At 40.6% G+C, this 57,671-nt stretch carries 49 protein-coding genes and 2 pseudogenes (2 of these 51 only partly in view); 43 read left to right on the top strand and 8 right to left on the bottom strand.

Annotated features, from left to right (window positions below):
• The 8 genes from AC2CZC_RS17865 to AC2CZC_RS17830 all read left to right on the top strand — a co-directional run.
• A protein-coding gene (locus AC2CZC_RS17865) for a hypothetical protein (RefSeq protein WP_484582833.1) crosses the window boundary here: on the top strand, nucleotides 1-31 show its end. It extends 365 nt beyond the left edge of the window; the window shows 31 of its 396 coding nt (coding positions 366-396); its start codon lies off the left edge, out of view; its stop codon occupies nucleotides 29-31.
• Nucleotides 32-79: 48 nt separating this feature from the next.
• Nucleotides 80-556, top strand: coding sequence for a hypothetical protein (locus tag AC2CZC_RS17860; RefSeq protein WP_484582832.1), 477 nt, complete (start codon nucleotides 80-82; stop codon nucleotides 554-556).
• A gap of 81 nt (nucleotides 557-637) precedes the next feature.
• Entirely contained in the window at nucleotides 638-1,345 is a 708-nt protein-coding gene (locus AC2CZC_RS17855; RefSeq protein ID WP_484582831.1) for a hypothetical protein, read from the top strand.
• Between the two features lie 61 nt (nucleotides 1,346-1,406).
• On the top strand, nucleotides 1,407-2,045 hold the full coding sequence (locus AC2CZC_RS17850) for a hypothetical protein (protein WP_484582830.1): 639 nt from the start codon (nucleotides 1,407-1,409) through the stop codon (nucleotides 2,043-2,045).
• Between the two features lie 55 nt (nucleotides 2,046-2,100).
• Complete coding sequence (locus AC2CZC_RS17845; protein WP_484582829.1) at nucleotides 2,101-2,307, top strand: hypothetical protein; 207 nt, start codon at nucleotides 2,101-2,103, stop codon at nucleotides 2,305-2,307.
• A 408-nt stretch (nucleotides 2,308-2,715) separates the two neighbouring features.
• On the top strand, nucleotides 2,716-4,350 hold the full coding sequence (locus tag AC2CZC_RS17840) for a methyl-accepting chemotaxis protein (protein ID WP_063362291.1): 1,635 nt from the start codon (nucleotides 2,716-2,718) through the stop codon (nucleotides 4,348-4,350).
• Nucleotides 4,351-4,574: 224 nt separating this feature from the next.
• Nucleotides 4,575-4,946: a DUF2237 family protein gene (locus AC2CZC_RS17835; protein WP_063362290.1), complete on the top strand. Its 372-nt coding sequence runs from the start codon at nucleotides 4,575-4,577 to the stop codon at nucleotides 4,944-4,946.
• Between the two features lie 205 nt (nucleotides 4,947-5,151).
• A complete protein-coding gene (locus AC2CZC_RS17830; protein ID WP_063362289.1) occupies nucleotides 5,152-8,082 on the top strand; it encodes a M14 family metallopeptidase in 2,931 nt (976 codons plus the stop codon).
• Nucleotides 8,083-8,140: 58 nt separating this feature from the next.
• Here AC2CZC_RS17830 and hisC read toward each other — a convergent pair whose 3' ends face one another.
• Both hisC and AC2CZC_RS17820 read right to left on the bottom strand, forming a co-directional pair.
• Nucleotides 8,141-9,238 (bottom strand): histidinol-phosphate transaminase, encoded by a 1,098-nt coding sequence (gene hisC / locus AC2CZC_RS17825; RefSeq protein ID WP_063362288.1) that lies wholly within the window; start codon nucleotides 9,236-9,238, stop codon nucleotides 8,141-8,143.
• Between the two features lie 177 nt (nucleotides 9,239-9,415).
• On the bottom strand, nucleotides 9,416-10,042 hold the full coding sequence (locus tag AC2CZC_RS17820; protein ID WP_196760877.1) for a CPBP family intramembrane glutamic endopeptidase: 627 nt from the start codon (nucleotides 10,040-10,042) through the stop codon (nucleotides 9,416-9,418).
• 484 nt (nucleotides 10,043-10,526) lie between these two features.
• Between AC2CZC_RS17820 and AC2CZC_RS17815 the strand changes: the two genes are divergently transcribed.
• The 8 genes from AC2CZC_RS17815 to AC2CZC_RS17780 all read left to right on the top strand — a co-directional run bounded on the left by AC2CZC_RS17815 (nucleotide 10,527) and on the right by AC2CZC_RS17780 (nucleotide 16,350).
• Nucleotides 10,527-10,916: a MazG nucleotide pyrophosphohydrolase domain-containing protein gene (locus tag AC2CZC_RS17815; RefSeq protein WP_063362286.1), complete on the top strand. Its 390-nt coding sequence runs from the start codon at nucleotides 10,527-10,529 to the stop codon at nucleotides 10,914-10,916.
• A gap of 13 nt (nucleotides 10,917-10,929) precedes the next feature.
• Complete coding sequence (locus AC2CZC_RS17810) at nucleotides 10,930-11,379, top strand: GNAT family N-acetyltransferase (protein ID WP_063362285.1); 450 nt, start codon at nucleotides 10,930-10,932, stop codon at nucleotides 11,377-11,379.
• A 31-nt stretch (nucleotides 11,380-11,410) separates the two neighbouring features.
• Complete coding sequence (locus AC2CZC_RS17805) at nucleotides 11,411-11,755, top strand: VOC family protein (protein ID WP_063362284.1); 345 nt, start codon at nucleotides 11,411-11,413, stop codon at nucleotides 11,753-11,755.
• Nucleotides 11,756-11,796: 41 nt separating this feature from the next.
• Entirely contained in the window at nucleotides 11,797-12,285 is a 489-nt protein-coding gene (locus tag AC2CZC_RS17800; RefSeq protein ID WP_063362283.1) for a hypothetical protein, read from the top strand.
• Between the two features lie 55 nt (nucleotides 12,286-12,340).
• Nucleotides 12,341-12,793 (top strand): pyridoxamine 5'-phosphate oxidase family protein, encoded by a 453-nt coding sequence (locus AC2CZC_RS17795; protein WP_063362282.1) that lies wholly within the window; start codon nucleotides 12,341-12,343, stop codon nucleotides 12,791-12,793.
• A gap of 62 nt (nucleotides 12,794-12,855) precedes the next feature.
• Nucleotides 12,856-13,749: a PhzF family phenazine biosynthesis protein gene (locus AC2CZC_RS17790; protein ID WP_063362281.1), complete on the top strand. Its 894-nt coding sequence runs from the start codon at nucleotides 12,856-12,858 to the stop codon at nucleotides 13,747-13,749.
• 68 nt (nucleotides 13,750-13,817) lie between these two features.
• Nucleotides 13,818-14,159 (top strand): hypothetical protein, encoded by a 342-nt coding sequence (locus AC2CZC_RS17785; protein WP_063362280.1) that lies wholly within the window; start codon nucleotides 13,818-13,820, stop codon nucleotides 14,157-14,159.
• A 622-nt stretch (nucleotides 14,160-14,781) separates the two neighbouring features.
• Nucleotides 14,782-16,350: a vanadium-dependent haloperoxidase gene (locus AC2CZC_RS17780; RefSeq protein ID WP_484582828.1), complete on the top strand. Its 1,569-nt coding sequence runs from the start codon at nucleotides 14,782-14,784 to the stop codon at nucleotides 16,348-16,350.
• Nucleotides 16,351-16,473: 123 nt separating this feature from the next.
• Here the strand turns inward: AC2CZC_RS17780 and AC2CZC_RS17775 are convergent, their stop codons facing one another.
• On the bottom strand, nucleotides 16,474-16,647 hold the full coding sequence (locus AC2CZC_RS17775; RefSeq protein WP_484582827.1) for a hypothetical protein: 174 nt from the start codon (nucleotides 16,645-16,647) through the stop codon (nucleotides 16,474-16,476).
• A gap of 859 nt (nucleotides 16,648-17,506) precedes the next feature.
• On the opposite strand from AC2CZC_RS17775, the gene AC2CZC_RS17770 reads away from it, so the two are divergent.
• Nucleotides 17,507-17,638 (top strand): hypothetical protein, encoded by a 132-nt coding sequence (locus tag AC2CZC_RS17770; RefSeq protein WP_484582826.1) that lies wholly within the window; start codon nucleotides 17,507-17,509, stop codon nucleotides 17,636-17,638.
• Nucleotides 17,639-18,652: 1,014 nt separating this feature from the next.
• On the opposite strand, the gene AC2CZC_RS17765 is transcribed toward AC2CZC_RS17770, so the two are convergent.
• Together AC2CZC_RS17765 and AC2CZC_RS17760 are read right to left on the bottom strand one after the other, a co-directional pair.
• A complete protein-coding gene (locus AC2CZC_RS17765; RefSeq protein WP_484582825.1) occupies nucleotides 18,653-19,654 on the bottom strand; it encodes a sensor domain-containing diguanylate cyclase in 1,002 nt (333 codons plus the stop codon).
• Nucleotides 19,655-19,787: 133 nt separating this feature from the next.
• Nucleotides 19,788-22,946, bottom strand: a complete 3,159-nt coding sequence (locus AC2CZC_RS17760; RefSeq protein WP_484582824.1) for a M43 family zinc metalloprotease — start codon at nucleotides 22,944-22,946, stop codon at nucleotides 19,788-19,790.
• 928 nt (nucleotides 22,947-23,874) lie between these two features.
• On the opposite strand from AC2CZC_RS17760, the gene AC2CZC_RS17755 reads away from it, so the two are divergent.
• The 6 genes from AC2CZC_RS17755 (at nucleotide 23,875) to AC2CZC_RS17730 (ending at nucleotide 28,933) form a co-directional block, all read left to right on the top strand.
• Nucleotides 23,875-25,545, top strand: a complete 1,671-nt coding sequence (locus AC2CZC_RS17755) for a methyl-accepting chemotaxis protein (RefSeq protein WP_484582823.1) — start codon at nucleotides 23,875-23,877, stop codon at nucleotides 25,543-25,545.
• Between the two features lie 189 nt (nucleotides 25,546-25,734).
• On the top strand, nucleotides 25,735-26,118 hold the full coding sequence (locus AC2CZC_RS17750) for a GFA family protein (RefSeq protein ID WP_484582822.1): 384 nt from the start codon (nucleotides 25,735-25,737) through the stop codon (nucleotides 26,116-26,118).
• A 213-nt stretch (nucleotides 26,119-26,331) separates the two neighbouring features.
• The gene (locus AC2CZC_RS17745) at nucleotides 26,332-26,688 is read left to right on the top strand and encodes a VOC family protein (RefSeq protein WP_484582821.1); all 357 of its coding nucleotides are present in this window, start codon (nucleotides 26,332-26,334) and stop codon (nucleotides 26,686-26,688) included.
• 94 nt (nucleotides 26,689-26,782) lie between these two features.
• The gene (locus AC2CZC_RS17740; protein WP_484582820.1) at nucleotides 26,783-26,959 is read left to right on the top strand and encodes a DUF6435 family protein; all 177 of its coding nucleotides are present in this window, start codon (nucleotides 26,783-26,785) and stop codon (nucleotides 26,957-26,959) included.
• Nucleotides 26,960-27,134: 175 nt separating this feature from the next.
• Nucleotides 27,135-28,232 carry a serine hydrolase domain-containing protein gene (locus AC2CZC_RS17735; RefSeq protein ID WP_484582819.1) on the top strand — a complete coding sequence of 366 codons (1,098 nt, stop codon included), beginning with the start codon at nucleotides 27,135-27,137 and terminating at the stop codon, nucleotides 28,230-28,232.
• A 245-nt stretch (nucleotides 28,233-28,477) separates the two neighbouring features.
• Complete coding sequence (locus tag AC2CZC_RS17730) at nucleotides 28,478-28,933, top strand: hypothetical protein (protein WP_484582818.1); 456 nt, start codon at nucleotides 28,478-28,480, stop codon at nucleotides 28,931-28,933.
• A 25-nt stretch (nucleotides 28,934-28,958) separates the two neighbouring features.
• Here AC2CZC_RS17730 and AC2CZC_RS17725 read toward each other — a convergent pair whose 3' ends face one another.
• Nucleotides 28,959-29,786 carry a CvfB family protein gene (locus AC2CZC_RS17725; protein ID WP_046357872.1) on the bottom strand — a complete coding sequence of 276 codons (828 nt, stop codon included), beginning with the start codon at nucleotides 29,784-29,786 and terminating at the stop codon, nucleotides 28,959-28,961.
• A 3-nt stretch (nucleotides 29,787-29,789) separates the two neighbouring features.
• Nucleotides 29,790-31,118, bottom strand: coding sequence for a DEAD/DEAH box helicase (locus tag AC2CZC_RS17720; RefSeq protein WP_484582817.1), 1,329 nt, complete (start codon nucleotides 31,116-31,118; stop codon nucleotides 29,790-29,792).
• A 265-nt stretch (nucleotides 31,119-31,383) separates the two neighbouring features.
• Between AC2CZC_RS17720 and trhO the strand changes: the two genes are divergently transcribed.
• The 20 genes and pseudogenes from trhO (at nucleotide 31,384) to AC2CZC_RS17620 (ending at nucleotide 55,633) form a co-directional block, all read left to right on the top strand.
• A complete protein-coding gene (gene trhO / locus AC2CZC_RS17715; RefSeq protein ID WP_039608899.1) occupies nucleotides 31,384-32,370 on the top strand; it encodes an oxygen-dependent tRNA uridine(34) hydroxylase TrhO in 987 nt (328 codons plus the stop codon).
• 254 nt (nucleotides 32,371-32,624) lie between these two features.
• Complete coding sequence (locus AC2CZC_RS17710) at nucleotides 32,625-33,731, top strand: sensor histidine kinase (protein ID WP_484582816.1); 1,107 nt, start codon at nucleotides 32,625-32,627, stop codon at nucleotides 33,729-33,731.
• 15 nt (nucleotides 33,732-33,746) lie between these two features.
• Nucleotides 33,747-34,589 (top strand): LytR/AlgR family response regulator transcription factor, encoded by an 843-nt coding sequence (locus AC2CZC_RS17705; protein WP_484582815.1) that lies wholly within the window; start codon nucleotides 33,747-33,749, stop codon nucleotides 34,587-34,589.
• 279 nt (nucleotides 34,590-34,868) lie between these two features.
• Nucleotides 34,869-37,526: pseudogene (locus AC2CZC_RS17700) on the top strand (family 16 glycosylhydrolase); the annotation flags it as partial.
• Between the two features lie 578 nt (nucleotides 37,527-38,104).
• Nucleotides 38,105-41,071 carry a TonB-dependent receptor gene (locus AC2CZC_RS17695; RefSeq protein ID WP_484582814.1) on the top strand — a complete coding sequence of 989 codons (2,967 nt, stop codon included), beginning with the start codon at nucleotides 38,105-38,107 and terminating at the stop codon, nucleotides 41,069-41,071.
• Nucleotides 41,072-41,164: 93 nt separating this feature from the next.
• On the top strand, nucleotides 41,165-42,421 hold the full coding sequence (locus tag AC2CZC_RS17690; RefSeq protein ID WP_484582813.1) for a sugar MFS transporter: 1,257 nt from the start codon (nucleotides 41,165-41,167) through the stop codon (nucleotides 42,419-42,421).
• Nucleotides 42,418-44,967: a glycoside hydrolase family 3 protein gene (locus AC2CZC_RS17685; RefSeq protein WP_484582812.1), complete on the top strand. Its 2,550-nt coding sequence runs from the start codon at nucleotides 42,418-42,420 to the stop codon at nucleotides 44,965-44,967. The genes AC2CZC_RS17690 and AC2CZC_RS17685 overlap by 4 nt, the downstream gene beginning before the upstream one ends.
• A 658-nt stretch (nucleotides 44,968-45,625) precedes the next feature.
• Nucleotides 45,626-47,251 (top strand): methyl-accepting chemotaxis protein, encoded by a 1,626-nt coding sequence (locus tag AC2CZC_RS17680; protein ID WP_484582811.1) that lies wholly within the window; start codon nucleotides 45,626-45,628, stop codon nucleotides 47,249-47,251.
• A 1,126-nt stretch (nucleotides 47,252-48,377) separates the two neighbouring features.
• Nucleotides 48,378-48,998: a tetratricopeptide repeat protein gene (locus tag AC2CZC_RS17675; protein ID WP_063363529.1), complete on the top strand. Its 621-nt coding sequence runs from the start codon at nucleotides 48,378-48,380 to the stop codon at nucleotides 48,996-48,998.
• Between the two features lie 108 nt (nucleotides 48,999-49,106).
• The gene (locus AC2CZC_RS17670) at nucleotides 49,107-49,430 is read left to right on the top strand and encodes a hypothetical protein (RefSeq protein WP_063363530.1); all 324 of its coding nucleotides are present in this window, start codon (nucleotides 49,107-49,109) and stop codon (nucleotides 49,428-49,430) included.
• 160 nt (nucleotides 49,431-49,590) lie between these two features.
• Complete coding sequence (locus AC2CZC_RS17665; protein WP_155731857.1) at nucleotides 49,591-49,962, top strand: hypothetical protein; 372 nt, start codon at nucleotides 49,591-49,593, stop codon at nucleotides 49,960-49,962.
• A gap of 159 nt (nucleotides 49,963-50,121) precedes the next feature.
• The gene (locus tag AC2CZC_RS17660) at nucleotides 50,122-50,403 is read left to right on the top strand and encodes a hypothetical protein (RefSeq protein WP_432652500.1); all 282 of its coding nucleotides are present in this window, start codon (nucleotides 50,122-50,124) and stop codon (nucleotides 50,401-50,403) included.
• Between the two features lie 75 nt (nucleotides 50,404-50,478).
• On the top strand, nucleotides 50,479-51,138 hold the full coding sequence (locus AC2CZC_RS17655; protein WP_432652501.1) for an alpha-amylase family glycosyl hydrolase: 660 nt from the start codon (nucleotides 50,479-50,481) through the stop codon (nucleotides 51,136-51,138).
• Nucleotides 51,139-51,336: 198 nt separating this feature from the next.
• Nucleotides 51,337-51,747: a hypothetical protein gene (locus tag AC2CZC_RS17650; RefSeq protein ID WP_063363533.1), complete on the top strand. Its 411-nt coding sequence runs from the start codon at nucleotides 51,337-51,339 to the stop codon at nucleotides 51,745-51,747.
• A 117-nt stretch (nucleotides 51,748-51,864) separates the two neighbouring features.
• On the top strand, nucleotides 51,865-52,263 hold the full coding sequence (locus AC2CZC_RS17645) for a hypothetical protein (protein WP_484582810.1): 399 nt from the start codon (nucleotides 51,865-51,867) through the stop codon (nucleotides 52,261-52,263).
• Nucleotides 52,264-52,372: 109 nt separating this feature from the next.
• Nucleotides 52,373-52,822, top strand: coding sequence for a hypothetical protein (locus AC2CZC_RS17640; protein ID WP_211037348.1), 450 nt, complete (start codon nucleotides 52,373-52,375; stop codon nucleotides 52,820-52,822).
• 137 nt (nucleotides 52,823-52,959) lie between these two features.
• Nucleotides 52,960-53,541, top strand: coding sequence for a hypothetical protein (locus AC2CZC_RS17635; protein ID WP_211037349.1), 582 nt, complete (start codon nucleotides 52,960-52,962; stop codon nucleotides 53,539-53,541).
• A gap of 299 nt (nucleotides 53,542-53,840) precedes the next feature.
• A complete protein-coding gene (locus AC2CZC_RS17630; protein WP_247687016.1) occupies nucleotides 53,841-54,506 on the top strand; it encodes a phytanoyl-CoA dioxygenase family protein in 666 nt (221 codons plus the stop codon).
• A gap of 122 nt (nucleotides 54,507-54,628) precedes the next feature.
• Nucleotides 54,629-54,961, top strand: a complete 333-nt coding sequence (locus AC2CZC_RS17625) for a hypothetical protein (RefSeq protein WP_484582809.1) — start codon at nucleotides 54,629-54,631, stop codon at nucleotides 54,959-54,961.
• 108 nt (nucleotides 54,962-55,069) lie between these two features.
• Nucleotides 55,070-55,633: a hypothetical protein gene (locus AC2CZC_RS17620; RefSeq protein WP_484582808.1), complete on the top strand. Its 564-nt coding sequence runs from the start codon at nucleotides 55,070-55,072 to the stop codon at nucleotides 55,631-55,633.
• A 1,269-nt stretch (nucleotides 55,634-56,902) separates the two neighbouring features.
• On the opposite strand, the pseudogene AC2CZC_RS17615 reads toward AC2CZC_RS17620, so the two are convergent.
• Nucleotides 56,903-57,671, bottom strand: a pseudogene (locus AC2CZC_RS17615) (alpha-amylase) (its annotated part continues 641 nt past the right edge of the window); the annotation flags it as partial.

Genomic DNA, 57,671 nt, shown 5'->3' with positions numbered 1-57,671 from the left:
GACAATACCAAAAGACAGGTTAGATAGCTAATAAAGCATAGAATATACGTTTTCAAATATTGGAATAAGGGTGGTGAATATGGATCTTAGTTTAGCTGATTATCTTTATGACAAATGTGAAAACTCTGATTTCCTAACTGCGTACTTAACAGGCCACTTGGTAATAGAGTCTTTACTGAAAAGGAAAGTATCAAAGGTGCATAGTGGTGTAGGCGAATTCTCTGACAATATGATGTTTTCTAGTTTGATTGAATTGTGCTTCAAAATGGAGATTATTACTCAAGCTCAGCTGTCCGTTCTAAAAGCAATCAACAAAATGAGAAATAAGCTTGCCCATAACCTGCGTTACGAGCCAGAAGTGCATGAATTAAAAGATATCTATATCAAGGCCAAAAATGCGTTTAGCGATATGACTGATGGCTTAGAACAAGGTATTGACACGTTAAGTGATCCCAAATGGAAACATGAACCAGGTGACTACACTTTAGCGGATCTGTTTATTCAGATAGCTTATGATTTTGACCTATTTGACGAAGAAACCCGCCTAAGCTGTTGAATTAGCTATATTGGAAAACGTAACTCCTATTAATTAGAAAGACATTTCAGAAAATCTTTACAAGGACTTCAATAGAACGCTATGGACCAAGAAGAGTTAGGAGTAGAAGAGCAAGATACCAAAGATAATGGAACTTACTTCTTATGCCCAATTGAGAAAGTGATACCTGCTTTAGTCGAAAGCAAACTAATTTTGGCAGAACGGGGTATAAATACTAGAGAGCTAGTTGACGTTTTTAAATCATCTCGTGAGTTCGTTAGATTAGTTGGGCGAGAAAATTTTGGCGCACGAACGGATAAACCTTCTCACAGAAATAATGTTTTAACTGATATTACAGAGTTTCTTGAAAAAGAGGGCTATATTGGCAAGTCTACTAGAAATTTAATGCACTTAAACCAGAAAGATAAGTTCCATAACGTGCAAATTACTAGTTTTTATTTAACTGGAAAAGGGCTTGATATTTATTTAAAAGTGCAAGCACACCAAGACGCTGAAAAGCGCCATAATGACACTCAACGGCATAATTCAATGACGAGATATATGTCGTTATTCTCATTCTTGTTAGCCGGAATTTCAGTGTTGGTAGCTATTCAAACAGTAAAAACCGCTCAAGCAAACTTAGAGCTTGCGAATAAACGCTATGAACTATCAGAAAAAAAGTTTGAGCTGACATTAAAAGAACTTCTTAAAAGCAAAAATGAAACGATTAAAACCACAGACTTAGAAACATTAAAAAGTACAGCACCCGAAGGTGAAATTTTTAATGTCAATTTAACGCAAAGCCGCTAATTCAATCGGCTTTTTTACATTGGAAAGCGTTAATCTAATCAATTGGGAAGCTCGGAGGAGTATGATGACAGGGCCAGTGATTTTTACACATGAAAACGAGCCTTATTTAGGGTTAAAGTCGTTAATGATTCTTGACACTACGATAGTGGCTTCGCTAGAGCTTAATTCGGATGTAGCTACCTATACACATCGAAACAACTTAACACGTTTGCAAAAAGCAGCTACGCAAATAATCCCTCAAGGTTTTAATTTGGTGCTCAGTATTCGGGAGCTAATTAGGCAGGGGCATTTGTTTTCAGCTGCTGTATTAGTACGCCCTCTCATTGAGAGGACAGGCATTATCTCTTACCTTGTTGAGAACCCCTCTGCTCTCAATGAATGGGAGGATGGTTGGCGTCATGGCAAGCGACCATCTCTGAAAAAAATGCTGAAGAATATGCGTGGGGAGGGAGACGAAGGGCTGCAAGATACTATAGATACCTTCAACCACCTTGTTCATGGTGATCCAATGAGTGCAGAATTTAACCTCGTTAATCTTGATAATGATGCGCTTGGCTATGGTGTTGGACGAGTAACGAACAATACTCAATTGTGTGATTTATTGTGTACATTAACATTATCATGGCTCGTTGTATTAAGCGCCATGGCTTCCAAAGCATTTCCAGAAGCGGTAAAAACAGAAAAAGCCAGCGCCAAATAGGTATGTTCGAATACGCGAATCGTCACTAATTCAAAAACAGAACTAAGGAAAGTATATGAAAACTGAAAGTCAGTATAACTTTTTTGAAATACAAGCTTACGTAAATCGATTTCGTTGTGAGAAGGCCGAAGAAGCAAAATCGTACTTGGCTATGTACAATTCTGCGAAGAGAGAAGATATGTCTAGTTATGACCCTTATGAAAAGATCCCATTTTCACATTGGACAACTCTTTGCCCTGAAATTTTAGAGCTAAAAATTTAATTATTGGGATGCGTAGAGGCCGCTCTATAGCTGCAAAATCATATTAGAATTTGCAAACACCCCAATAAATAGCTACTAGCCATGTTGAAGAAATCCGCCTAGTTTATTTAAGCGGATTTTTTTCGTTTAAAGAATCAGAATTTATAGCCCGATCTATTTTTTAAGGTCGGGCTTTTTTGTGGGTGAAATTCATGGGTTTAATATCGCAACTAAAAAATGTGATAATGAACCAGAGGCGTGAGAGAGTTGAATGTTAACCTAAGGATTTTTTGCTAAAATACCAAACTTAGTTGCATGGTTAATTAAGCTGTATGCTTGTTGGTTAAAAAAACTAGACACCAATTTCCCCTGAAAACTCGCTATTTCTAACTATATTTGTAATAAGTAACAAGCAAATAGTGAATTTAGATGAACTTCAAAAGCCTGCAAGTCAAATACTCATCATTGTTTTTTGCCATCTCTGTGTTTTTTATCGCAGTTGTATCTATCAATCTATTTCTTATATCTAAAACAGAAAAAAGCCTCAATGAAGTTGGTAACAAGTTTAACCCCGCAATATCTGCTGTTATCAATGCGGATAGAGATTTATACCAAGCGTTATCAGCAGAGCAGCACACCTTGTACAGCACCAACTTGGATAGCAGCTACAACAGCTTATATGCTGATTATCAAGAAAATGCCCAGCAAGCGCTTGATCGCATGAACAAATACCGTGAGTTAATGCAAGATTACCCCAGTGCGCTCTCACCGCTTCGGGGTTTTGATAACCAGTACAGGACTTGGCTCAGTGACTCTCAAAAGGTGTTTGATTTAATTCGCCAAGGTGATAAAAGCGCAGCCATAATCCAAAGTGAAGGGGTAGCAACACAAAGCTTTAACAGCCTTAGGGAGTATTTTAATTTGGCAGGTGAGGCCGCCGATAGGATAAGTGGCGAGGTGAGTAACCAATCTATCAGTGAAGTAAACAGCACTTTGACCGTGATTTGGGTGATCAGTGTCATAGTCGTTGCGATTATTATTGCCATTGGGGTGATAGCGCCTAAAAAAATGGCTAATGCGCTCAATGATTTGGCAAAGCAGCTAAAAGAGATGAGTCATGGTGACGGGGACTTAACCAAGCGCATTAACTCAGACCGCGATGATGAATTAGGCGATGTGGCTAATGAATTTGATAAGTTTGTTGCAGGTCTATCAGAGCTAATACGCACCATTGTTGATGAGTCTATGTCAGTTGTTAAAGGGGTGGAGTCTCTGGAGCGGGGTTCTAAAGATATTCACGATACGTGCTCTAATCAACTACAAGCCATTGAAGTGATTGTTACTGCTGTGAATGAAATGTCTTATGCAATTAAAGAGGTGGCAAAAAATGCCAGCCTGACTGCGCAAGATTTATCACATGTGAATGAGCTAACAGACGAAGGAACAAGCGTGACTAACCAGACGGTGAGTCAAATAACCCAGTTATCAGAGGTAGTTGCACATGCGTCAGACACAATCTCTAAAGTTGCCGAAGATTCAACAAATATAACGTCGGTTTTAGATGTTATACGCGGTATTGCAGAGCAAACCAATCTACTGGCGTTAAATGCGGCCATTGAGGCTGCAAGAGCGGGGGAACAGGGCCGAGGCTTTGCAGTGGTTGCTGATGAAGTACGCACGCTTGCCAGTAAAACACAGCAATCAACTGAAAATATTCAAGAAATGATCTCGAACTTACAACAGGGCGTCGAGCAGGCGGTATCGTCGATTGAAAAAGGCAATGAGTCAACGAGTTCAACGGTGGAGTGCTCTTCTCAGACTTTGGAGTCCTTGGATAAAATTGCCCAAGCATCAGCACGTGTATCGGATGTTGCAGTGCAAACAGCCACGGCAACAGAGCAGCAGAGTAAGGTAACAGAGGACATAAGTGGTAATCTGACGCAAATGTCAGAAGGCACACGCCATAACTTTGATACAGCTGTGGAAAACGAAGAGGTAGCTGATAAAACCATGGCCAGTGCTAAAAAGCTGCGCGAGGCAGTCGGCGGTTTTAAGTTGGGGTAGTGTGTTGCTTTAAACTTTTGAAGAGAGCGCATGCATAATAAATGCTTGTGCTCTCTTGCTCCATTCCTATCAAAACACTGCTCAATAACGACATTAGATTTAGCGTACTATTTATATTGAACAAAGCAGGTTTTAATCCCAGAAAAAGTAATCCCTATTTAGTTGTACCTCGTACCACCATTTATTTTTCATGATTGATCATCGAATTAAATGGAGTCGAAATAATGGTGCTAGAGAAAGCGAAAAATGTATTGGGTGGAGACCTTGAGGTATGCTGTATTGATCCGTTAACCGGATTTATGCGAGATGGGTTTTGTAATACGAATGACATGGACCATGGTACACATGTGGTGTGTGCAATCGTCACTGCAGAGTTTTTGGCATTTACCAAAGCAAGAGGCAATGATTTAAGTACGCCAGCGCCTCAGTATCAGTTTCCGGGTTTAAAGCCAGGTGACGGCTGGTGTTTATGTGCCCTTAGATGGAAAGAAGCGTATATAGCGGGGTTTGCACCACCAGTTAAGCTCAGTGCAACGCATGAAAAAGTCTTGGAGTATGTGGATTTAGACGTATTGAAAGAGTTTAGCGTTGACTAAATCCATCCACCGCAAATGATGGTTTGAACTGGTAGGTATGTACCAGTTCTTAAAACGCTTGCTATCAAGACCGAGTTTTGTCTTATATTTCTTCGCTTTATCGTCCACTGTTTGACCGCAAAAATAGCCAGTGATAGTGTCTAAAAAGCTGACAGTTTAAAAATAGGTCAGCCGCTTTTTTATTACAATAATAAGGAAATCAACAATGTATATGCGCAATTCATATAAGGCATTGTCTATTGCCATTGCAAGCACTTTGGCAATGAGTGCCATCGCAGCTGATGGCGTCACGCGCTTACCAACCGAGCTACAAGGGCTTAATTACAACAAACCCTTAGTTGAAGGCAAGTTGAGCTCGTCTATTCCCACACCCGAAAGTATATTAGGTTTCCCTGTTGGGCAACGGGCTGCAACACCGGCTCAAATTACAGAGGCTCTGGCGGCATGGCAAAAAGTCAGTGACAGAATGCAAGTCGTTGAATATGCGCAATCTCATGAAGGGCGACCTTTACATTATGTGGTTATCTCGTCAGCAAAAAACTTGGCTAACACTGATCAAATCAAGTCAGACTTAGCGCGACTTGCAAACCCGGTCAATCTATCCAGCTCTGAAGAAAAGCGTATTATTGATCGTCTACCTGCGGTATCGTGGTTGGCTTATACCATTCATGGCAATGAGGCATCGGGCAGTGACGCGGCACTTGCCGCCATATATCAACTCATTGCATCGCAAGAGCAAGATATTGAAACGTTACTAGATAAAAGCGTGATCATTATTGACCCCTTGATGAACCCAGACGGTCGTGCACGCTTTACCAAGCAGCTTCAACAGCGTCGTGGCGTTGCCCCGAATGTTGACACGCAGTCCACATTACATACAGATGCATGGGCAACTGGCAGAAGCAATCACTACTTTTTTGATTTAAACCGTGACTTTACACTGGGTGTGCACCCAGAGACGCAGGGTATTGTTCGCTCTATCAATGAATGGAATCCGCAGTTAATGATAGATGCCCATGAAATGGGATCGATGGATTCATATTTATTTGGTTTGGCAAGAGAGCCGGTAAACAAAAATCTTTCATCACATATCAGAAAATGGGGCACAGTGTTTGAACAAGACCAAGCTGATGCGCTAGATAAAGAAAACTGGCCTTATTATATGGGTGAGTGGCTAGAAAACTTATATCCAGGCTATTCGAGTTATGCTGCTTTTAGAGGCACCATTCATATTCTTTACGAGCAAGCACGGATCAAAGAAGACGGCGTGATGCAGCCTAATGGTCGTATAGTGAGTTATGCAGAAGGGGTTGATAAGCAACTGGTTAGTAGCATTGCTAACATTAAAACCTTAGCAAAACACTCCAAAGATATTTATCGAGATTTTGTCAAAGACAAGCGTCAACTCATTTCAAAAGACAGCCCGTTTGCAGATCAAACTTTTGCTATTTTACCAACTAAAAACCATCAGCGTATGGCCAAGTTTGTCAATTTAATGCAGCTGCAAGGGTTTGAACTTCACCAAAGCACTAAGCCGATTAAAGTGAGCAAGGCTAAAAACCAGCTCGGTGAGCAAGTTAAAACAGAACTGCCAGTTGGCACGCTACTGATCCGTAATCGCCAATCGCAAGGTCGGTTGGTGTCAGCCATGCTGGAGTTTGACGCAAAAATTACAGATGAGGTATTAGTTGAAGAGCGTCAGCGCTTATTGCGAAATGGTTCAAGCTTGATGTATGACGCGACAGCGTGGAATATCTCCATGATGTACGGCCTTGAAGCACTGACTGTTAAAGAAGACATTAGCGAAGATATTCGCCCTTATGAAGCCCCTGAGCAGCGCCCGCCAATCATTAAAAAAGAGAACGCTTTGGCGTACGTCATTGACGGTCAAGATGATGCATCTGTTGGCTTTGCAGCACGGCTGATGGAGCGCGGCGTGACAACACGCATTATTGATAAAGAAACTGTGCTGGATGATGTGAATATCAGCCGTGGTTCCATTATTGTTTCGCGTTATGACAATGAGTTTTTCACAGGTGATTTAGATGCGGTAGTCGAAAAAACAGCCAAAGAAATGCATGTTACTGCGCACGCAGTTGCTGGTGGGCACGGAGAAGGTGATTTACCTGATTTTGGTGGCTCTCACTTTAAAGTATTGGCGCAACCGAGAATTGCGATTTTACATGGCAGCGGCGTAAGCTCACTGGACTTTGGTGCAATTTGGCACAGCATAGACAGCAACTTAGGTATTCGCCACTCACATATTGATAGTAATCACTTTAATTGGACAGATTTAAGGCGATACAACACGCTCGTTTTACCTTCAACTTGGCGCAGTAAATTAGGAAAGAGCGAATTATCTGCTATCAACAATTGGGTTGAGTCCGGCGGCACACTCATTGCGATTGATGGCTCTGTTCCTCAGTTGACCAACCCGAAAGCAAAGTTAAGCCAAGTGCGGGAGATAAAAGACGCATTTAAAGAGATTGAGCAATACGACATCGCATTGCAAAGAGAATGGTTGGCACAGCAAGACAGCTACCCAGAAATCAGCAATATTTGGCAGCATAACGCGGTAGATACAGTCAATTATCCTTGGGATGTTAAAGCAAAGCCGCTGTCGGAAAAGCAGCTGAAAAAGCAAGATGAGTGGCTTGCTCAATTTAGAACGTCTGGCGCGATTGTCGCTGCAAGAACGGATCAAAAACATTGGCTTACTTTTGGTGCGCCGCCTGTGATCCCTGTTTTAACAGCAAGAGATCCTATCTTGATGAGTAAAGGACGCGTTGAAACCGCGGTAAGGTTTGGTAGCTATCAAGAAATGGATGCCAGTGCGTGGAAAAAACACGTCAAAGAGGCAAAAGATAAACCCGTTTCGCGTAAAGTGGGCTGGGCGACGTTACCCCAAAAGCAAGAGCTGACACTACGTATGAGTGGCTTGTTATGGCCTGAGGCCAGTAAACGCCTTGCTAACTCAGCCTATTTGACTCGTGAGCGAAAAGGCAACGGGCAAATCATTTTATTCTCTGGTCAACCGGTATTTAGGGGCTCTACACTTGCCACTAATCGATTGCTGCTGAATGCCATTGTTTATGGCTCGGGACTTGGTGCGCACACGCCAATAACTAAGCTTTAAACGTACAGACTCAACCATGAAGGTGTTTGCCCCTTCATGGTTGTTTTTTGAGTATCAGCTATGGATTGAGTAGTGTTTTGAGCGCGCTGAGTAACTTGGTGTTTTCTTCGTTATTCCCAACAGAAATACGGATGAGATCTGGCCGCTTGTATACTTGCATTTGGCGCGTGATATAGCCCATCTCCAATAACTGTTGATACGTGTTACCTGCGTTTTCGCCAAATTCGACCAATACAAAATTTGAATGGCTAGGGTAGCACTTTAACCCAAGCTGATTGAGTCCGTCAGCCAGTGATTTACGGCCTTGTTTAACGCTGTTAATCACCATGTCACTGTATGCTTTGTCCTGCAATGAGGCAATGGCGGCAGCAATGCCTAAGTTTGATACTGGGAAAGGCTGTTGTCCTCGATTTAACCAGTCTATTATTTCCGAGTTAGCAAGTGCATAACCAATACGCAGCGCTGCCAAGCTATATGCTTTGGAAAATGTCCGCGTCACAATTAGGTTTGGGTGTTCTGTAAACGTTTGGCTTTTAATGGATAAGGGGGATGCATCAGTAAACTCTTCATATGCTTGATCAAGCACAACCAAAGTATGCTTTGGGACATTGCCAAGGATGTATTCTAACTCTTTTGCATCGAGCGCACTGCCGGAAAAATTACTTGGGTTGTCAATCATCAATAAGCTGGTGTTTTCGTCGCACTGAGCTAACAAATTGTGTGCGACATGGCCTAGGTTTTCGTCAGTGTGTGCAAGTTTTACGTCAATGCCTGATTTTTGTGCAAGTAGTGGGTATGCGAAGTAGCTACATGTTGTAAAAACAGCGTTGCTGCCTTTTCTGTTAAAAGCGTGAAAAATGATATCGAGAATATTGATTGAACCACACCCAAGTATCACGTTGCTTGTAGAAAGCTGAAATTGCTCGCCAATAACCAAACGAAGCTTTTGATAATCAGGGTAGCGATTACTAGCATGCATTGCCTCAGCGACTGCTTGCATTGCCAATTCTGAAGGCGGAAATGGGGATTCATTACTGGCAAACTTGTGTACTTGTTCAAGGCCATATTGTTCTTGTATCGCTTCGGTTGTTAAGCCAGCTTTGTAGGGTTGTAATTGACTAAATTGCTCAGAAAAGAGGGTACTGATACTTTGCATAAAAATTCCTTAAGTCCTTGGCATTTGTAATGATTAAGCATATGCAGCTGCCATCATAGCGGGAATTGAAAATCTAGGGTAGCGTGTTGGGTAGGTTATTATAAATTTAATGTTGAGCGCTGTGGAGCTAGATAGAGACTAGCTCCAACCAGATTATTTTGTATGTAGTTTCTCTCATTAATTTGTTTGCTGTAGAGGCGTTTTATGCAAAGAGCGAGTACGCTTTTTAAACTTGCTTTTAGGGATGTCGCGAAGGACATAATAACAATATGTGCCAATAATCAGCGTGGCAATACTGAGCAATATCGTAATGGTTGCGATATTGGGGTCGCTCTCTAAGCCAGAGATGATTGGAATGCAGCTTAAACTCACAAAATAAGAGGTGAAAATAAGGCAGTATACAATCAAGTTATGCAGCATATGGATAAAAATAGGGGCGGCAAGTGTTCGATACTTAAACCTAATTAGGCATAAAACAATACCCAAAATGAGACTGCCAATAAAATTATTATAGATAGAAGCAAATAAGAGCGAGCTTAAAGCAATGGCCCACAGCGGGGAAAGCTTTATATACAGCCTGTCTAGCAATACACCTCGATATACGACTTCTGCAAAAATAGGTACCACGATCACTAAGCTGACGAATAGTACACACATGTAGAAAATAAAATGATCGTCTTGCGGTGAGATGTTGGTATCTACCAAATTGTCGTTAACCAACTTAAAGTCGATGTGCGAATACAATTGCAAGATGTCTGCAGTGGCAAAATGCATACAGAGTAGCCCCAAGGCGAATACTATCATATAGGCGTACTCAGTTCTTGATGCTGTACTTGAAAAGGCTATGCGCCTTTGCTTAGGTGTAAGAAAACGCATAATTAGCGTGAGTATAAGCACACACGATGTTATATCGAGAAGCACTTTGGTATGGGCATTGGGTAGGGTCAAGAATGAATCGGACGTGTTTGAATAAACTAATAACGCTAATGGCAATGACATTAGAATCATTGACAGAAAATAGTAGGCAATAAGCCGAATGAGAGAAAAATGTGTAAACATAATTATAAATTCAGGTTTTTATGTCCTTATTTGTTTTAATTTTTTTGTATTTTACCTAAAATAGAAAAATTGCCAATATGTAAATAATGGCAAAGTTAGGTTAAATCAAATGGTCGGGTGGTATGTTTCTAAGCAATAAGCATAGGTATGGTCGTCCATTCAATGCCGATTTAGCTTTTAGTCGCCAAACATCATACGCTTAAAGTTCAAAGCCAGAGGTGAGATAAAGATGCCAGATTTAGAAAACTTACTAGCAATTGCACAGCGAAAGTTCATTTTTGACCAAACGAATAGCTGGTATTCAGGTTCAAATACGTATTTATCCGCCTTACAAGATGAAGTCGCTGAAGTACTGGTAGAAATTCCAAAAGAAAGAAAATGCCATTTAGAAGATGAATTAGGCGACATTCTTTGGAACTACTTAAACATCATCCTCGCCCTCGAAAAAGAGGCTGGGATAGATATGGACTCTATAGTTAAGCGTGCCGTGAATAAATATGAGCAACGAGTATCAGCGATTGAGCAAGGGGGTAGTTGGGCAGAAGTAAAAGAAAAACAAAAACGTGCACTTGAAAAAGAACAAAGTGAATGTGTAAAGCCTCGTCTTCTTCATAAATAGTAAGGTGTGTAAATTGGAGTATAAGGAAGTTAAAAGTAGTGATGTGCCTATTGAATTGCTGCTTGAAGCCGATCCGAGCAAAGACAACATATTGTCCTATTTACAAGATGCGTGGTGTTTTGTGGCCGTCGACGCGCAACAGATTGTTGGGGCATGTGTGGTTAGTGAAGTGAATTGCAGGCACACTGAAATTTATAATATGTCAGTAGTGCTCAATCGGCAGGGCAAGGGGCTTGGAACTCAATTATTAAGATATGTGATTGCTCAATTGAAGTCTAAAAAAATTGAACGTGTTGAGCTTGGTACAGGGACTTTTGGCTATCAACTCACCTATTATCAAAGATTGGGGTTTAGAGTTGATTGTGTAGTTAAAAACCATTTTTTACAAAATTACGCTAAGCCAATTTTTGAAAACGGTATACAGCATAAAGATATGTTGAGGCTTTATCTAAACTTAACTTAAATACTCAAGTAAAAATGCTTGGAGGAAGCTCATGAAAGTACATTACTTAGAAATCGTTTCTGAAGATGTTGATTCCGTGGTGAAAGTTTACGAAACAACATACCAAAAAACCTTCTCTGATCCAGAACCGCTGCTAGGTGGTGCAAAAACTTGCCAGCTTGATGACGGCAGTTTAGTGGGGGTACGAGCGCCACTTCGAGAGACTGAGTCTCCAATAATTCGCCCGTATTGGTTGGTGGACGACATTAATGAAGCGGTGAGTAAAGTGCAGGCGTTAGGGGCAAAAATTGCAATGCCACCGATGGAAATACCTGGTAAAGGTCAGTTTGCCATATACATTTTAGGTGCAAATGAGCACGGTTTATGGCAGCTTTAGATAAGTAAGTCTTCTAATAATAACAAGAATAGAGTAACAAAATGCTGAACATCACAAGACACAATAAGCTTTTACTTGTACTGGCATCATCTGTCATATTTGCGGTATTTATCATTGTGTGGGCAAAGCAAGACAACCCCGCATTTAGGCCACTTGTTCAAGATATGCGTTTGGTTGATACGGTACTGATTGCTGATGTACTTGACCAAGAGCGAATTGCATATTATGCCGACGTTAAAAATCATATCCTGTATGTTGACCAAGCAAACACTGAGCTGGCGCGTGTCTCATTGGCTCAAGCGGGCATAGTCATTAATTATCCAAAAATCACTCAGTACAGTGACTTAGATGAAGCTTATCAAGCCTTAATAGAACAAAAAACACGTGAACAAGCCAATGTAAATATATGGGAGCAACCTTGGTTTTTGAAAGTTGTAAGGCTTGCTATGGGCGCAGTGGTGATAATTGTATTGATTTTGAGTGTTGTTAGGCCTGCGGTACGTGCAATTATATTAGAGCAGGACAAGTAGTAAGATAAGTTTACGAGATTTGCTGTGTAACTCATTTTTATTTAAAGGAATGATCATGTTTACAGAAGAAGTTAAGTCATCAATTCACCAGAGCGTATTATGTTGGTTGGCAACTGTTGACAAAGACGGGGCTCCAAGTGTGTCTCCCAAAGAAGTGTTTGTTAGCTATAAAGACAATGAACTGCTCATAGCCAATATTGCATCAGCAAATAGTGTGCGCAATATAAAACATAACGATAATGTGTGCGTAAGCTGTGTGGATGTGTTTACGCAAAAGGGCTTTCAATTCTATGGTAAAGCAAACTATGTCGCTAAATCTGACAGCCATTTTCCTGTACTCTTTAAAGAAATAATGCCTATAACAGGGGATAAATATCCGGTTGCGGGCATTATTCATATTACGGTGAATAAGGTTAAGCCCATCGTAGCACCCAGCTACAAGCTGTTTCCTAGTATTACTGAAGCCGAGCAAATTGAAAGCGCAAAAGTCACATACGGTGTCAAATAATGAGCGTGCTCATTTTATAAAAATTAATAAAATCAATGACATAAATCTTGGAGTGGTCTAGTTTGAAGCAAGTAGAGACGTTTTTGGTCAATTCATTTGTGTTAGAGGGGTCGGGTGGTAATCCCGCTGGCGTGGTATTGAATGCTGAGCATTTATCAGGTGCAGAAAAATTACAGATAGCCCAAGTTGTTGGCTTTTCAGAAACAGCTTTTGTTACCCGCGATAAAGAGGTGGATTTTGAACTGACGTTTTACACAACAACCGAAGAAGTCGATTTTTGCGGGCATGCGACATTGGCTGCATTTTCAGTGATGTTTGAGCAGGGCATGATTAGCGCTGGAAAATACGTACAAAGAACCAAGGCCGGTATACTCGAAGTGCATATTGCACCTAATGGACAAGTCGTCATGCAGCAGCGATTACCTGACTTTTTAGGCAGCTTTTCATACCAAGTAATTTCGCCCTTAATCGGTTTGGATGATGACGTGTTGGCATCTACAGACTTGCCCATCGAAGTTGTCACGACAGGGCTTGCAGATATGATAGTACCAGTACCAAGTGGTTATCTAGATAAAGTGAAGCTCAACGAAGATTTGATGAGTGAATTTTGCAAAAAACATAACTTGGTTGGCGCGCATGTATTTGAATTGAATGATTCAAGGTCTAATTACACTGCCAGTTGCAGAAATTTCGCGCCACTTTTTGGTATCCCTGAGGAGTCTGCAACAGGCAGCGCCAGTGGTGCCCTTGCGTGTTATTTAACTAAGCACATTAACTCTGACTCAAACACAACAATTGACTATCTATTTGAGCAAGGCCGTGCCATGGAATGCGCGTCTGAAATTTCAGCGACTATCAAATTAGACAACGGGCAGGTGAGTGAGGTCAAGGTCGGTGGCTATGCCAAGGTGTTTGATAATCAGGAAGTCGCATTAGAAACGCAGTTTAGTCCCTAGCTCGGTTCTTAATGCTTGCTTGTTTTCTGCATTATCCTTTTATCAGAACGATTTAATCGGTGCTCAATATGTTTGATATCATCGCTGTCTGTATTTTAGTGATACTCGCGGCTGTTATTGCTTTGAACTATTATTTTTGTAAGGTTTTTTATCGAGCTTGGTTAGAGCAGGAAAAAGCAAACTGGATTTCTTGGGGAAAGCCATCTTTTCAAGCGTTTTATGAGGCTCAACTTGACGATTTTTACCCAATGATTTTCGGTAAAGAGTGCGTCAAGCTAAAGAATAAGGCGTTAATTAAGGCAAGCTCAGATATTAAGTTCTCATGGTATGCAGCTTTGATTTTAATCGTTACAGGCTGTGGACTTGTTGGTTTTGAAGCTAATTTAACTGCTCGTCGGGCGATTGATTAAATAAAGTCACCCCAGACCTAAATCTGTATAAAATTGTGATATTTCGATAATCGCTAACCTCATTTTTTACTCTCGACACTAATCAATCACCTCAATAGAAACTCCAAATCTGTAAATGCGAATTGAACTTTGGAACCTTATGTCTATGTTGCTTTCCATTTATCCATAACGATAAACCTAGGCTTCCATCTGTATTCTAGCCATTTGCTAAATTACTTGTCATTTCAAGGTATTTCCTTCGATTTATTCGATGACTTTAGATTACCGTCGACTGGCAGGTGCGTTCTTTTCACTGAGTAACCATGAGTTGAGTCTTTTATTAAACATTTGTTTCGTCGAGTGCTGTGAATTTAGGCTCACAGGTTATGAATTAATTTTTACGGTAATTACGTTGTGAGTTGTTTTCCCTAATAAGAGTAGGTGCCATAGCTTAGAGGGTACGCTGCTTTTAATAGAGTTTTTTTTGAATCAAGTTGTATCGGAATATGTTTGAAAGCAGGCATTAGTATAGAAAATTCTGAGCGGGTACTTTTGTGAAACAAGCAGTTTATAACCAGTGAAGTCAAAGCAAGCAATATTGCTTTGCTCTTTGCAAATACACCAACAAAAGGAACTTTTATAAATGAATAAATATCTTTCGAAGATAAGTTTACTTCATCAAATACGAAAACTGATGAAGCTGCGTAATATCAGCGTGTTTTTACTATCACTCATTTGTGTCACACAGGTACAAGCAAATCATCTTGATGAGTTTGACTTTGATAAAGACAATGGCGCTTTGGATGTCGTTGGTTGGGGCAGTCTTGATGAATTAAAAGAGCATGTATCGGCAAATTACGGTGATGCCTCTTTGCTCTTTCGCTTTGGCGTCTTAATTACGAATGCGTGGTATGACGCAAGCGCCCCTTATCACCCAACAGCGGTCGGTGTTTATTCCCATTTGGGACGCAGGCCAGCAGAAGAGGCAACCAATCGAAATATTAATACTGCGGTTATTTATGCCTCTTATCGAGTTTTAAATAGCTTTATGCCAACTTATAAAGCGTCTTGGCGTAAAATGTTATTGGACATTGGCCTGGATCCCGACAACAACAGCACTGACTTAAATACCCCGATTGGGATAGGTAATGCGGCAGGTTTTGCGGTTGTAGCTGGGCGACAGTTTGACGGTATGAACCAAGAGGGTGATACAAATAAACAGTATAATCCAATGCCATATGCAGATTATACTCAATATAAGCCGCTTAATACTGCATATAAATTGAAAAGTCCTTCGCATTGGCAGCCAGATATGCAACGTAAAGGGCTAGGTTTATATAAAATTCAGCAGTTTGTAACTCCACAGTTTGCGCTTGCAGAACCTTATTCATATGATGATCCAAATGATTTTGAAGTACCTCCTCCTTACAACAGTAATTTCAAAAATAAGCGTGCATACCGTAAACAAGCCAAAGAAGTATTGGCCGCCTCTGCGAATTTAACGGATGAGCAAAAAATTAAAGCCGAGTTGTTTGATGATAAATTCCGTTCTTTATCATATTCACTTTCGAGCAATATTGGACCTAGAAATCTATCCTTACTTGAATTCATCCAAATCGGCTTTATGACAAATTTAGCGGCATTTGATGCTGGTATTTTTGTTTGGCAAGAAAAGTATCGTTTTGATGCTGTTAGGCCATTTAGTGCGATTAGAAAGCTATACAAAGACGAATCTGTGCAAGCCTGGGGTGGTCCAGGAAAGGGTACTGTCAGTATGCAAGGTGAAGAATGGCATAGCTATTTGGAAGAAGCAGACCATCCAGAATATCCTTCAGCAACAGCATGTTTTTGTAATGCCCATGCGCAATCTTTAAGAAAACATTTTGGTGATGACAATATGGTTTATTACCTGCCAATTCCTGCTGGTTCTTCAAGAGTAGAACCTGGCGTCACACCTAAAAATGACATTGTAATTTCTTATAATAATTGGACGGATTTTGCAAAAGAGTGTGGTCAGAGCCGTGTTTGGGGAGGTGTGCATTTTCAGGCCGCAGTGGATCAAAGTGCTGAAGTATGTCCAGTATTTGGTGATCTTGCTTATGAATACGTGAGCTCTTTGGTTGATGGTAGTGCAAAGCTTAGAGTACCAAGCCAAGGACGACCATTAAGTGAATTACCAGAGCGCTTCAGTTTTGAAAATGATGATGATTGATAGGTAAATATTTTCAATTCTATCTAAGATCAATTGATTCTGTCAGAGACATGATTGTTTGGGTCGTGTCTCTCTAATTTATTCATCTTCTCATATTTTGTCCCTAAAACGGCCTTGTCATTTTTACCTATATTTAGGCATACCTAGCCTGTTTATCGTGTTGATCACCTTGGCTTTAATCATTACTTCTGCGGTTTGCCATTGTTGAATAGCGTCGTCGCTGAGCCAAATAGCAACATTGCCACGCTGTATCAACGCTCGGTTATAGGCAAACCAGTTCTTAATTTGCTTTGTCATGGTGGCTTGGGTTGCGTTATGTTTTTTGATCTGATCACGCAAAAGGTCAGAAAGTTAATTATTTAGGAAACAAGACCGCTTGATATTAAAGAGTGTGGTACTTAGGAGTTGAATTCTGGCATCACAAAAGATTTTGATCTTGTTTTCTAGAAAATTAACTATATTCATAAATTAATTAAACTTAATTGGTTAATAATGCAATAATAAAACTTATAATTTAATGCTTTATTAAAATAGCTTTAATTATCATGAGGTTTGCCTTGTTGTTTTTCTTTGTTTTACTTTTTAACATAAAGATTTTAGCTTACTAACCTGTGGTTATGAGGATTTAAAATTAATAAATTAGCTTTCTGTAGGGTTGAGTTTGTTTTATTTGGTTAGAATGATGTTGAAATAAAGTTTTTTTCGTGCAAATATATTTTCACTGTTTTAAATTTGTAATAAGGGTGTTGTTATTAAAGTTAAAATCAAAAAAAATAAAAAATCTATCTATAGATAATAAAGTAATATCTCGAAGGAGAGGGGCGATATAGTAGGTGGTGAAATAGAGTATCGTATTGGTAGTGTTGGTTATACTCGTAATTGTTTAATAGTTTCACCCACTGAAGATTATTGCACCAGAGGGTGTTATTTATAATGAAAATAGTTTTTACCATTTGATTGTTAGCGTGTAAAAATATCAAGGCTTATTTAGCGGTTTTGTGTGTATTTTAATGGTTTTTAAAAAGTATAATGAGGGTTTTGCGTTATCGGCGTTTTTAAATAACCTTTATGAGGTTGTTTTGTGTCCTGTTAATCTAAGTGGGTTTTTGAATTCTAGGTCTATTTATTAATTTAAAATATATTAAAGGAAATTGTTATGAACATTAAATTGAACAAAAAGAAAATTAAAACATTATCTGCAGATAGAAAAGTGATACCTCAAGAGCAAACAGGTGATATAGGGGGGGGGTACTATGTCACTTATTGGTGTATGCATCACATACAGTAATGGCGGCTGTTGTAGTACAGTCTCACCTACTGATGTTGATTGTACAGGTCACTGTCCTTTCTAATTTATTCAAGCACTAATAACTTGAGGAGCTGGGGAGGTTGTGTTCTTCAGCTCATATTATCAATCTAAGTTTAAGGCTTCATAATCAATATTACCAAATAGACACTTTTTACTTCGAAAGAGTCTTCATTTATTCATGTGCAAATTGTTAGGTGAGCGCATGTGTCGTTTCCGACATCGATCTTGTTATAATAATTAGTTACGTCTCGTTCCACACCAATTGATATTATTGGCTGCTTTTTAAAGCTGAGAATTTTATCTTTTTTCAAATTGCTTTTAACATTACTTTTGGTTGCTGAATCTAATGGTGAGTATAAATTAGATAATATTTTATATAATGTAGGGTCAACGATTGAAGAAGATAAAAATGGTGTTTCACGCCATTTTTTTGAGAGCAATTTTTGTCAGTTTATAACCACGCTAATTCACCAATATACTCACTGTTTTCCACGGGCTAGATATAAGTTATCTCTGAAGTGTATATTCCTTAAAAGGTAGCGCCTACCGCTCTTGACCTACAAGTATTATAAGAGGGCTTTATCGGCTCAAACAAAGCGCGAACTTGGCTTAGCCACTGAGTTTCTCTTAATGACTGGAACTTAGTGCCATCAATAATATATGGCTTTTGAAAAGAATTGAAGTATGATTCAAGAAATTTTGCTCTGTCGGTTTCAGATAGTTGGGTGATTTTTTCATGTATACTTAAAGGGATAAAAATAAACATTAAGTACAGAGTTTTTACCATGTTAATATATTCTCGGAGTCCCACAGCAATTGCTGTTTATCATTCTCTTTTAGTTATTATACACACTTATAACATTTTTTTGTCGTTACTCATTTTTTACTTTACGCGAGTATTTACGAAGCCAAGTAAAAATGGACTGGATAGTTTGTAAGGGCTTAATAGTTTTTGATAAGCTTCGTTTCACAAAGCTATACTTATAACCTTACTCAAATCGCAGTGGTTTGATTTCGACCATTTTTCTTTGATTGATACAGGGCTTTATCTGCTCGGTTGTAAAGGCATTCTAAAGAGCTGTCTTGGTTTTGCACTGAGGTTACACCACAGCTAACGGTTATGATGAGGCTGTCGTCGTCATGTTTGAGCGCCATATCTTTGATAGCCTTTCTGATACGTTCAGCCAGTTTAGTTGCAAGGTCGACGTTTCCTTCCAACAAAATAACAAACTCATCTCCGCCAATCCGCATAAAGTGCTCTGACTTGCGGATCACTTGATTAATCACTTGGCTAAAAGTAACCAGTACTTGGTCGCCAACATGATGACCATAATTATCATTAAACTGCTTAAAATGGTCGATATCTATCATGATCATAGAAAACGGTTGTTGATCTGTTTCCCACAGTTTAAGCAGTTCATTACCGACTGTATTTAGGCAGTGCCGGTTGTTTGCTTTGGTGAGTGGATCTGTTTCTGCACGTTTTTTGTGTTCGGAGATCTCCATTTGAGCATGAATGTAATTGGCTAACCAATTAGCAATGCACTCTAATTGGGCACCATCTTCAGGCTTATAAGTGTTTGGCTTTAAACTACCTAAATTCAGTGTGCCAAAGCATGTGCCTGAGTGCTGCAATGGGGCATCAACACAGGACCCTAGGCCGCCCTTGTGTAAGATTTGGCAATCGAGGTCTTTACTTTGTGCAAGGTTATTGTTTATTTCCAATTGCTTATTGGAATAAACTCGGCCAACCATAGTGCTGCTGATGGGTAGAATGGTATTTGCCTCAATGGCGTTGTTGCCAAACAATGCGAATACTTCTAATGTTTCGTCTGACCCATTATTCAAGCAAACACTCGCTCTATCTGACCCAATAATTTGCGGAAGCCAATTTGAAATTAAAGTTAATGTCTCATGCAAATCATTAGACTGCGACAACTCGTTTATAAATGTTATCGGTAGACAAATTGTGTCATGACTGGGTGAAGAAGACATACACATCGGCTAAAGGTGGTTGGTCACAGGCTTAGAGTATAGTTCAAGTACCAAAATCAACTAAGTTGGCAGGAGATAAAAAGCATCAACTTAAAAAGTCGATGCTTTTGGTGTAAAGGTTGAAATAGTTAGCCTATGGTTGCCTACATTGCTCGCTATCAAAGTCGACAATGATGCTGGTGTCTTTTGCATCACCAGAAACTTTTAAATATGACCAATACTGATTGCCAGCTGGGACGGTGATACACTCAGAAGTGGTACCAGAGTTAGACTCCGCATCTTTATCCCCATCACTTGGCCAGCCGCCATTTTTGTACAAGATATGTAAGTTGTTTTTGCCATGTGCAGTGGTGATGGCGATGTGATTTGCTGAGTTAACGCCGCCAACGCTCAGCCAAAGTGTGCCATCATCACCAAGGCATGCGGCTTTTCCAGCTTCTAACCGACCGCCAGAAATCGGTGATTGGGCTGCGCAGGCATTGGGCACAGGTTGTATTGCATCGTTTGGTTTGATGGTTACTGTATAGTCTTCAACCTCACCGTCGCCAATATCGCCGCAAGCCGAGACAGCTTCACCATTGTATTTCATTGCGATACGCATACGCGCTGATTTACCCACATTACCAGTTGGGATAGCGAGAGTACCAGTGACAGGGCCTTTGCCAGATAGATTATTCAGTACTTGCTCTGACTGTTCAAATTGACCGTTGTTATTAAAGTCAATCCACGCAGCCCAGTGCTCTGTGTAATTACCACCTGGCGTTAAGGTAAATTGATTATCGCCTTCGGTTAGCTCAATCACTTGTGAGGTAAAATCACTGTATCCATTTGCTTGTGACGGATTACTGAATGCACCTGATTGCACATTGGCTATCCATTCATATTTTGTATTACCTGATGCTTGACAGTAGCGCATGGTACTAACACTGACATTCGCTTGAGCGCTATGGTTTAGACCATCATTGTCGGTGACGGTTAAGGTAGCAGTGTAATCACCAGCCTCTGTATAGTTGTGGGTAGGATTTGCTGAACTACTGGATTGACCATCACCAAATTGCCACAGGTAACTGATAATGTTGCCATCTGGATCAACCGAGTTAGTGCTATTAAATTGAATTGGCTGTCCGGCTTCACCAGTATAAGGGCCGTTTGCAACGGCAACAGGAGCAAGGTTTTGCGCTTTGATTTGACTTGTTGCAGTATCTGAGGCGGTGTTCCCGTCGTTGTCAGTGACGGTTAACTTCACCGAAAAAGTGTCAGCTCGGCTATAAGAGTGTGATGGATTGGCCTCTGTTGATGTATTACCATCGCCAAATTCCCACAAATAAGCTGTAATGCTGCCATTTGTATCAAATGAGCCTGCGCTGCTAAAACTGATTGGACTGTCAATCAAACCAGAGTAGGGGCCATTTGCTTGTGCGACTGGCAGCTCAGAATCGGTAGCTCTTTCATAGTAAACAAGGAGTGTTGCATCACTGTATTCTAAAAATGGGTCAATCAAAAGGTTGAGTGTACCACCGCCTGCGGATAATTCGCAGTATTCACTTAGCCTCGGGGCACTGAATGGCCCGCAATCAAATGTCTCTTTAGTGGGTATTGCGTTCATGCTGGCGTATAAATCAGGGTCGCCTTGATACCCGCCTGTCATTACCGCAACTGTGCGCAGCGCATCAGCTGGGATCTCGTATTGGTAGGTTTTAGGATCAGCGCCTTTTGCAGACTGTAAGTCTTTTACTTCGGCGAGAAAAACACGTTCGCAACCAGCGCAAAGCGTGTTGTCACTTCCTGATATGACGCTGAGTGTTGCATTAGAATAAGCGCTATAAGCATCAATGGCGGCGTGATAACGCTCGACACTCGATGGCGCTGACAAAGTCACTAATTCAGGAGATCCTGCACTTCTAAAAGAGATGAAATCGGCATCCCAATTATCCCCTGTTTTAGTAGGCGCTTTGCCTTTTGAAACATACATATCCGGATCTTCATCGTATCCGTCAAGATAAAATGCGACGGCTTGCGTTCCCTCTGGTATTTGAATCTCGAAGTTATCAACTTCTCCTTTTGCACCGGATAGGTTAGTAAATGATTGGAGCACTTCGCCTTTTGGCGGTACGACTGCGCCTGAAGTGCCATCCCAAGGGTGGTCCGCGTTACTGGTATACTCGCCTAAGCCAGTGGCAATGAGATTGGCGTTTGACCAAAGTGTCGCGCGGGCAGGGCCGTGGAGGGCTGCTGTCATACGATCGACCTGATCTTTAGTGAACATGGCGTAGTTATCGGAGTAGTGCATGAAGTTTTCGGTATTGGTGGCTTGCCCTAAGCAGTTTTTAGCATTCTCTTGCAATATGCTGCTACTCATTTGTGGCGTATCACAGGCACCGTCACCGGTGGCGTTACAAAACGCTTCTGAATGGATAGTACACCCACCATCAAACGTGTGAGGTAAATTTAACCAATGGCCAAATTCATGGGTTAATACAGAACGAAAGTTCTCATTGGTATTTGCACCAATGTAATCGCCATTATAGACAACGCGTGAAAGTCCATTTTGCGACATGCTCAGTTGCGGGTACCAAGCAACGCCTGAATTATTGGTTTTACCATCATCATACAAGTCTTGCTGAACATAAATATTCATATACTTGAAATTGTCCCAAGCATCAGCGGCGATTTGCTCATCAACCCCGCTGCCTTTGCCATACCCAGCTTTTTCTGGGTAGCGTACGATCCCTGTTGTTGGTTGTCCATTTGGGTCGATTTTGGCTAAAACAAATTCAATGTTTAGATTTTTGCGGATTGCTTGGAATTCAGGGGAAATAGGGCCATCATCTGTAATAAGCCCTAAAAAGTCTTGATTAGATTTATTCAGTCCATCGATGACTTTTTGCTCTGTCAGACAATAATTCCCTGACTCACAGTTATACCTATCCCCATAAATATGTACTACGACGGGAATATAATACCTTCCTGGCACACCATTGCCATTTTTTGCAGCTAAATCATCTTGGGCTGCAAGGGTATTCATGATGTGTGATGAGAAGCTTGAACTTATCTTTGCTTGTCGGGCGTTTTCTTTTTGAATTGCAGACCAGCTTTGGCTGTTATGGTCAGTGCCGCAGATTTGTCCCTCGTGTTTATGTGTGCTTAATTCAGCCATGCTAGTTTGTAATTGTTGGTTTTGTATACTTTCTCCAGCATAGGAATTAACCGATGCACAAAGCAGTGCTGCGGTGATGCAATTGAGTTTTAGCGATTGTTTAGGCCATAAACAGGCTGTTTTGGTTAAAGACATGTTGTTCTCCTGTAATCCATTTTTATTGTTAATAAAAGGGAGAGTTTATTGGTTTAACTTGCACCTTAGTTAACAAATGGCATAGCTGCCTTACCTCTTGATTGTGATTTAAAATTTATATTTATTAGTTACTTAATGTGTTTGTTTATTTCAAAATTTAGTATCACTTTGTAATAAACGTTTCTTAACTTACATCAATGAAAATAAATTGTATACAATATATTTTATTTTGTTTTTCTAGGTTTGAGACATATTTGAAGTTGAGTGAGTAAAATGCTGATGAAATATATGAGGTTAAGATCGTTTTATGAGTTACTTTTTTGATTGTGGTAGGAATGGGTGTATGACAACTAAAGAAATACGTTCGTTAAGTGCTGAGTGGTCGATACACGCTCCAATGGATTATTCTGAGTGTGGATAAGTCCATAACTTGGAATGAGCATGGCGTAGTTCCAAATTACCTTATGGAAAGTCAATATGTATTGGAACGGTCACTAACACTCATTACGCGGATTGATTAATTGCCTTAGCCCCATTCAACTATTCACTGTGGAGTTTTAGCTTTCAATACAGCGTGTTAGGAGTTGAATAGTCTTTCAGTAAATTACATTTAAATATCATAAATTATATTTAAATCATCACAGTGAAGATAAAAAATAAATAAAAAACTCATATTAGAGTTTTTACTTAAACCCACCTTTAAAAAAACAAATTTAGAATTAAATATTACTACCTATTTTAGGTAAGTCGTATTAATATTCGCCGCCTTTCTAGGAACGATTGAAAAATTGAACAGGATTTTGATTACTTTTTGTAGAAAAAGTTCACTGTAATTGACATTTCACAATGTGCGTTGTGCTGTCTATCAAGGTGCTTAGACTCTACCTAGTGATATCAAATTTGATTTGAATAGAGTAGTAATAGATCAATGACAACAAATCCTCGTTACAAAGAAGAAAAGCCGGCATTTCTTCGCTCGATACGTGTAAAATATTCGGCGCTATTTATCGCAATCTCTGTGTTCTTTATAGCAGTGGTTTCGATTAACTTTTTTCTTATATCTAAAACAGAAAAAAGCCTCAATGAAGTAGGTAATAAATTTAATCCTGCCATTTCTGCGGTTATCAATGCTGACAGAGACTTATATCAAGCCCATTCTGCGGAACAACACGTGTTGTATAGTGACAACCTATCGCAAAACTACAACATTATTTATAGAGATTATAAAGAAAATGCTAAACAAGCATTGGAACGAATGAATAAATATCGTGAACTGATGCGCGATTATCCAAGTGCACTGTCTCCGCTTTCTGGTTTTGATAGGCAGTATCAGACTTGGCTTGTTGAATCTCAAAAAGTGTTTAATTTGATGAACCAAGGGAACAAGACTGCGGCAATCAGACAAAGCGAAGGGGCAGCAACAAGAAGCTTTGATGCACTGAGAGACTACTTTAATGCTGCAGGTGAAAAGGCAGATAGCATTAGTGAGCGTGTCAGCACACAATCCATAGCTGAAGTACAAAGTACTTTGACTGTGATTTTAGTCTTCAGCGCATTGGTCATTGCCTTGATTGTTGCGATTGGTTTGGTTGCACCGAAGCGAATGACCATTGCACTGAATGACTTAGTAGTTCAGCTGAGAGAAATGAGCCAAGGTGATGGTGACCTTACTAAACGTATAAACTCTACAAGACAAGATGAAATTGGTGATGTTGCCAATGAGTTTGACAAATTTATTTCAGGCTTGTCTGAACTCATTCGCACCATAGTAGATGAATCTATGACCGTTGCACAGGGCGTAGAGTCACTTGAAAAAGGCGCTAAGCACATTCATGACACCTGTTCGGATCAACTACAGTCAATTGAAGTCATTGTAACTGCGGTGAATGAAATGTCTTATGCGATCAGAGAAGTAGCTGAAAATGCCAGTTCCACAGCGGAAGATTTAGCCGGTGTAAATAGGCTAACAGAAGAAGGCGCTAACATTACCAATAATACCGTAACAGAAATAAATCAACTGTCCGAAATCATTGAGCATGCAGCTGGCACTATCTCAAAAGTATCTGAAGATTCAACGAACATTACTTCTGTGTTGGATGTGATCCGCGGAATTGCAGAGCAAACCAATTTACTGGCGCTCAATGCCGCCATTGAAGCAGCTCGAGCAGGAGAGCAGGGTAAAGGGTTTGCGGTAGTCGCAGATGAAGTAAGAACCCTAGCAAGCAAAACACAGCAATCGACAGAGAATATTCAGCAAATGATCGCAAACTTACAAAGCGGTGTAGAGCAAGCTGTAACCTCTATTGAACAAGGGAATGAGACAACGCACTCAACGGTGACGTGTTCAAATCAAACTTTAGCGTCTCTTGGTAAAATTGCTTCAGCGTCACAGCGTGTCTCTGATATGGCGATACAGACAGCAACGGCGACAGAAGAGCAAAGTAAAGTAACAGATGATATCAGCAGCAATTTGACGCAAATGTCGGAAGGTACAAGATTAAATTTTGATACCGCAGTAGAAAATGGAGAAATTGCCGATCAAACTATGTTAAGTGCGCAGCGTCTGCGTGAGGCCGTGGGTGGGTTTAAGCTGAGTTAACTCACTTCAACTAATCTTAAAAAGCGATTGCCTAGTATTGGCTGGGCCATCGCTTAATTTCATTAATCTCTTCAACTCCTTTCAAGCGTCTCTTTACTCGTAGCTCATAGCAACTTTTTGAAATTGATGTAAGTATACATTTTTATTGTATTTATATTATTCATCTACACAACAATAAGGAATCATTTTGTGGCTAGAGAGTATAACGGCGGGTGCTTGTGTGGAAACATTCGATTTGTCGCTTCAGGTGAGGCGCGCAATCCACATACTTGCTCGTGTAAAATGTGTCAGCGTCATAGCGGTTCATTAACTCAAGTATGGGTTGAGTTTGATAAAAAAGACGTTAACTGGGTTGGACCGGGGGGGATCACGAAAACTTGGCGCTCTTCAGACTATTCATCACGTAGCTTTTGCGACGTGTGTGGTAGCACGTTAGGGGCTATAGATGACGACCCAGTGATTGCTTTAGTGCTTGGCACTTTTGATTCGCCCAATAGAGTCGCACTTAGGCCAACCTCACATTCCTATGTATCAAAAAAGCCGAAGTGGTGGCATGTTATCGCTGAGGTTTGATAACCTCACAAACTGGTGCATTAATAGTTAAGGAGCGCGAAATGATAAAAAATACAATTAAAGTGATCACATGTGGTGTTCTGTTAAAGCGTGTATCTGGTGGCAGTGGTGGAGATCAACTCCCAAAAGAAAAAAGGCCGAGCTCGGGCAGCTAATGACACAAGCTTGTCGTAATTATCAGTAAACAAATTAGTCAACTTGGGGAAAAACTATATGAATCAACATGAAAAACTCAATTACGTGGAGTTTGCTGCAAATGATTTGCAAGCGACAAAAGCTTTCTTTACTCAGGTTTTTGGTTGGGAATTCGTCGATTATGGCCCCGAATACATTGCCTTTTCAAACCAAGGGCTAGATGGCGGTTTTTACAAGGCAGATCTATCGAGTCAAGTTACAAGCGGTGGCGCGCTATTGGTGTTTTACAGTAATGATATAAAGGCAACACAGGCCAAAGTGACTGAAAGTGGCGGGGAAATTGTAAAACCTATTTTTGAATTCCCAGGAGGATGTCGCTTTCACTTTGTAGAGCCTAGCGGTAATGAATTCGCTGTTTGGTCAGAAACGCAGTAGTTTGATTTAATTATCTCAGTTAATTAAAAAGCACAACTGATCCATACCGTTACTCAATTCGTTTAGTGAGAAAAGACTAATACGAGATAAAGGTATGTTTGGATTTTTAAAACCTGACCCAGTAAAAAAACTCAGAAAGGCCTACGACAAAAAGCTTGAACAGGGTATGCATGCGCAAAGAAATGGAGACATTAAGGGCTATGCCATGTTAACAGCTGAAGCTGAGGCTATTTGGAAAGAGATTGAGGCATTGCAAAATAAAAGCAATTAGCTTGAAGTTGTTGCGATTAATCATGCACAAAAAACGGCCATTCTGAATCAAGGTATGGTCGTTTTCACTAGTTTATTCTTATTTATGGAATAAATGCTCCCACTTCACTTACTGTAAGATGTTATTTATTGTATCCTCCTTGTGAATATGTATTAAAAACAAGGACAACATACGGATGATGACATCGGTTTTCAAATCGGCCAGATTTGCCGCACTCTACACAATAATTGCTGGCACGACATTGTCTGCATACGCTAACTCCGTAGACGACCTCATTAAAGACACCATGGAAAAACGCAATATTCCTGGGTTGCAACTTGCAGTGGTAAAGAACAATAAAATAGTAAAAGCCCAAAGCTATGGTGTGGCAAACTTACAACATGACGTACCGGTTAAAAATAGCTCTATTTTTTCGATAAATTCAATGACCAAAGCCTTCACAGGGGTTGCCTTAATGCAATTGGAGGAGCAAGGCATATTGTCAATTGATGATGAAATTGGCAAGCATTTACCTGATTTACCAAAAGCGTGGCAAAAGATTAAAATCAAGCATCTGATGGCCCATACCTCTGGTTTACCGCGGATTTTAAGCGGATATAACATAGACTTAATTGTCAGAGGCAACCCAAAAGCGTCTTGGGATAAAGTGCAAGCATTACCTATGGCGTCTGAAGTGAATAGCCAATTTTCTTATAACCAAACTGGTTATGTGATTGTCGGTAAAATTATTGATAAATACGTTGATGGTAACTTTATTGAGTTTATAACAGAGCATCAGTTAAAACGCGCCAAGATGAATTTAACCGCTGACGCTGGTTTTGAGTATATGACGCCAGTAATTAAGGATCAGGCGCAGCAGTACGTTTATGATGGTCAAAACAAACGCTTTATAAATATTCAGGGTCAGTTTTCATACATGATGAGAACCGCAGCAGGTATGAATTCAACTGCGACAGAATTGGCCAATTATCTGATTGCACTAACAAACAAAAAACTGACTAAAAACTTGGATGGGCTTTGGGCACCGGTGGTGCTAAATGATGGCACCATTAGAGGCTTTGACAAGCTGCAAAATGGTTATGCCATTGGCTGGCAAGTGATAGACAGAGAAAATCACCCAGCGGTTAGTGCCAGCGGCGGTAACGCGGTAACCATGGTGTATTATCCAAAAGACAATGTGTCTGTGGTTGTGCTAACAAACCTCGCTGGTGCTCTACCCATTCATTTTGCCGATAAAATAGCAGCAGAATATATCGAAGGGTTTGCGTTGTAATTTCCAGCATTATGAGTGGTACGGTCTGATTACAACTATCAGGCCGTTTAATACGAGTGAAATAGCATAGGTCTTTAGGAGGGGGACACCGATATAGTTCGTAAAACAGCTTCCTTATTATTCACACCATACAACGCTCCTTATTATTCACACCATGCAACGCTCCTTGTTATCAAACCAAAATAATTATTCAACAATATATCTTTAAGATATTTTCTCGATATATAAAAGCATGAGGGAAAATAATGAAAGGAGCTCTACCTAGTTTTTTAATTTTATTTTTAGAAGCTTGCATGCCAAGCAATGTCTACGATGCACCTAAAACGATGGACTTAATAGCCAAAACAGAAGCAGCCGCACCAAACTCTATTTATGGCGTTTATCGTTTTAAAGTTAAGTCTGCCGCAAGGCGAGGAAGTGTTGTATTTTTAAATACGGAAGATGATTATCGTGATAGGCGCAGTGTTGCAATCGTACTGGATTTAGAGGAAATAAAACAGCTTACTGAACTGCATGGACAAAGTCCTGAGGTGTTCTTTTTGAATAAACAAGTAGAAGTTGTTGGCGAGGCGTATAGAGCAAAAGTTAATCTTTATTGCTTACCGGGTGTTAAACCAACGCAGTACTATTACCAAACACGGATATCAATACAAAATTATGATTTTATTAAAGTAATAAACGAGATAGGAGAGGTGACTTAAAGCAAGGTTCAAGTCACCCAAAAGACTATTTTCGAAGTGAAATTGAGTTCGCTTCGATATCAATCTTGCCTTGCTTAAATAAGCCACCAATGGCTTTTTTAAAGTTAGCTTTACTGGTTGAGAAAGCTTGCTTGATAAGCTGAGGGTCTGACTTGTCACCTAAAGGTAAAAAGCCGTTGTTTTCTTCTAGCTTGGCAAGGATTTGCTCACCAAGGCCTGAAATCTTCTCGATCCCCGGTTTTTCAAGTAATACGTCGATTTTGTCGCCTTCGCGTACTTGCTTGATAAAGCCTTTCATACGCTGGCCGATGTACATACGCTTAAATACGGTATTAAAGAACACCATGCCAAAGTGCGTTTCATTGATAACGACTTTGTAGCCAAGATCTGTTTTAGCAGCCACGATTAAATCGACTTCTTGGTTTTTCTCGTAATTCGCAGGTGTTTTATTAACAAACTTATTGAGGTTACTTGAAGCACATAAACGCTTACTGGCATTGTCCAAGTAAAGCTTTACAAGGTAGCTATAGCCTTCACGCATTTTTGGCTTTTGCTCGTTGTATGGCGCCAGTACATCTTTTGCGATGCCCAAGTCCATAAATGCACCAACTTTGTTGATTTGCTTCACACGAAGTAAGGCAAATTCACCCACTTGTGCAATGGGATCTTTTGTAGTTGCACAGGCATGACCTTGGTTATCTGAGTAAATAAAGACTTCGACGTTATCGCCTTCTTCTAAATATTCAGGTTTTTCATCCAAAGGTAAAAATACATCACCCAATTCTTTGCCGTCGAGGTATGCGCCTTCTGCACAGATCTCTTCAATCATTAAAAATTGCTTAGTTCCTAGCATGGTTTATTCCTCAGTTGGCTTTGGTTTTCTGCGAAGTGGTGCATGACCATCCACATCAAATGGTGCTGCAATTGGTTTTTTCGGCGCTTTAGGCTTTTTAGTAAACTTGCGTTTTTGTTCTGGCTTGTTCGCTTTTTGCGGCTTCTTACCTTTATAAGCAGGCTTTTTCGGCTTTTCTTTAAAGCCTTTAAACTTACCTTCTAAGCCTTCTACAGTGTGGAAAGTCAGTTCTTCTTTTAAGTACTGAGCAATCGCCTTGTAGCTCTTCCAATCTTTTGGACCAACCAGTGAAGCTGCTGTTCCTTTGAATCCAGCACGTCCTGTACGACCGATACGGTGAACGTATTCTTCCGCTTGTTTTGGTAGGTCAAAGTTGATTACGTGTGTCACGTTTAATAGGTCAAGACCACGTGAAGCGACATCAGTAGTCACTAACACTTTATAAATGCCACGGCTGAATGCATCCATGATATCTAGTCGCTTGTTTTGCGCTAAATCACCTGCAAGGCCAATTGCTTTGATGTCCATCTCATTTAACAGCTCGCTTAAACGTGTGGTATCTTGGCGAGTCGCGGTAAAGATGATGCACTGGCCAACTTCGTCTTGTTGAACAAAGTGTTTAAGTAACGCTTCTTTGTGATCAAGATGGTCTGCGAAATACAGCGCTTGCTGAATGTCGCCATGCTTTTCGTTGCTGCCACTTAATAAAATCTTTTTTGGAGACTTTAAAAGTGATTTGGCAGTGATCTCAACTTGTGCGTGCTCTAAAGTTGCTGAGAACAACATGGTTTGGCGAAGACGGTGGTCTGCTTGGCTGTTAATTGCATTTAGCTGCTTGTCAAAACCCAAATCAAGCATTCGGTCTGCTTCATCAAAAATAAGTAATTCAAGGCCAGACAAACGAAGCGATTGCTGTTCTAAGTGGTCAGTAATGCGACCCGGTGTGCCAATCACAAAGTGCGGATTTTTACGTAGCGCTTTAACCTGATCATTAAAGTTCTCGCCACCGAGTACCTTCGTGGCTGTCATCGCAGTACCAGCGATTAATAGACGGCACTGTGAAAATACTTGGTTGGCAAGTTCACGGGTAGGAGCAACAATGAGTACACGTGGGTCGCGTTTACTCAGCGCTTTTTGCTTCATTACACGCTGGACAGCAGGTAATAAAAACGCCAAGGTTTTTCCTGAACCGGTTTTTGACTGGGCAAAAACATCGTGGCCTGCAAGTGCGGTAGGGATAGCATGAGCTTGGATCTCTGTTGGCTCATTAATTCCTTGATGTTGTAATTGCTTCTCAAAGCGTAGGTCAAGGCCGAGTTCGGAAAATCTCAAAGTTACTTTCTCCAATCATTATTCTAAAAAACGCGCCATTATAGCAAAGTGCCAGACAAAGGCACTATATAAATATAGGGTTAAAACTGTTTTTGCTTTTGTTTTAATCACTTGGAACAAAAACTCAGCACTTGATTCTGCGCGTTTTGCATTTGTTTCATAAATCCGTAAAATACACGCCTCAGCGCCGGATTTACGATTCGGTTTGTGCCTACGCGTCGTGTTTAAGTGTAGGTTGTTTTAAAGCTTATAAAAGAGAATTATTATGACTAAACCTTATGTTGTTTGTGCAATGTATAAGTTCGTTTCATTGCCTAACTTTGAGCAGATCCGCCAACCTTTATTGCAAGTAATGGAAGAAAATGAAGTGCGTGGTACGCTACTTCTAGCAGAAGAAGGTATTAACGGTACCGTTGCAGCGCAGCGTGAAGGCATTGATGCATTACTAGCATGGCTAGACAAACAACCCGGTTTAGACAACATCGTTTACAAAGAGTCTTACGACGAAACATGTCCGTTCTACCGTACTAAAGTTAAGTTGAAAAAAGAGATCGTGACCATGGGTGTACACGGTATCGACCCGAAAAAAGTGGTAGGTACTTATGTTAAGCCTGAAGATTGGAATGCCCTTATCTCAGACCCAGAAGTAGTACTTGTTGATACACGTAACGATTACGAAATTGAAATTGGCACGTTCAAAAACGCGGTTGACCCAAAAACTAAAACTTTCCGCGAATTCCCTGAATGGGCTGAAAAAAATCTAGATCCTAAGAAGAATAAAAAAGTAGCTATGTTCTGTACTGGCGGTATTCGCTGCGAAAAATCAACTGCTTACATGAAAGAGCAGGGTTTTGAAGAGGTTTATCACCTAGAAGGCGGTATTCTTAAGTATTTAGAAGACGTGCCAAAAGAAGAGACAATGTGGGAAGGTGAGTGTTTCGTATTTGATAACCGCGTCGCAGTTGACCATGACCTAAACAAAGGCTCTTACGAGCAATGTCACGCATGTCGCATGCCTATCACTGAGGAAGAAATGCAATTAGAGCAGTACATGGAAGGGGTTTCTTGCCACCACTGCTTCGACAATGTGACTGAAGAGCAAAAAGCTCGCTTTGCAGAGCGCCAAAAGCAAATGGAACTGGCAAAAGAACGTGGTGAAGGTCATATTGGTCACGAAGCGCAAGAAGCACTGCGTCAACGTAAAGAGCAAAAGCAAGCGCAAAAAGAAGCGCAGCGTAAGCAATCTGCTTAATTTGCTCTAGCTTTTAAAAAGCAATATCGATTTTTAACGCCCTCGGTCATATGGCCGAGGGCGTTTTTTTTGAGTGTCTCAACACCTATTCCTTCTATTTATTTTATAAATATACGTAAATTCAATGGATTATAATTTAGTTTTCTGATTAAAGAATAAATTTGAGCGTGCTCAATAATATTTGTTGCTGATTTGGGTTCCCCTGACATGTGCGCTTATACTCAAGTAGGATAAGTTTATATCGCACAATAATAATGCATGCGCCAACTCAATCAGAATTAACCATTTCACTTCAAGCTTTTTCCAAGCAAAGTCATCAATTTTGGTCTTTACAGATCTTAGGCTGGCTTGGTTACACCGTCGTTGTATTTATCTCGATTATTCATCCACAGTTTGATGACAGCAACTTTAACTTAATTGGCCAGTTATTGAATTTGGCAGTTGAGGTGGGGTTTGGCTTTATCTTGTCGTTTTTACAGTGGTCGATCATCCGGCGTATCGTGCATTGGCCGCTCAAGCGTACTTTAATAGCAAGCTTTGTCAGCGCCGCTATTTTAGGCTTGGTATTTAATATCATTAAGCTGGCTTCATATAAAACCATTGTTTACAACCAAGTATGGTATCAAGAACTTAATATGCTTGAGTTTGGTGGCTGGTTTTTGTTTTCGGTCTCTACCATGTTTGTGTGGACAGCAATATTTTTTATTATGCTCTACAACGCGCGTTTGCAAAAAGAGCATGAAATGTTGCTTAGAGCCCAAACGGCGGCAAAAGATGCACAGCTGCAAATGTTAAGATATCAGCTAAATCCTCACTTTATGTTTAACACCATGAATGCCATTTCGACTTTGATCATGAAAAAAGAGAATGACATGGCACAAGAGATGTTAGACAAACTCTGTGATTTCTTCCGTGCGTCACTCCAACACGATACAACAGATGCAAGCCATCTAGGCAAAGAGCTTGAGCTAATCGAATTGTACTTGAGTATTGAGAAAGTACGATTTGGTGAACGCCTAAAGGTTAATTTTGATATCAACGACACGGCAAAGCAGGCCAAAATCCCCCCTTTGGTTTTACAGCCGATTGTAGAGAACGCCATTAAATACGGGGTTGAAGCGAGAAAACAGCAAAGCCTCATAGATATTCAGGTTACTAAACAAGAAAAGCATTTAAAGATCTTGGTCGAGAACGACGGGGGCGCCTCAAACAAACCCAATGAAAAAGGCTTTGGGATAGGGTTAAGTAACACCAAAGAGCGCCTAGAAACCTTTTTTGGTACGCCATGTGAACTCGACGTTGAAAATGGTCATACAAAAACACGCGTCACATTGATTATCCCCTTTGTGATAGCAAAATAAGAATTGGAAACAAATATGATTACTGCAGTACTGGTGGATGATGAACCTCTGGCAATAGAAGGTCTAAGACTTAGACTTGAGAACATATCTGATATTCAGATAGTCGCAGAAGGGTTTGACGGCGATGATGCAATTCGCTTGTGTCATGAGCACCAGCCAGATGTATTGTTTATAGACTTAAGGCTGCCGGGACTCAGTGGCCTTGAAGTGGTGCAAGGTTTACAGTCAGATACGATGCCGCTGGTTGTCTTTGTCAGTGCGTATAGTGACTATGCGATAGAAGCTTTTGAACTGAACGCTTTGGATTACCTCATGAAGCCTGTGAATCTTGGCAGGCTTAAAAAAACAGTAGACAGGATCCGTGACTCTCTCAGTGAATCAACTCGGTCTCAAAAGAGTGAAGAAAAAGCCAAGCTTTTAAAAGCGCTAGGTGAGTCGTCGGGGTTAAGTATTTCACAGTTACAAGAGTGGTTAGATAAAGAAAGCGCGCCCTTTCCTACAAAACCAAGGCATGAATTACTGATCAAGAATCATGACAATGAGCAAGTGTTCTTATGCGTTGATGACATTATGTGGGTTGATGCTGCTGGGGATTACATGTGTATTCACACTGATAAGGAAAACTATGTTGTGCGGATCACGCTCAAGCGGCTCTGTGAAGAGTTAGACAATGCGACGTTTGCACGCATTCACAAATCCACCTTGGTTAATGTGAATTTTGTTAAAAGCTTTACCACACTAAAGAATAATGAATCGATGTTGGATTTAGGGGGAGATATCCGGCTTAAAGTGAGTCGGAATTATAGTGACACATTGAAGTCATTACTGAAATCTCGTGCGGGAAATACATTTATGTAGTCATTATGCCTCACATTTCATCGTGCAATTGTTTCGTTTTGTCGTGCGCGGTGCAGCTGCACCAGCATTGACGCAAAATTGCACCGCGATAGCGCATTTCAATTGTCACATTATTATCTTTCTATCAATATTTTAACTGCCAAATTTACATTTTTAATTTGCATTTAAACTAAATGCATTTGGCCAAATGACAACGATAAATGTGCGAATGTTCACAGTGTGATGTTTTTAATTAAGAAAATATCAATATGTACTGTGGGTAAATGTGGAAGTGATGAAATGAAACCAACAGTAAACCAAGTGTTTGGCGTTTGCCTGCTGAGTGCGACACTGCAAGGGTGTGGCGGGGGCGCTGAAACGAACACTGATACCAGCCAAATCTCACCAGAAGTTCCCGTATCTGATTGGCAACTCGTATGGAGTGATGAGTTCGATACAGACACCATTGATGCCAACAAATGGCTGCACGAAGTTAATTGTGCAGGTGGCGGTAACAATGAGCAACAATGCTATACAGACAGTAATGACAATTCTTATATCGATAATGGCGTACTCCATATTGTCGCTTTACCGGCGGCAGAGGGGAAGCAAAAACCCTATACGTCAGCAAGGTTAAGTTCTAAAAACAAAGCAGATTTCAAGTATGGACGTTTTGAAGTGCGGGCGAAATTACCATCTGGCCAAGGAAGTTGGCCAGCATTTTGGCTGTTACCCACAGATGAGGCATACGGTGGATGGCCAAAGTCCGGTGAAATTGATGTGGTTGAGTCGGTAAATCTAAAAGCAAAACGAGAAGATGGGACCTTAGAGCGACATGTATATGGCACTTTACATTATGGTAAAGACTGGCCAGACAACGAATCAAGTGGCAAAGAATACTTATTACCAGATGATATGAACCCCGCGGATGACTTTCACACTTATGCCATTGAGTGGCAAGAAGGGGAAATTCGTTGGTATGTGGATGGCTACCTATACCAAACTCAGCGCCGTTCACAAGCGCTTTATAATGGAGATGGTGATGCTGTTGGGCTAATTTATCGCGGATGGTTCACAGAGTACTTCGGACAAGATTCTGGTGAGTTAGAAACCCATTGGGACAACGCGCCGTATGACCAAGCATTCCATATGCTACTCAATCTTGCAGTTGGGGGGGACTGGCCTGAAAGCGTGAACGAATTAGGCGTCGATGCCTCTGCTTTTGCCAACGGTCAGCATTTTGAGATCGATTATGTACGTGTGTATCAATGCCAAATTAACCCAGAGACAGGTAAAGGGTGTGACACAGTACGTGGTGGCTTTGATAGCTTAGAGGATGCATTAGTGGAGGGCAAAGCACCCACACCAATTCCGCCTTCTTCCGGCATCGCTCAGGATCTAGATATTTTTACTGGTACACCCAATCCTAATTGGCCTGCTTGGGACTGCTGTGGCGGGTCGACACCAGCCTTAGTCGATGACACTGAAAAAGGCGCTGTGTTTGAATTTGTGGTTGGAGAGACCCCAACCGTGAATGGGTTTATTTCTCGCGAGGATTTTATTACTGACCCCGAGGGTGAAGCCACGCCTTTTGATGCAAGCCCGCTTATAAGTAGTGGTACGCTGAGCTTTGAAATGAAGGTAGTGAGTTTACCAAGTGCTGCAGACACCCCTTGGCTTTTAAAAGTTGAAAGCGTTGACGCATCAACGGTAGCCGAAGTTGCCTTGACCAGCAGTGTTGAAGGTCAAGCACCGGCACTTGGACAGTGGCAAACGTATACATTTCCTTTGCAAGCTTTGGTCGATAGCGGACTTACTCCGAATGCAATCGATGCTGTGATGATATTCCCAACGTGGGGCAGTGGCGAGGGCGCGGTATATCAAGTTACCAACATGCTCATTGCTGGCGATGGCGTATCTGCGCCTCAACCATTTGTCGTTTTTGAAGAGTCGATTAATCCAGATTGGCCATTATGGGACTGCTGTGGAGGCACAACACCACAAATTGTTGAAGACGATGCCCAGCACGGCAATGTTGCTGAGTTCTCTGTGGGGAGTGAACCAACTGTCTTAGGTTTTATATCACGCACTGACAATACCTCCGAAGCAGGGGGATCACCAGCACCGTTTGACGCCTCACCGATGTTTGACAATGGCATGTTTCAATTTGAAATGAAAGTCGTTAATGCGCCAGCGAACGCCGAATCGGTTTGGAAGTTAAAATTAGAGAGCAACAATGCTGAAACCGCTGCAGAGCTCGACCTGAACAGTAGCATTGAGGGTTTAGCACCGGTTACAGGGAAATGGCAAACCTATACATTTAAGATCTCTGATTTAGCCAGCGCAGGGCTGGATGTGAGTGCCATTGACGTGGTGATGATTTTCCCAGAATGGGGCACGGGTGAAGGCGCACTTTATCGCGTCGATAATGTGAAATTCTATCAACCAATGGATGCGCCAACATTCGAAGGGCATGTGCTATTTCAAGATGATGTGCTGTCACAGTGGTCACTATGGGACTGTTGCGGTGGGTCGACACCTGAAATCGTTAATGATGATGCACAACATGGCATGACGGCTGAATATACCATCGGTGGCGAACCGACAGTGGTTGGTTTATTTGCAGACGATGGTGTTTATCTCGATAGCAGTGAGTTTTTGCAATCGGGGGTCATTCAATTTGAGATGAAAGTGGTGAATGCGCCCGCCAACGCAGAGTCTGTTTGGAAGTTCAAGATTGAATCTATGGATGCGACCACCGCGATTGAGCTGGACTTGGCAGCAAGTCAAGAAGGTAAAGCACCAGCCGTTGGTCAATGGCAAACCTATACTTATTCCCTGCAAAGTTTATTAGAAGCAGGGTTAGATGTGACAGCGATTGATGTTGTGATGGTCTTTCCCGCTTGGGGAACTGGTGAAGGGGCTGTATTTAGGCTAGATAACGTGCTTATCTACAATCCAAGTTCAGTGCCTCAAGCTCAGTCTCTTACGCTTTTTAAAGATGGACAAAACAGTAGCTGGCCAATTTGGGATTGTTGTGGCGGCTCTATCCCTACAGAGCAGCAAGACGATGCAGAGCATGGTATGACAGCTGAATTCTCAATTGGCGCCGAGCCGACGGTGATGGGATTTTTGGCAAATGCTGGTGCACATTTTGATGCAAGTGCTTTGCTAGCAGAAGGGGTTGTTCGTTTTGATATGAAAGTGGTCAACGCCCCTAATGACGCCGGTAGTACTTGGAAATTCAAAATTGAATCACTCGATGCGCAAACAGCTGTTGAGCTCGATTTGAGTGCGAGCATTGAAGCTCAAGCGCCAGTTACAGGGCAGTGGCAAACCTATACCTACTCTTTACAGTCGTTGGCTGACGCAGGCTTAGATTTATCAAAAATCAATGTGGTGATGGTGTTCCCTGCATGGGGTACTGGCGAAGGTGCGGTTTACAGAGTTGATAACGCAGAAATCACGGTGCCGTAACGCGGCAAATACAAGGGGGTAAATTTACCCCCAGAACAGAGAATTTATGTAGGTTAGTTATGAAACAAGTTCAATTTGTATCTTCGCGCGTGGCTTTGTGTGTGTCATTAGCTCTATCAGGGCAGGTATATGGTGAAGAACAATCAGCAACAAATTTAACGACAGATGCGCAAAATACAGAAATAGAAGTCATTGAGATCCGTGGGATCAAGGGCAGTTTGACCCGTGCTATGAATCTAAAAAGAAATGCATCAGGGGTTGTGGATGCAATTTCAGCAGAGGAAATGGGTAAATTTCCAGACACAAACTTGGCTGAATCTCTACAGCGCATTACTGGTGTTGCGGTCAGCCGAAGTAATGGTGAAGGCTCCCAGATCACAGTCAGAGGCTTTGGTCCGGATTTCAATTTAATTACATTAAATGGTCGACAAATGCCTGGTACAGGTAACTCAAGATCTTACAGCCTTGAGAATTTATCTGCTGATGGTGTAATGGCATTAGAGGTATTCAAAACAGCACGAGCGGAAAACCCAAGTGGTGGCCTAGGCGCCACAGTCAACATTGTGACTAGAAAACCGCTGGCAAGTCCCGGTGAGCGCTATACCTTTTCGGCAAAAGCGATCCATGATTCGTCAAACGTCGAAAATGACGATGTGACGCCTGAATTATCAGCGCTTTATTCCAACACCTTTATTGACGATACATTGGGTATGTCGTTCTCTCTCACACATCATGAAAGAGACTTTCAAAAGCAACAGGCGCATATTCAGGGTTGGCAAGCCAATGTCGATTTGCCCGGTAATATCGATGACAGCAAGGTGATTGATCCTAGACCACTAGATAATGAAGGAAATCGAGTAGGAGATTATTTTTTTCCTAGAGATATGAACTATGGCATTGAAGATTTAGAAAGGGACAGAACCAATGGCCATGTTGTGTTTCAGTATGCGCCGAATGACGACTTAGTGCTTTCAGTAGACTACACCCACACCAAAGCCGTGACAGGCAAAAATGGCATAGGTTGGGGGATGTGGAATGAATATGGTGGCAATATCAATGCCTATGAGTTAGATGAAAATGGCACAGCGGTTTTTGCAGATATCAGCGGTAATGATGGCTCTTTTACTGCGTCGCGATCAACAACCGAAGTCATTGAAAAGTCTGCCGGTATTAATATCGATTGGCAAATTAATGACGTGTGGCATGTTGCCGTGGATTATCACGACTCTTCAAGTGAAACCGACAATGGCATTGATAAAGGCATCGGCAGTGAAGGGTCTTTGGTGTTGGGGTCAGATCAGTTACGCACTAAAAACTATGATTATCGCACCGGTGATATTCCACATGCGCAAATACATTGGCTGAATGGCTCTACCACGCTGCTTGAAAGTGAAATTGACTCACACTTTAGTCAGTTCGTTCACTCGCCTGGAAAGGCAGAGGTTCAGCAACTACAAATAGATGCAACATGGGAAAATGACAGCTTTGACATTCCGCTCATTGATGTCAAATTTGGTGCTGCTATGACGGACCAAACGATGGGCGGCTCTAACGCATGGAGCGGTCTAATTGGCGGTTTTTTATTTAATCCTGCCTGGCCACAAATGTTCCCTGACAGCATGTTTATCAGAAACGATACCAATGGATTTTTAGATGCATTTTCCAGTGGTGGCGCAAATTTGAGTCCGAATTACTATTACACTTTTGACTTTGATGAGATCGTCGCGCGCTCTGAAGCATTTCTTACCAATGACGTGCTCGGTGGTGACGATTATTTTGCCACGACGGCATACCATGATTTGGGCACCTTTTCTCGTAGCTCTGTTCAAGAAGAGACAATGAGCTTTTATGTTCAAAGTGCTTGGGAGTTTGAAGTCGCCTCATTGCCAGTTTCTCTGAATATCGGGGTTCGATACGAAGAAACAGATGTAACCAGTGTTGATGAACAACAAATTCCGATTTCGGTTTGGTGGCTAGGTGGCAGTGAATGGCACACACAATATCTTCCAGAGGATAATACTTATACTTCTGAAGGGCAGCATGATGTGCTGCTGCCAATGCTTGATGTGAAAGTGGATATTACCGATGAGCTGGTTGGCCGAGTCTCTTGGGGTAAAACCATTACACGTGCACCACTGGGTGATTTGGCAGGGGGACGCGTGCTCTCGGGTAGTCCTAAAATAGGTTCACGTAACGGCAATGAAGGTAATACAAATTTAGAGCCATTTGAGTCTACAAACTTAGATTTAAGCCTTGAATATTATTACGATGAAAGTAGTTACGCAGCAATTGGTTACTTTAAAAAGTCAGTCAAAAACTTCATCGGAAGTCAGGTTAATGAAACAACTATTGATGGATTTAAAGATATCTATCAAGGTCCGAGATGGAATCAAGCGGTTGCCGATATTGAAGCGCGCGGTGAGCAAGCAACCAGTGATGCTATTTTTCTGCAAATGCAGGCTAATGGCGCGACGCTTAATTCGCAAGGTTACATAGAGCCTGCTGACGATGACCCATCATTAGTTTGGCAAATAACCCAGCCATTTAATGCCACAGATACTAAAAAGGTCGATGGATTTGAAGTGGCATTTCAACATGTGTTTGGTGAAAGCGGCTTTGGCATTGGGCTCAATGCCACGTTTGTCGATGGAGACGTGGAATTTGATGTAAACAGTTTAGATCAGCAAACACCGCTAACGGGGTTAAGTGATTCAGCAAATGCACAAGTCTTTTACGAGAAGGATGGGCTGTCTATCAAGTTGACTTATGCGTGGCGTGATGAGTATTTGATAGGCGTTGGTCAAGATCAAGGTTCTGCTGACAATCCGCCGCAGTTTGCCAAAGCGTATGCCCAGTTAGATGCCAGCGTAAATTACGACCTTGATGAACGCTGGACGGTCTTTTTTGAGGGCATAAATCTCAACGATGAAACCGAACAAGGTTTTGGGCGCTTTGAACGACAGTTTTTATTCGCAAGGCAGTACGGCCCGAGGTATACCTTGGGTGTGAGATACAGCTTTCAGTAAATCTAATCACTTTTTTATCTCTTAGTTATTTTTAAGTATTGAGCATGCAACAGACGCTGTTGCATTGGCTCAATGCTGGTTGGAGTTTTTATTATGGCAACCGAGTTTGCTTCAAAAGCTGCGCAAGTGCAATCGTCCGATTACCCAAAAACTATTGGATTTGCACTCTGTGCGCTCACCAGTTTATTTTTCATGTGGGGGTTTATTACCTGTCTGAATGATATTTTAATTCCCTACCTTAAAGGGGCATTTCAACTTAGCTACACGCAAGCGATGCTTGTGCAATTTTGTTTTTTTGGCGCGTATGTCATTGTTTCGATCCCCGCAGGAAACCTAGTCAGTAAAATTGGCTTTCAAAAAGGAATTGTACTTGGCTTATTCATAGCCGCTTTGGGCTGTGTGATGTTTGTGCCAGCAGCTGTCGTTGGGTTATATGAGGTCTTTTTACTTGCATTGTTTGTACTGGCCTCAGGGATCACCGTGTTACAAGTGTCTGCGAACCCTTATGTGAGCGCACTGGGTAAACCTGAAACCGCACCTTCAAGGTTAACGTTGACACAGGCTTTCAACTCACTGGGTACCACTATTGCACCATTTTTTGGTGCATATTTGCTGTTTTCATCAGGGCAAGGTTCGGTGTCGAACGGCGCTGAAGCGGTACAGGCACCATACTTATTACTTGCAGCTGTATTGGGAGGATTGGCGATTGTCTTTGCTGCACTTAAGTTACCAAAATTGACCGAATCTCAGGATGAACGCCCAAAAAGTACCAGACCACTGACTGATCATCCGCACTTGATTTTAGGCGCTATTGGCATCTTTTTATATGTGGGTGCAGAAGTCTCTATTGGCAGTTTTTTAGTAAGCTTTTTACATCAACCTAGCATTGCAGGCTTGAATGAAGCAGAAGCTGCCAAGCTCATTGCATATTATTGGGGCGGAGCAATGATCGGGCGCTTTATTGGGGCTGCGGTGATGCAAAAAATCGCGGGTGGAAAGGTACTGGCGTTTAATGCTGTTGTTTCAATGTGCCTGATTGTATTTGCAGTCAATCAAACCGGCGCACTTGCGATGTGGGCGATGCTCGCGGTTGGTTTATTCAATTCTATTATGTTTCCGACGATTTTCAGTTTAGCAATTTCGGGCCTAGGCAAAGACGCAAGCCGTGGCTCAGGTTTATTGTGCTTAGCGATCGTCGGCGGCGCTATCATCCCTATTTTACAAGGATTATTGGCTGACAATATCGGGCTGCAGGGCTCATTTTTCTTACCCGCAGCTTGTTATATCTTCATTGCTTATTTTGGACTTTGGGGATGCCAGAAAAAACCGACAAAGGAGACTGCGCAATGAACAACTTAAAACGAACCTCTTTATTTTGTGTGTGTATGGTGAGTTTGCTCAGTGCTTGCGAACAGTCAAAACGCTCAGAAGCAGCAGCTGATAAAGATAAAGACCCAACTATTTGGCCAAATATTGTGTCTGAAATTGGACAATCGGAAGAGGTTGAATCTCAAGTTAAAGCACTTCTCGCTGAGATGACCATTGAGCAGAAAGTCGCGCAAATGATCCAACCAGAAATACGTGATATTACAATTGAAGATATGCGCAAATATGGCTTCGGCTCTTATTTAAATGGCGGCGGGGCCTTTCCAAATGGCGACAAACATGCATCAGTGAATGATTGGGTAGCATTGGCTGAGTCTATGTATCAAGCGTCTATTGACGCGTCTTTGGACGGCTCTTCTATCCCGACTATGTGGGGCACCGATGCGGTTCACGGTCATAACAATGTGATTGGTGCGACTTTATTTCCTCATAATATTGGTTTAGGCGCTGCAAACGATCCTGCATTGATAGAAAAAATCGCTCAAGTTACCGCAAAAGAAGTGCTGGCTACGGGCATTGATTGGATCTTCGCACCCACGGTTGCCACTGTAAGAGACGACAGATGGGGGAGAACATACGAAGGATATTCAGAAGATCCAGAAATAGTCGGTAACTATGCATATGCCATTGTTAAAGGACTTCAAGGTGATGGGCGCTCAAATACCGTATTCAAAGAGCAGCATGTGATAAGCACAGTTAAACATTTTGTTGGAGATGGTGGGACTCTTAAAGGAGATGATCAAGGGAACAACGTTGTAAGTGAAGAGACTCTATTTAAAGTTCATGCACAAGGTTATGTAGGTGGCTTAAAAGCCGGGTCGCAGTCAGTGATGGCGTCCTTTAATAGCTGGCATGGCGACAAGATACATGGCAATAAATACTTGCTGACAACGGTATTAAAGGACCGAATGGGCTTTGATGGCTTTGTGGTCGGAGATTGGAATGGCCATGGGCAAATTCAAGGGTGTACCAATGACAATTGTCCACAAGCAATCAATGCGGGATTAGACATGTTTATGGCGCCAACGCAAAGTTGGAAGCCATTGTTTTACAATACGGTCACTCAAGTGAAAGACGGCATCATACCAATTAGTCGAGTGAATGATGCGGTGAGCCGTATTTTAAGAGTAAAAATACGTGCGGGACTGTTCAATAAGCCAAGTCCTGCGCAGCGGCTTTATGCTGGTGACAGCAAAATAATGGGGAATGTTCAACATAGGTCACTTGCCAGAGAAGCAGTAAGAAAGTCTCTGGTATTACTTAAAAACAAAGCTGGGATTTTACCTTTGTCTCCGAAACAAAACATCTTAATTGCTGGAGATGGCGCGAATAACATAGGTAAACAGTCAGGTGGTTGGACTATTACTTGGCAAGGAACCAATAACGCAAATGCAGACTTTCCTGGTGGTACCTCGATTTATGAAGGTATCAAACAACAAGTCTTGAAAGCGGGTGGTGAGATTACTTTGAGTCTTGATGGGTCATTCGATAAGAGTAATAAGCCTGATGTCGCGATTGTTGTATTTGGAGAGGAGCCATATGCAGAAGGTCAAGGGGATAGACCGCATTTGGCATATCAATACGGCACTTACAAGGACTTGATGTTATTAAAGTCATTGAAAGCGCAAGGTATCCCAGTTGTATCACTTTTCATCAGTGGTCGTCCGATGTGGATGAATGCTGAGCTAAACGCCAGCGATGCTTTTGTAGCACTTTGGCTACCGGGCTCTGAAGGCGGTGGTGTGGCTGACGTGCTACTAAAAGATAACAATGACAGTATTCAATATGATTTTACCGGCAAACTGTCGTTTTCGTGGCCGAATTCACCGACGCAACACGTTAATCGTTTTGACGGACAAACCCCACTATTTGAATACGGGTTTGGATTGGATTACAAAACAAAGGATACTTTGAAAGACAATTTGGATGAGTATTTTGATATTAGTGCCAGCGTCAATGAAGTCGAGTTGTTATACGATGGTCAGCCTAAAAAGCCATGGGCGCTATATCTCACTGAAGGTAATAAGAGAAAGCCGATCCGTTCTAATAGTGAGCAGATCAATGGCGTAGACTACAGAACGATTGACCGTTTTGTACAGGAAGACAGTCTGCAATTGTCTTTTAGTGATGCAAAAATAGCGGGTATTCAATTGTTGAGCAAACATGGTTTCCCTGAAGATCTCAGTGCGTATGTCAACTCGAGTGCGTACTTAACATTTGATATCTCTTTAAAATCAGGCTCCATTACACAGGCTTTGGTAGGGATGAATTGTCAGGAAGAGATCAAATGCAGCTCACAAGTGAAAATACCAGCTGAAAAATTGAGCGCGCTCACAAATGGTTGGCAGCAGTTAGCCGTGCCTTTGACTTGTTTTGCAAGCCTTGGCGCTGAGCTATCTCAAACAATGTCTCCATTTAAACTCTCGTTCGTTGGAAACGCTGAAGTCGGGTTGAGTAAAATTGCACTCAGGGCATCAACATCAGAAGCTTTAATCGTTGAATGTGACTAGGATACGCTTGACGAAGGCCCGCAAATAGCGGGCTTTTTATTTTTAAGACCGGTCATAATTTGTGCTTGATGAGTGTGTGTTTTATTGTTCGTCATTAAGCCTTAAGTCATGGCTATGTCTTCATAATGCGGATGTTTTTTCGATAAGGATTTATCAGTGGATTATAAACAAGCATTTAATTTCCAACATTTGCCACATATTGCTTTGCTCTTATTAAGCGTTTGGGGGGCGTTACAAACGACATTGGCCAGTTTAATGATAGAGCGGTTCTATAGGTGCTCATATGACTGTGATTTTTATCTGCCGCAACAAATCGTGTTTGCGATGGCAATAGTATGCTTCCTGTCTCTCATATCTTCATTCATTTGCGCGTTTATTTCAGCGTTTAAGACTCAGCAGCCCATTGCATATAAAGTACTGTTTTTAAGTTTTTTAGCATTGCTTTGCCAAGTCTATTACATCGCAAGTTTATAATATTGAATGCGTCGCTAAATTCGCTCGTCAAACAATGATCGTTTTCGATTATGTGACAAAGTGGTTTGATCAGCCAATTTGATCCAAGACTTTAGTGGATCAGTTCCGTTTTTACATTGTAATTTCACATAGTTAGTCAATACTCAAATATCAAGGTAATTAGGCAAAGCCTAAGGAAAATTTGATGTTGAATAATTTCTCTGTACAAAGCCGTTTATTGTCATTGTCTGGATTACCTGCAATCCTTTTTGTAATTGCGACAGTGTTTACGCTCACGACGATTTCCCACCTCGTTGCGAACATGGACAAGATGTATTCTGGCCGAGTCTTACCACTTAAAGAGATCAAAGTGGTGTCAGATAACTATGCGGTGGTGATTGTTGATACATTTCATAAGTTAAGAGGCAAGCAATTAACACCATCACAAGCGCTTGATAATATTGAAGAGGCCAAATCAATAGCCATAGCCGAGTGGGAAATTTACTTAGGGGGTAAGTTGACCAGTCAAGAGCAATCGATAGTTCAGCAAATTAAGCAGTCTGAGCGGGAAGTTAATCAGCTTATTCAAGAGTATCAGCGCTTAATAGCACAAGATAAGTTTGACTCTGTGCCTTACAACCAATTTGTTAAAGATCTCTACGAGACGTTTGACCCACTGAGCGAAGGTTACAATGAACTGATGGTGCTGCAGCTAGATGAAGCCAGCAAATTGATTGAAGTAAGTCACGAAGAGGCGGATGCAGCAAGAGTTGGAATGATAGTCGCGTCTGTACTCGTCATTGTTGTCATGTTGAGTGTCAGTTGGTTGATCTACGGCTCTATCCATAAGCCATTGAAAGGCTTGCGACGCACCATTAAAACCATTGCACAAAATGCGGATTTAACGCAGCGGGTAAAAGTGGTTGGCGAAGACGAGCTTAGCGAAATAGGCAACGACTTTAATATGATGGTCGATTGTTTACATAACCTTGTTCAAAGTCTGATTGAAATGATAGGTGAATTGACCTCGACATCTAACAACTTGACATCTATCAGCTCATCGATGGCAAATACGTCTCAAGATCAAGAGCAACAAACAGCCATGATTGCGACGGCTGTGACGCAAATGAGCGCAGCTATTCAAGAAGTGGCTAACAATGCGCAGCTAACAGCACAAAAAGCTGAAACATCGGGTACGCTCGCGCAGCAGGGTACGAGTACTATCAGTCAAAATATCCAGTCGATTGAGAAGTTAGCTGGCTTAGTTGCAGATAATACCGAACAAATTCAAGCTTTAAATACGCAAAGTAATGAAATTAACCAAGTTGTTTTGATGATCCAAGGTGTTGCTGAGCAAACCAATTTATTGGCATTAAATGCTGCGATTGAAGCCGCTCGGGCAGGTGAGTCTGGCAGAGGCTTTGCGGTCGTTGCCGATGAAGTGAGACAGCTGGCGCATAATACGCAAAAAGCAACGGAGTCAATTAAAGAGATGATCACAAAGCTACAGTCAATGGCGCAAAATGCCGTTACTGCGATGGAAAATGCGCAAACGAGTGCGACTTCGAGCGTTGAAAAAGCGAATGAATCAGCTAAGTATATGAATGAAATCAATAGCGCAGTGAACGAGATCATCGATATGAATGTGCAAGTATCAACTGCGACTGAAGAGCAAACCTCTGTGATTGCTGAGATAAGCACCAACATTAATGAATTTAACAACAGCATCATTGAAATTGCTAAAAACGCGCAGCTCAATGCTGAGGTGAGTAGTGCATTGGGTGATTACACCAGCAACTTAAAAGAAAAGGTCGATTCTTTTAAAGCTTAATGCATCGAGTGTTTGTTTTAGTGAACTTGAATCTGGAGCCACCGCTTCTGAGGATAGTTTATGGTTTCCGGAGCAAGTCCGGAATGACGTAGAGAGAATAAGTGATGGGTTAATAGATGGGGTCATGATGTTGATTCATGGCCTGTTATGCACATGCCCCCGAATCCGTCACCCTGAACTTGATTCAGGATCCATGCTTATTCCATTGCGACTAGTTTGGTGCGTTTAAAGGGGGGGATTACCTTTGGTTAAAATGGCTCATTTCACCTTGTGCGAAAAGAATGTCAGCGCTTCGCACTTTGCCATTAACCTTTCGCACGATATTCACCTTGCACAAGTTGAACGTACTCGCTTTGCTCGCAGTCGTTAGATTTTGCACGTTAATTCTGAACCTGATTCAGGAACCATTTCTTTGTGACTAATCTATGGTTTCCGGAGCAAGTCCGGAATGACGTAGAGAGGATGTGCTTTGGATTAATAAAGGTGTTATGATGTTGATTTATCAGCAGTTATGCAGCTACCCCCGAATCCGTCATCCTGAACTCGTTTCAGGATCCATGCTTAACCCATTGCAACTAGTTTGGTGCGTTTAAAGAGTGTGTTGATTATCTTTGATTAAAATGGCTATCTTCACCTTACACGAAAAGAATGCCAGCGCTTCGCGCTGTGTCATTAGCCTTTCGCACATTAATCCTGAAATTAAATAATATCGTTTACTTAAAAACGATATGAGACATTTAGCCTCCTCAGGGGGTGCAACAATTGGCAACTTAGATTGGCGCTTACCATGAAATGAATATAGGAAGAAATCCACTTAAGGTATGTATCAACGATTCTGAGTGAATATTGCTTAGTCAACATAAACTCGACGATGCGATTTAAAAATGTTGAACGAATTCTCATTAAGTTAGCTCTAAAAAACTGCTGTGTTTATATACAGTGTTGATGCGTTTCTCCCATAGTCAAGAAAACAACCCATTGGGTCGTTTGTATCCTTTCCATAATGTCTATAATCATTGAAAAATATTGCTGTAGCAACAAGTAAGTTATTGTGATAAAACTGGTGCAAAGAGAAAAACGACCTATTCGGTCGATATTAAATTGTTATACGTAAAGGAAAGTTTCGTTGGGCAACGAAGATTGGTATCGAAATATAGAATGGAATGATGAAATAGAAGAAGCGTTTTATCTCAAGCTTAAGCGTGCTCGTAGAAAAGAGCAATATTTAAGAATCCAAGCATCTATTTTATCTACAAAGTATCCAGATGTATCGATCGCTCTTTTAGACAAATATTTTGAGTTAAAAGACGATTTTGATCATGCCCAAGCTTATTGTGATATGGCATCCGCATTTATATCCAAAAATATGGTAGAGGATGCGTTAAATTCTTACGAAAAAGCGTTAAATAGAGAGCATGAATTTCCTAATTTAAAAACGGAAGCATATATCCTACTTCCGCTAACAATTGTCAAAAATAAACTCGAGCACTTTTATTCAAAAGCTGAAACGGTCTTAAATGCCAACCAAAGCAGACTAATGTTTCCAATAGATTTTTTTCGTTGGCACGCAGCTTTAGCTATTATAAACTCAAATAATGGTAATGATGAGTCAGCATCTAAGCATGCCCAAATAGCCCTTGATTTGGCTCAAATAAAAAAGTCTGGATTTACTTTTCATCAAAACTTAGGTTTAGTCGGTAAAGAGTTTAAGGGCATAGTTAAAGAGTTGCGTAAAATTTACGCATAACAAAGCGCTAAACTAGGACAAAATTAAATAAGCTCGTCGCTTCGCTCAATTTTAGCTTATTCAATTTTGTCTATTAGCTTAGCAAGCATTATGTTTTAGGAAGCTTCATTGAAAATTTTATTAATATTAGCTTTGATTTGCAGTTTTAATTCAGTTGCTAACTCATTTGTTGCAAAAGGAAAAATTGAGGAGCTTACTTTAGTTGAGGGGCGTGAGGTCATGGTTCAAATTTCCCATCAACCTCACCAAGATGACTGTCAAGGTAATCGCTTCTATCTAGGTAGTGTAAGTGAGAACGAGTTTCACAATAATCTAATGCTATTGAATACAGCTTTGGCAAACAAATATACAATTACTTTGCATCAAACAACAGGTGCGGATTGCTCAAAGAAGAAAGTGTATTTTAATATATTAAGGGTGCAAACGTATTAAAACATAACAAGCTGTTTAAAATAGACGCCTTACTGCTTGGCTGACGCTCATTCTTCGCTAATTTTAGCCAAGCATAATCCGCCTATTAACAGGGTGCTATGTTTTTTGGAAACTGAGTATGAGACTTCTGATTTCTCTGATGTTCATAGAAGTAGTGCTAATGGCAAAAACTTTTGCATTACCTTTATGTCAGGAATATTTTAAACAAGTACCTCACGTAGAAAAGGTTGACGTTGGCACTAACGATAATGAATTACTATCAGTTTATGGCTTTAGCCTTGATGAATCTCAATTAATAACTATTAAAAAACTAAAAGAAAGCTTGAGTAATTCCCTAAATATAAAGTCACAATTTGGTGGTGTTAATGAGATTTCTATTGTTTGTACCAGCGAAAACGCTGTTGGTTTTACCATTAAAGGAAAACTAGGTGAATTATCAGCTTTCTATTTATTTAAAAAAGGAAGCTATTATGCAGGTCCTCTTTTATATACTGAAGGTGATGTCTTAACTATTAAATCAGACAGCTTCTGAACGGTAAGAAAACATAACAAATAAGGATAGGTGTCGCGAAGCCGGCACCTTATCTGGGTGTTGAACGAAAACCAAAATAGGACAGGCACAAATTTTTTGCGCAAATCGCGCTTTTTTACTACTGTTTAAATATCCAGTTATTGATTGAGTTGAATAGGAATGACAAGAGCAAGGAAAGCACTGATAGATTTGTCGTCGACGTCTTATTATCACTTAATAGCACGGTGTGTACGCCGTGCTTTTTTGTGTGGGGAGGATAAATATACAGGTAAAAACTTTGACCACAGACGAACATGGTTAGTCGAGAGAGTAAAGCTGCTGAGCAGTGTATTTGCGATTGAAATAGCGGCTTATGCCATTATGAGTAATCACTATCATTTAGTGGTTAAAGTGAATAGACAGCAAGCACTTAGTTGGTCAAATAACGAGGTAATATCTTGATGGTATAAGCTGTATAAGGGTAGTCCAATCATTGATAGAGACCTTCACGGCAATATTCTCAGTGAAGCAGAGCAATTGCTTGTTTCGGAACTGATTGAAAAGTGGCGATCTCGGTTATACGACATCAGCTGGTTTATGAAAAACCTCAATGAATACATAGCAAAAGAAGCAAACAAAGAAGATAACTGTACCGGTAAATACTGGGAAGGGCGGTACAAGTCTCAAGCTTTGCTAGATGAAACGGCATTGCTCAGTTGTATGGCTTATGTAGATTTAAACCCAATCCGAGCCAACATGACAAATAATTTAGAGGATAGTGATTTCACCTCGATTCAAGAGCGCATAAGTCACTTTAAAAACTCTAAAGCAAGTGCACAAAAACCTAATCAAAATAATGAAAATGCACATCAAATCAAACAGCCAAAAACATTAAAATCGTTTGGTACAAGAGTGTATGAAAACACATTACCTTTCTCTTTATTGGATTACCTCGAGCTAGTTGATTGGACGGGGTGTCATGTTCATCCGAAAAAGAAAGGGTACATACCAAAGAGTGTGCCCGATATTCTAGTATCACTGAAAATTGAAGAAGCAACTTGGTTAGTTAGAGTGCAAAATTATGGTAATCACTATGGTAACTTTGTAGGCTCGAAAACGGTGTTAAGAGTGAATCAAATGGGACAGGCACAAATTCACTGGGCAAAAAGATATTTATATAATTTCTCTATCTTGTAAAAGTGTCTAATCAACTAGCTCTTTTTCAAATATCACTGTTATACGACAAGTGACATACTTTAACTGTTTTCAACTTGGTGACATCTGCTTAACTTATTGTTATGGTTGAGGGTATTAAAGTGCGTATCTGAAAAGCTGTTGTTATGCGACATTTGTCGTAGATAAAAATGTTAAGTTACTTTAAAAGTGGTGATTAAATTGAAATATATAGTAGTCGCGTTTTTGTTGTCTATATCGATAGATGTTATTGCTCAACCAATTGCAGATATTGAACTTTCAAAACGCTTAGTTGGCTCATGGACAATTTCAAAAACTGATATGTATTATGGGCAAGAAGGTCATGTTAGCACCTATAGAAATGATGGAGTTATAGAACATATTCAATACACTTCTGGTAAATGTAATTCAATAGACTCCATTACTTTGGGCAGTTGGTATATTAAAGACGGGCAACTTACGCTCAAGGTAACAGAAAGTAGCGGCCAAAATCCTCTTCCAGTGGGTATAATAGTCACAGACAAGATAGTCACTATCGAGAATAATTATTTTGTTTTTATTTCGAATGAAGGGCGAAAAGTACGCAGAACACGTAGCAGTAAGTGTTTATAATCAGTAACCTAACAAACCAAGTCAACGGGACAACTTTAAACTGGCTCCAGTCGCTTCGCTCCGATTTTAGCCAGTTTAAAAGTTGCCCCTGCTTGGGGCGTTAGGTGCCATAAGATTATGCTTCGAACTATTGCTTTAAATTTAGGTCTTCTAGTTTCATTTTTTACTCAAGCATCTGCACCGATTGAGTCTGTTAAGCTAGATCAAACTCTGGCAAGTGAGCTTGGATTTATTATCGAGTTGTCTAGTGATAAAGAGGCTACTAATCTGAGCGTTGAAGGCCCTAAAGAGTTAAATGGTTGTGAGCCTTTGAAAGTTGGTACAGCAATACTAAATAAAGAGAATCTAGACATTGCTTTAAGTACTTCTGAAGTTATTAAGGGTTCTAATCCAAAAAGCTTCGGTTATATTCGTAATGTTACGGACAATAAATTACTAATATTTATAGACTACATATGCACTGTTGGGCGTCAACATCAAAGTCGCAGATACGAGCTATGGTCAAGTAGTACCTAACAAGTTACTTAAATGGACGCAAAACGCTTGGCTTGTACTCCTTCGTCGCTAATTTTAGCCAAGCATTTATGCGCCCATGAGTAAGGCGTTAGAGTTCAAAAGGAGTTTAGTGTTGAGGTTGATTACCATTATATTATTAGGAGTGTTTCTCTTCGGTTGTAAATCTACATCTGAAGTAAGTAGAGAAAGTCATGTTTTTTTCATAAATGGGGATAACATTGAAGTTAGTGATGATCTCTTAAAGAAAATACGTTCCCGTATAGATGCACAAGGCGTCCAAATAGTTACTAGCGCATTAATGGATAAAAAAGATGTTAGATGGACTTTGGATTATATATCTTTGAGCGAGTTACTTTATTCTCAAGATTGCGAACATGTACAGCTATTGAACACTAGAAAGTTTGATATTAATCGGGATATTGATGAAAACGGAACTCATATCAAAGCAGGTTCTTTTGATTATGTATGGGAGATTAAAGTCTGTGATATTTTGCGTTATTATAGGGTTGTTAATGAACTAGGGGATAATTCATTTACCGTGTACCCACTTAAACTCTAACAAACGCATTAACGCATGGACTAATAAAGCTTGGCTTAGTTCGTGCTTCGCCAATTATAGCCAAGCATTATTAGCCCGTTATACGAGGCGTTAGCCGCCGCGGTATTCAAACAAGCAACTCTTAAACAGGAAGTTTTATGAAAGTACTCTTTTTAATCGCCGCCTTAATCATTTCGGGGTGTACAACTGCTCTTTGGGCACCTGAATACAAGCAGGAAATTATAGACGGTTTCTACGTGAAAAGTGATACTGGAGAGTTGTTTGTTACAGCCTCAGATTCTGCGTACCTTTTCGAAATCAATAAAAGTTTTGGAGAAGCACTTACTTTATCCAGAAAAATTGAATTTTACCCATCATTTAACGACTTTGAATTAAAGAAAGACAATACGATAGTTGGTAACGTATCGCTAACACTAATAAGCGATGAGCCTAGCTTAGAATTAGAAACTCACCTTTTGTCCCTCGGTTTCAAAAAAGATAAACTATTAAAAAGGCTCAAGCTTACGAAAAAAGTAGAAGGAAAGCGATTCACAGTAGAGGGTGATTTACCATTAGAAAAGCTTGAAAAAAGTCAGCGCATATCAATTGCACAACCATCAACCTTTTCTCAAACGGCAGGGAAGATAGTTGCTACCCCTGCGACAATCGTCATAGATTCTGTAGTTGTAGTGCCTGCTGTATTTTTGGGAGCAACAATTATGGCGGCAGGTGGCGGCTAACAAGCGCATAGACGTTTGGACTAATAATGATCAATAAATATGACAGGCACAAATTTTCTATAGTGAAGAACCCATTGTTTTGGAATGATATCTCGCAATTTTCTTAGCTTTTTAAAATGTGTCTGTCCATTTTTGTTTTTGTTTTTTAAAAGCTTTTTAAATTGGTTTTATTTGGTACATAACAAGCGCATTTTGAGCGGAACCAAAAAGCTTGACTTGGTTCGTACCTCATCAATTATAGCCAACTATTATTAGCCGTTTATTTACGGCGTTAAATTGCCTTAAGGGAGCTGTGAAACTTGAATATTAGCGAAAACGGCTTTGAGATATTAGAGAGCTTTCTATCTCAATGTGAAATGCAATCTATAAAGGCGGAAGTAAATGAATTTCCCAAAACCTACCCAAAGTACGGTATCCGTGGGGCTAATGATAAATTCCAAACTATTCAACAATTATGTTCATCTGAAAAACTAACAAAAATGGCTGAATCTATTTTAATGGATAAGGCTAATTTGGTAAGAGTAATTTTCTTTGATAAAACGCCAGAGTATAATTGGTTGGTTACTTGGCATCAAGATAAAACTATTTGTGTAAATACAAAAGCTGATGTTGAAGACTGGAAAGCTTGGAGTATCAAAGATGGTAAACACCACGTTCAACCATCTATAGATGTTTTAAATAAAATGGTTGCGTTTAGGATTCATTTGGATGATTGTGATGAGGACAATGGTTGTTTAAAAGTTATACCTAATAGTCATCAATTAGGTATTTTGACTCAGAATGAAATTGATTCAATCACTCAAAACCAACCCGCATTTTCGTGCGTGGTTAAAGCCGGCGATGCATTGATCATACGCCCACACCTTTTGCATTCATCAAGTAAATCCAGTAATCCCAGTAATAGGCGTGTAGTTCATATAGAATTCAGTAGTTATCAATTGCCTTGCAATTTAGATTGGGCGTAGGGCAATATAACAAGTTAATTAAACAGAGGACGTAAAAAGTATGGCTTGCGCTCCTTCGTCGCTAACTTTATCCTGCTATTTTTCTCATTTTATAAAGGCGTTATTTGTTTTAAGGAGTATGTGTGAATCTTCAAGAGTTTATCGAAGAAACATTAGTCGAAATATCACAAGGCATCGAAGCTGCAAATAAAAAGCTTAATGTGAATGACCATTGCCTTTATGCTAAATATGTTTTAAAGGATTCAAAAGACGACCTCAAAAATAGCTTAATTAACTTTGATGTTGCCGTTACAACAAAGCTTGAAGCTAAAGGTGAAGGTAAAGGAAAGTTTAAATTATTTGTTGCTGATGCAGATTTATCTGCAAGTGGGAATATCGCAAATGAAAAAGTATCTCGCGTAAAATTCAGTGTTTCAGCAAATAAAACAGTAGGCTACACTGTAAATAAAGGTTAAATCAATACATAACAAATACGTCATAGTCAATATTAGTCGCAGTCCGTTCCGGCCAAAACGCGCCTAAAATCGCCATACGTACGCGTTATGCATTGCAAGGAGAGGACAGTGATTCCTAAAGGATTTAAATTAATTGACCATCTAACAGCAGAACAGAAAGAACAATACCTTGCTGAGAAAGAAGCAAAGAAAATTGAACAGGCTAATGGTCAAAAAGTGTTGCGAAGATTTAACAAATTGGTTAGAGAGCATGATTTTACTAGACGTAGTAATTGGTTTTCAAAGGAGGTAGGACATGTTGCGCATGTGATTCACTTCCACAAATATACGTTTGGGCCAACATTTAGAATGCATGTTCTGATTAGGGCACTTAACGACTCTCGTGAACATGTTGCATTAAATGGTATGCCAGATATTGATTTACACCCTTACGAATCGAGCTTCAAGTATGAAAATACTGAAGAATCAATTCAATTATGTGCTGACGCCATGTTTCAGGCTTTCCAGGAAGTGGCAATACCTTGGTTTAAATCAAATACACTTAAAATTCTTATTTCAGAAAAAAGCCCGTTAATTGAATCAGGTCGTGAGGGCTTAATCGAGGCGTTAAATGGTAAAGGGAATCCAGAGTATGTTGAAATATCGAGAAAGTTATTGGGGTTAAAAGTATAACAAGGCGAGCAACCTGACAGCTGACGCTGTCGTTTCGCTTGGCGTTATGTCTTAGGGAGGATATTTTGAACGAAAAAAGTATCTCAATTACAGTAGCTGTAGCATTTATTGTTAGCTCATTCCCTTTCGTATTTAACTTAGGGTTTGAAATTATTCTTTTAAAAGGGATTTGGTTAACTTCGTTAGCTATTGTCGCCTCTCTTTTTTATTATGTGTTCGCCGTTTTTTCTTTGTATTATTCTTTAAATGCCCAAAGGTTTAACTATAAATTCGCAGGCTTTACTCTTGAAAACAATAAGTACCTGATTCATTTTCCACTAATTTTATGTACTATTTTTCAGTATGGATTTTTGTTTCTACCATGATAGTGAATATAGGAATAAATCCACTTAAGATATGCATCAAGGGTTCTGAGTGAATATTGCTTAGTCAAGAAACCAAAATAGAATAGGTACAAATTTTATATGGTGAAGAGCCCATTGTTTTGGAATGTTATCTCGCAATTTTCTTAGCTTTTTAAAATATGTCAGTCCATTTTTGTTTTGATCCATTTTTGCTTTTGGACGCAAAACAGCAGGCTTGCGCTGATTCTTGGCTTAGTTTATCCTGCTATTTTTCGCCTTTTATTTAGGTGTTGTATGTACTCTAAGGTTTGGTGTTCTTTATGTTCCAATATTCACCAATAATTATCGGTTTCAGTTCTGTTTTATTGCAATTTTATATATTAGCTAGCTTCAGAAGACTAAGCCCTAAATTGGCAACGAAGTTATATGGTGGTGTTGTTTTCAGCTCAAAATGGGAGCACCAAAAAAAAGCAATCAACTTTTTATATAATCCTACAATTTGGCGTTTTGTTAAACAAAAAAATATTAAGTACGCACTGTACGTGAACTTTACTCTAGCACTGACTTTTTTATTTCTAATATTTGTGGATAATTAGTACATATAACATGCCATTAATGCGGGACTGCTAAAGCTTAGTTCGGTTTCGCTCCGCTTCACAGTTTTCATTTTTTCTGTGACTAATCTATGGTTTCCGGAGCAAGTCCGGAATGACGTAGCAGAGGAGCTGCTTTGGGTTAACAGAGATGTATCGATTACCTTTGGTTAAAATTGCTCATTTCACCTTGCGCAAATTGAACGTACTCGCTTCGCTCGCAGTCGTTACATTTTGCACGTTAATCACCTTGCGCGAAAAGAATGTCAGCGCTTCGCGCTGTGCCATTAATCTTTCGCACAATAGCGATTTGCACCAAGGCCATACTACTTCAATCGTGCAAGGTGATGTATTGCGATTGCATCCATAGGTTTTAGTTGTATTAAAGCTGTGCCGTCTTGCTTTACAGTGATAGATCTCCCTATACACGGCCCTTGATTAGTATCTATGCTCAACTCATCACAATATGTGCCGGGTAGTAAACCGGTTTGAAGCGTGGCGTGCATTGTTTTATCTTCGCGATTAATCGCGACAAAGCCCAGATCTCCGCGTGAAAATGCAATTTGGTTATTACCATTGTCCCACCAATTTGAGATGGTTGGATTGTCGGCCGTGTAACTTCTAAAACGCATTGCGCCGGCGATCATAGGTTTTCTATGTTCACATTGCCACAAGGTGCCTTGGCAGTTAAGTTTACCAGATTGATGGACAGGGACTTTTGGCCCGCCAGCATCGGTATCGCCGTTAAATTCGTAACTGGACATCACTTTTGGATAACCATACGGATAGGCCAGCATAAATACGTTAGCAAGGTCATACAGCGTTTTATCTTTGAACGTGACGATGTCTCCAGCACCACCGTGACCGCGCTGGTTGTCGTGGTTGTCTGTGAATATGATGGCTTTTTCACTGGGCATTAAACCCCAGTCTTTAACAAAGCTCTTCAGTGAGGCAAGTTTTCCTTGTTTAAAAACATGGCTCAGTTGGACGCTGTATTTAAATTCTGTGACCATGCCGTTGCTTAGATACGGCACTGATGTGATTGCTTCACCACCTTGATCTATGACTTCTTGAAAAATAAGCGGTGAGTCATTGAGTTGT

The organism is Pseudoalteromonas sp. MMG033, assembly GCF_057197785.1.
The sequence above is the reverse complement of the archived record's forward strand: the minus strand, read 5'-3'. Positions and strand labels throughout refer to the sequence as shown.

Bases quoted from the DNA above. Each gene is read 5' to 3' on its own strand.
- AC2CZC_RS17755 (WP_484582823.1), top strand. From the start codon at position 23,875: ATGACAACAAATCCTCGTTACAAAGAAGAAAAGCCGGCATTTCTTCGC.
- AC2CZC_RS17775 (WP_484582827.1), bottom strand. From the start codon at position 16,647: ATGACAAAGCAAATTAAGAACTGGTTTGCCTATAACCGAGCGTTGATA.
- AC2CZC_RS17740 (WP_484582820.1), top strand. From the start codon at position 26,783: ATGTTTGGATTTTTAAAACCTGACCCAGTAAAAAAACTCAGAAAGGCC.
- AC2CZC_RS17730 (WP_484582818.1), top strand. From the start codon at position 28,478: ATGAAAGGAGCTCTACCTAGTTTTTTAATTTTATTTTTAGAAGCTTGC.
- AC2CZC_RS17745 (WP_484582821.1), top strand. From the start codon at position 26,332: ATGAATCAACATGAAAAACTCAATTACGTGGAGTTTGCTGCAAATGAT.
- AC2CZC_RS17685 (WP_484582812.1), top strand. From the start codon at position 42,418: ATGAACAACTTAAAACGAACCTCTTTATTTTGTGTGTGTATGGTGAGT.
- AC2CZC_RS17725 (WP_046357872.1), bottom strand. From the start codon at position 29,786: ATGCTAGGAACTAAGCAATTTTTAATGATTGAAGAGATCTGTGCAGAA.
- AC2CZC_RS17795 (WP_063362282.1), top strand. From the start codon at position 12,341: ATGTTTACAGAAGAAGTTAAGTCATCAATTCACCAGAGCGTATTATGT.
- AC2CZC_RS17830 (WP_063362289.1), top strand. From the start codon at position 5,152: ATGTATATGCGCAATTCATATAAGGCATTGTCTATTGCCATTGCAAGC.
- AC2CZC_RS17690 (WP_484582813.1), top strand. From the start codon at position 41,165: ATGGCAACCGAGTTTGCTTCAAAAGCTGCGCAAGTGCAATCGTCCGAT.
- AC2CZC_RS17705 (WP_484582815.1), top strand. From the start codon at position 33,747: ATGATTACTGCAGTACTGGTGGATGATGAACCTCTGGCAATAGAAGGT.
- AC2CZC_RS17735 (WP_484582819.1), top strand. From the start codon at position 27,135: ATGATGACATCGGTTTTCAAATCGGCCAGATTTGCCGCACTCTACACA.
- AC2CZC_RS17710 (WP_484582816.1), top strand. From the start codon at position 32,625: ATGCATGCGCCAACTCAATCAGAATTAACCATTTCACTTCAAGCTTTT.
- AC2CZC_RS17635 (WP_211037349.1), top strand. From the start codon at position 52,960: ATGAAAGTACTCTTTTTAATCGCCGCCTTAATCATTTCGGGGTGTACA.
- AC2CZC_RS17765 (WP_484582825.1), bottom strand. From the start codon at position 19,654: ATGTCTTCTTCACCCAGTCATGACACAATTTGTCTACCGATAACATTT.
- AC2CZC_RS17815 (WP_063362286.1), top strand. From the start codon at position 10,527: ATGCCAGATTTAGAAAACTTACTAGCAATTGCACAGCGAAAGTTCATT.
- trhO (WP_039608899.1), top strand. From the start codon at position 31,384: ATGACTAAACCTTATGTTGTTTGTGCAATGTATAAGTTCGTTTCATTG.
- AC2CZC_RS17820 (WP_196760877.1), bottom strand. From the start codon at position 10,042: ATGATAGTATTCGCCTTGGGGCTACTCTGTATGCATTTTGCCACTGCA.
- AC2CZC_RS17760 (WP_484582824.1), bottom strand. From the start codon at position 22,946: ATGTCTTTAACCAAAACAGCCTGTTTATGGCCTAAACAATCGCTAAAA.
- AC2CZC_RS17660 (WP_432652500.1), top strand. From the start codon at position 50,122: ATGACAAGAGCAAGGAAAGCACTGATAGATTTGTCGTCGACGTCTTAT.
- AC2CZC_RS17785 (WP_063362280.1), top strand. From the start codon at position 13,818: ATGTTTGATATCATCGCTGTCTGTATTTTAGTGATACTCGCGGCTGTT.
- AC2CZC_RS17780 (WP_484582828.1), top strand. From the start codon at position 14,782: ATGAATAAATATCTTTCGAAGATAAGTTTACTTCATCAAATACGAAAA.
- AC2CZC_RS17835 (WP_063362290.1), top strand. From the start codon at position 4,575: ATGGTGCTAGAGAAAGCGAAAAATGTATTGGGTGGAGACCTTGAGGTA.
- AC2CZC_RS17840 (WP_063362291.1), top strand. From the start codon at position 2,716: ATGAACTTCAAAAGCCTGCAAGTCAAATACTCATCATTGTTTTTTGCC.
- AC2CZC_RS17800 (WP_063362283.1), top strand. From the start codon at position 11,797: ATGCTGAACATCACAAGACACAATAAGCTTTTACTTGTACTGGCATCA.
- AC2CZC_RS17845 (WP_484582829.1), top strand. From the start codon at position 2,101: ATGAAAACTGAAAGTCAGTATAACTTTTTTGAAATACAAGCTTACGTA.
- AC2CZC_RS17645 (WP_484582810.1), top strand. From the start codon at position 51,865: ATGCTTCGAACTATTGCTTTAAATTTAGGTCTTCTAGTTTCATTTTTT.
- AC2CZC_RS17680 (WP_484582811.1), top strand. From the start codon at position 45,626: ATGTTGAATAATTTCTCTGTACAAAGCCGTTTATTGTCATTGTCTGGA.
- hisC (WP_063362288.1), bottom strand. From the start codon at position 9,238: ATGCAAAGTATCAGTACCCTCTTTTCTGAGCAATTTAGTCAATTACAA.
- AC2CZC_RS17805 (WP_063362284.1), top strand. From the start codon at position 11,411: ATGAAAGTACATTACTTAGAAATCGTTTCTGAAGATGTTGATTCCGTG.
- AC2CZC_RS17860 (WP_484582832.1), top strand. From the start codon at position 80: ATGGATCTTAGTTTAGCTGATTATCTTTATGACAAATGTGAAAACTCT.
- AC2CZC_RS17770 (WP_484582826.1), top strand. From the start codon at position 17,507: ATGAACATTAAATTGAACAAAAAGAAAATTAAAACATTATCTGCAGAT.
- AC2CZC_RS17850 (WP_484582830.1), top strand. From the start codon at position 1,407: ATGATGACAGGGCCAGTGATTTTTACACATGAAAACGAGCCTTATTTA.
- AC2CZC_RS17855 (WP_484582831.1), top strand. From the start codon at position 638: ATGGACCAAGAAGAGTTAGGAGTAGAAGAGCAAGATACCAAAGATAAT.
- AC2CZC_RS17665 (WP_155731857.1), top strand. From the start codon at position 49,591: ATGGCAAAAACTTTTGCATTACCTTTATGTCAGGAATATTTTAAACAA.
- AC2CZC_RS17695 (WP_484582814.1), top strand. From the start codon at position 38,105: ATGAAACAAGTTCAATTTGTATCTTCGCGCGTGGCTTTGTGTGTGTCA.